67 protein-coding genes and 3 tRNA genes (2 of these 70 running past the window's edge) are annotated in these 53,394 nt (G+C 63.6%); 16 read left to right on the top strand and 54 right to left on the bottom strand.

Features of this window, described 5'->3' with window-relative positions; translation table 11 throughout:
* From ACNS88_RS02030 to ACNS88_RS01970, 13 genes are all read right to left on the bottom strand, one after another.
* Positions 1-2,925, bottom strand: the 5' portion of a protein-coding gene (locus tag ACNS88_RS02030; RefSeq protein ID WP_435093418.1) for a hypothetical protein. The gene continues 753 nt to the left of window position 1, outside the view; 2,925 of the gene's 3,678 nt are visible here — the first part of the coding sequence; the start codon lies at positions 2,923-2,925; its stop codon lies off the left edge, out of view.
* Between the two features lie 170 nt (positions 2,926-3,095).
* Positions 3,096-4,466 (bottom strand): hypothetical protein, encoded by a 1,371-nt coding sequence (locus tag ACNS88_RS02025; RefSeq protein ID WP_435093416.1) that lies wholly within the window; start codon positions 4,464-4,466, stop codon positions 3,096-3,098.
* Positions 4,463-5,227: a hypothetical protein gene (locus tag ACNS88_RS02020; RefSeq protein WP_435093415.1), complete on the bottom strand. Its 765-nt coding sequence runs from the start codon at positions 5,225-5,227 to the stop codon at positions 4,463-4,465. Before ACNS88_RS02020 ends, ACNS88_RS02025 begins: the two co-directional genes overlap by 4 nt.
* A complete protein-coding gene (locus ACNS88_RS02015; protein WP_435093413.1) occupies positions 5,220-7,082 on the bottom strand; it encodes a hypothetical protein in 1,863 nt (620 codons plus the stop codon). The genes ACNS88_RS02020 and ACNS88_RS02015 overlap by 8 nt, the downstream gene beginning before the upstream one ends.
* Positions 7,079-7,285 (bottom strand): hypothetical protein, encoded by a 207-nt coding sequence (locus tag ACNS88_RS02010; RefSeq protein WP_435093411.1) that lies wholly within the window; start codon positions 7,283-7,285, stop codon positions 7,079-7,081. The genes ACNS88_RS02015 and ACNS88_RS02010 overlap by 4 nt, the downstream gene beginning before the upstream one ends.
* Complete coding sequence (locus ACNS88_RS02005; RefSeq protein WP_435093409.1) at positions 7,285-7,701, bottom strand: zinc ribbon domain-containing protein; 417 nt, start codon at positions 7,699-7,701, stop codon at positions 7,285-7,287. Before ACNS88_RS02005 ends, ACNS88_RS02010 begins: the two co-directional genes overlap by 1 nt.
* Positions 7,698-7,934 (bottom strand): hypothetical protein, encoded by a 237-nt coding sequence (locus tag ACNS88_RS02000; RefSeq protein WP_435093407.1) that lies wholly within the window; start codon positions 7,932-7,934, stop codon positions 7,698-7,700. The genes ACNS88_RS02005 and ACNS88_RS02000 overlap by 4 nt, the downstream gene beginning before the upstream one ends.
* A complete protein-coding gene (locus ACNS88_RS01995) occupies positions 7,934-8,284 on the bottom strand; it encodes a hypothetical protein (RefSeq protein WP_435093405.1) in 351 nt (116 codons plus the stop codon). Before ACNS88_RS01995 ends, ACNS88_RS02000 begins: the two co-directional genes overlap by 1 nt.
* 58 nt (positions 8,285-8,342) lie before the next feature.
* Positions 8,343-8,624: a hypothetical protein gene (locus ACNS88_RS01990; protein WP_435093403.1), complete on the bottom strand. Its 282-nt coding sequence runs from the start codon at positions 8,622-8,624 to the stop codon at positions 8,343-8,345.
* Complete coding sequence (locus ACNS88_RS01985; RefSeq protein WP_435093401.1) at positions 8,621-9,097, bottom strand: hypothetical protein; 477 nt, start codon at positions 9,095-9,097, stop codon at positions 8,621-8,623. Before ACNS88_RS01985 ends, ACNS88_RS01990 begins: the two co-directional genes overlap by 4 nt.
* Positions 9,094-9,561, bottom strand: a complete 468-nt coding sequence (locus ACNS88_RS01980) for a hypothetical protein (RefSeq protein WP_435093400.1) — start codon at positions 9,559-9,561, stop codon at positions 9,094-9,096. Before ACNS88_RS01980 ends, ACNS88_RS01985 begins: the two co-directional genes overlap by 4 nt.
* A gap of 54 nt (positions 9,562-9,615) precedes the next feature.
* Positions 9,616-10,095: a hypothetical protein gene (locus ACNS88_RS01975; RefSeq protein ID WP_435093398.1), complete on the bottom strand. Its 480-nt coding sequence runs from the start codon at positions 10,093-10,095 to the stop codon at positions 9,616-9,618.
* Between the two features lies 1 nt (position 10,096).
* Positions 10,097-11,536, bottom strand: coding sequence for a hypothetical protein (locus tag ACNS88_RS01970; RefSeq protein ID WP_435093396.1), 1,440 nt, complete (start codon positions 11,534-11,536; stop codon positions 10,097-10,099).
* A gap of 416 nt (positions 11,537-11,952) precedes the next feature.
* Here ACNS88_RS01970 and ACNS88_RS01965 point away from each other — a divergent pair, with 416 nt between their 5' ends.
* Entirely contained in the window at positions 11,953-12,132 is a 180-nt protein-coding gene (locus tag ACNS88_RS01965) for a DUF8053 family protein (RefSeq protein WP_435093394.1), read from the top strand.
* A gap of 339 nt (positions 12,133-12,471) precedes the next feature.
* Positions 12,472-12,996, top strand: coding sequence for a hypothetical protein (locus ACNS88_RS01960; protein ID WP_435093392.1), 525 nt, complete (start codon positions 12,472-12,474; stop codon positions 12,994-12,996).
* Positions 12,997-13,009: 13 nt separating this feature from the next.
* Here ACNS88_RS01960 and ACNS88_RS01955 read toward each other — a convergent pair whose 3' ends face one another.
* Both ACNS88_RS01955 and ACNS88_RS01950 read right to left on the bottom strand, forming a co-directional pair.
* Complete coding sequence (locus tag ACNS88_RS01955; RefSeq protein ID WP_435093390.1) at positions 13,010-13,720, bottom strand: serine integrase family protein; 711 nt, start codon at positions 13,718-13,720, stop codon at positions 13,010-13,012.
* On the bottom strand, positions 13,713-13,865 hold the full coding sequence (locus tag ACNS88_RS01950) for a hypothetical protein (RefSeq protein WP_435093388.1): 153 nt from the start codon (positions 13,863-13,865) through the stop codon (positions 13,713-13,715). Before ACNS88_RS01950 ends, ACNS88_RS01955 begins: the two co-directional genes overlap by 8 nt.
* Before the next feature lie 198 nt (positions 13,866-14,063).
* On the opposite strand from ACNS88_RS01950, the gene ACNS88_RS01945 reads away from it, so the two are divergent.
* Entirely contained in the window at positions 14,064-14,603 is a 540-nt protein-coding gene (locus ACNS88_RS01945) for a hypothetical protein (RefSeq protein ID WP_435093386.1), read from the top strand.
* Between the two features lie 9 nt (positions 14,604-14,612).
* A complete protein-coding gene (locus ACNS88_RS01940) occupies positions 14,613-15,434 on the top strand; it encodes an IS5 family transposase (protein WP_435093385.1) in 822 nt (273 codons plus the stop codon).
* Between the two features lie 57 nt (positions 15,435-15,491).
* Here the strand turns inward: ACNS88_RS01940 and ACNS88_RS01935 are convergent, their stop codons facing one another.
* The 19 genes from ACNS88_RS01935 to ACNS88_RS01845 all read right to left on the bottom strand — a co-directional run bounded on the left by ACNS88_RS01935 (position 15,492) and on the right by ACNS88_RS01845 (position 28,932).
* Complete coding sequence (locus tag ACNS88_RS01935; RefSeq protein ID WP_435093383.1) at positions 15,492-15,902, bottom strand: hypothetical protein; 411 nt, start codon at positions 15,900-15,902, stop codon at positions 15,492-15,494.
* Positions 15,903-16,241: 339 nt separating this feature from the next.
* Positions 16,242-17,621, bottom strand: a complete 1,380-nt coding sequence (locus ACNS88_RS01930) for a hypothetical protein (protein WP_435093381.1) — start codon at positions 17,619-17,621, stop codon at positions 16,242-16,244.
* A gap of 166 nt (positions 17,622-17,787) precedes the next feature.
* On the bottom strand, positions 17,788-18,969 hold the full coding sequence (locus tag ACNS88_RS01925) for an ISH3 family transposase (protein WP_435093379.1): 1,182 nt from the start codon (positions 18,967-18,969) through the stop codon (positions 17,788-17,790).
* A gap of 515 nt (positions 18,970-19,484) precedes the next feature.
* Positions 19,485-20,378, bottom strand: coding sequence for a pentapeptide repeat-containing protein (locus ACNS88_RS01920; protein WP_435093377.1), 894 nt, complete (start codon positions 20,376-20,378; stop codon positions 19,485-19,487).
* Between the two features lie 167 nt (positions 20,379-20,545).
* Positions 20,546-20,971, bottom strand: a complete 426-nt coding sequence (locus ACNS88_RS01915) for a hypothetical protein (protein WP_435093375.1) — start codon at positions 20,969-20,971, stop codon at positions 20,546-20,548.
* Between the two features lie 258 nt (positions 20,972-21,229).
* Positions 21,230-21,364, bottom strand: coding sequence for a hypothetical protein (locus ACNS88_RS01910; protein ID WP_435093373.1), 135 nt, complete (start codon positions 21,362-21,364; stop codon positions 21,230-21,232).
* Positions 21,365-21,557: 193 nt separating this feature from the next.
* Positions 21,558-21,761 carry a hypothetical protein gene (locus ACNS88_RS01905; RefSeq protein ID WP_435093371.1) on the bottom strand — a complete coding sequence of 68 codons (204 nt, stop codon included), beginning with the start codon at positions 21,759-21,761 and terminating at the stop codon, positions 21,558-21,560.
* Positions 21,762-21,776: 15 nt separating this feature from the next.
* Positions 21,777-22,298 (bottom strand): HNH endonuclease, encoded by a 522-nt coding sequence (locus ACNS88_RS01900; RefSeq protein ID WP_435093369.1) that lies wholly within the window; start codon positions 22,296-22,298, stop codon positions 21,777-21,779.
* Positions 22,299-22,310: 12 nt separating this feature from the next.
* Positions 22,311-23,162, bottom strand: a complete 852-nt coding sequence (locus ACNS88_RS01895) for a hypothetical protein (protein ID WP_435093367.1) — start codon at positions 23,160-23,162, stop codon at positions 22,311-22,313.
* Positions 23,162-23,464, bottom strand: coding sequence for a hypothetical protein (locus tag ACNS88_RS01890; RefSeq protein WP_435093366.1), 303 nt, complete (start codon positions 23,462-23,464; stop codon positions 23,162-23,164). Before ACNS88_RS01890 ends, ACNS88_RS01895 begins: the two co-directional genes overlap by 1 nt.
* On the bottom strand, positions 23,461-23,688 hold the full coding sequence (locus ACNS88_RS01885; protein ID WP_435093364.1) for a hypothetical protein: 228 nt from the start codon (positions 23,686-23,688) through the stop codon (positions 23,461-23,463). The genes ACNS88_RS01890 and ACNS88_RS01885 overlap by 4 nt, the downstream gene beginning before the upstream one ends.
* Positions 23,678-24,229 carry a hypothetical protein gene (locus ACNS88_RS01880; RefSeq protein WP_435093362.1) on the bottom strand — a complete coding sequence of 184 codons (552 nt, stop codon included), beginning with the start codon at positions 24,227-24,229 and terminating at the stop codon, positions 23,678-23,680. The genes ACNS88_RS01885 and ACNS88_RS01880 overlap by 11 nt, the downstream gene beginning before the upstream one ends.
* Before the next feature lie 268 nt (positions 24,230-24,497).
* The gene (locus tag ACNS88_RS01875; RefSeq protein WP_435093360.1) at positions 24,498-24,965 is read right to left on the bottom strand and encodes a hypothetical protein; all 468 of its coding nucleotides are present in this window, start codon (positions 24,963-24,965) and stop codon (positions 24,498-24,500) included.
* A complete protein-coding gene (locus ACNS88_RS01870; protein ID WP_435093358.1) occupies positions 24,962-25,303 on the bottom strand; it encodes a hypothetical protein in 342 nt (113 codons plus the stop codon). The genes ACNS88_RS01875 and ACNS88_RS01870 overlap by 4 nt, the downstream gene beginning before the upstream one ends.
* A 73-nt stretch (positions 25,304-25,376) precedes the next feature.
* Positions 25,377-25,449 (bottom strand) — tRNA-Pro (locus ACNS88_RS01865).
* 99 nt (positions 25,450-25,548) lie between these two features.
* Positions 25,549-26,178, bottom strand: a complete 630-nt coding sequence (gene trmY / locus ACNS88_RS01860) for a tRNA (pseudouridine(54)-N(1))-methyltransferase TrmY (RefSeq protein ID WP_435093356.1) — start codon at positions 26,176-26,178, stop codon at positions 25,549-25,551.
* A 212-nt stretch (positions 26,179-26,390) separates the two neighbouring features.
* Positions 26,391-27,221, bottom strand: a complete 831-nt coding sequence (gene pyrF / locus ACNS88_RS01855) for an orotidine-5'-phosphate decarboxylase (RefSeq protein WP_435093354.1) — start codon at positions 27,219-27,221, stop codon at positions 26,391-26,393.
* A gap of 68 nt (positions 27,222-27,289) precedes the next feature.
* Positions 27,290-28,123 carry a class I SAM-dependent methyltransferase gene (locus ACNS88_RS01850; protein ID WP_435093352.1) on the bottom strand — a complete coding sequence of 278 codons (834 nt, stop codon included), beginning with the start codon at positions 28,121-28,123 and terminating at the stop codon, positions 27,290-27,292.
* On the bottom strand, positions 28,081-28,932 hold the full coding sequence (locus tag ACNS88_RS01845) for a hypothetical protein (RefSeq protein WP_435093350.1): 852 nt from the start codon (positions 28,930-28,932) through the stop codon (positions 28,081-28,083). The genes ACNS88_RS01850 and ACNS88_RS01845 overlap by 43 nt, the downstream gene beginning before the upstream one ends.
* Before the next feature lie 188 nt (positions 28,933-29,120).
* Here ACNS88_RS01845 and ACNS88_RS01840 point away from each other — a divergent pair, with 188 nt between their 5' ends.
* Together ACNS88_RS01840 and ppk1 are read left to right on the top strand one after the other, a co-directional pair.
* Positions 29,121-29,426: a hypothetical protein gene (locus ACNS88_RS01840; RefSeq protein ID WP_435093348.1), complete on the top strand. Its 306-nt coding sequence runs from the start codon at positions 29,121-29,123 to the stop codon at positions 29,424-29,426.
* A gap of 84 nt (positions 29,427-29,510) precedes the next feature.
* Positions 29,511-31,922: a polyphosphate kinase 1 gene (ppk1, locus tag ACNS88_RS01835; protein WP_435093346.1), complete on the top strand. Its 2,412-nt coding sequence runs from the start codon at positions 29,511-29,513 to the stop codon at positions 31,920-31,922.
* Between the two features lie 25 nt (positions 31,923-31,947).
* Here the strand turns inward: ppk1 and ACNS88_RS01830 are convergent, their stop codons facing one another.
* The 3 genes from ACNS88_RS01830 to ACNS88_RS01820 all read right to left on the bottom strand — a co-directional run bounded on the left by ACNS88_RS01830 (position 31,948) and on the right by ACNS88_RS01820 (position 35,547).
* Positions 31,948-32,634, bottom strand: coding sequence for a metallophosphoesterase family protein (locus ACNS88_RS01830; RefSeq protein WP_435093343.1), 687 nt, complete (start codon positions 32,632-32,634; stop codon positions 31,948-31,950).
* A 174-nt stretch (positions 32,635-32,808) separates the two neighbouring features.
* On the bottom strand, positions 32,809-34,446 hold the full coding sequence (locus ACNS88_RS01825; RefSeq protein ID WP_435093340.1) for a succinic semialdehyde dehydrogenase: 1,638 nt from the start codon (positions 34,444-34,446) through the stop codon (positions 32,809-32,811).
* Between the two features lie 81 nt (positions 34,447-34,527).
* The gene (locus ACNS88_RS01820; RefSeq protein WP_435093338.1) at positions 34,528-35,547 is read right to left on the bottom strand and encodes an AI-2E family transporter; all 1,020 of its coding nucleotides are present in this window, start codon (positions 35,545-35,547) and stop codon (positions 34,528-34,530) included.
* 151 nt (positions 35,548-35,698) lie between these two features.
* Between ACNS88_RS01820 and ACNS88_RS01815 the strand changes: the two genes are divergently transcribed.
* From ACNS88_RS01815 to speB, 4 genes are all read left to right on the top strand, one after another.
* Positions 35,699-36,862, top strand: coding sequence for an aminotransferase class I/II-fold pyridoxal phosphate-dependent enzyme (locus ACNS88_RS01815; protein ID WP_435093336.1), 1,164 nt, complete (start codon positions 35,699-35,701; stop codon positions 36,860-36,862).
* Positions 36,862-37,143, top strand: coding sequence for a hypothetical protein (locus ACNS88_RS01810; RefSeq protein ID WP_435093334.1), 282 nt, complete (start codon positions 36,862-36,864; stop codon positions 37,141-37,143). Before ACNS88_RS01815 ends, ACNS88_RS01810 begins: the two co-directional genes overlap by 1 nt.
* A 94-nt stretch (positions 37,144-37,237) precedes the next feature.
* Complete coding sequence (locus ACNS88_RS01805; RefSeq protein ID WP_435093333.1) at positions 37,238-37,615, top strand: translation initiation factor IF-5A; 378 nt, start codon at positions 37,238-37,240, stop codon at positions 37,613-37,615.
* A 7-nt stretch (positions 37,616-37,622) separates the two neighbouring features.
* A complete protein-coding gene (gene speB / locus ACNS88_RS01800; protein WP_435093330.1) occupies positions 37,623-38,453 on the top strand; it encodes an agmatinase in 831 nt (276 codons plus the stop codon).
* A gap of 31 nt (positions 38,454-38,484) precedes the next feature.
* Here speB and ACNS88_RS01795 read toward each other — a convergent pair whose 3' ends face one another.
* Both ACNS88_RS01795 and ACNS88_RS01790 read right to left on the bottom strand, forming a co-directional pair.
* On the bottom strand, positions 38,485-38,736 hold the full coding sequence (locus ACNS88_RS01795; RefSeq protein WP_435093328.1) for a SelT/SelW/SelH family protein: 252 nt from the start codon (positions 38,734-38,736) through the stop codon (positions 38,485-38,487).
* Positions 38,737-38,824: 88 nt separating this feature from the next.
* Complete coding sequence (locus ACNS88_RS01790) at positions 38,825-40,444, bottom strand: amidohydrolase (protein WP_435093326.1); 1,620 nt, start codon at positions 40,442-40,444, stop codon at positions 38,825-38,827.
* 81 nt (positions 40,445-40,525) lie between these two features.
* On the opposite strand from ACNS88_RS01790, the gene ACNS88_RS01785 reads away from it, so the two are divergent.
* Complete coding sequence (locus ACNS88_RS01785) at positions 40,526-40,975, top strand: universal stress protein (protein WP_435093324.1); 450 nt, start codon at positions 40,526-40,528, stop codon at positions 40,973-40,975.
* 126 nt (positions 40,976-41,101) lie between these two features.
* Entirely contained in the window at positions 41,102-41,533 is a 432-nt protein-coding gene (locus tag ACNS88_RS01780; RefSeq protein WP_435093322.1) for a universal stress protein, read from the top strand.
* A 29-nt stretch (positions 41,534-41,562) separates the two neighbouring features.
* On the opposite strand, the gene ACNS88_RS01775 is transcribed toward ACNS88_RS01780, so the two are convergent.
* Positions 41,563-42,768, bottom strand: a complete 1,206-nt coding sequence (locus ACNS88_RS01775) for an inorganic phosphate transporter (protein WP_435093320.1) — start codon at positions 42,766-42,768, stop codon at positions 41,563-41,565.
* 153 nt (positions 42,769-42,921) lie between these two features.
* Entirely contained in the window at positions 42,922-43,068 is a 147-nt protein-coding gene (locus ACNS88_RS01770) for a hypothetical protein (RefSeq protein ID WP_435093318.1), read from the bottom strand.
* Between the two features lie 181 nt (positions 43,069-43,249).
* On the opposite strand from ACNS88_RS01770, the gene ACNS88_RS01765 reads away from it, so the two are divergent.
* A complete protein-coding gene (locus ACNS88_RS01765) occupies positions 43,250-44,659 on the top strand; it encodes a DEAD/DEAH box helicase family protein (RefSeq protein ID WP_435093316.1) in 1,410 nt (469 codons plus the stop codon).
* 238 nt (positions 44,660-44,897) lie between these two features.
* Here ACNS88_RS01765 and rpsB read toward each other — a convergent pair whose 3' ends face one another.
* The 13 genes from rpsB to ACNS88_RS01700 all read right to left on the bottom strand — a co-directional run bounded on the left by rpsB (position 44,898) and on the right by ACNS88_RS01700 (position 51,136).
* Positions 44,898-45,743: a 30S ribosomal protein S2 gene (gene rpsB, locus ACNS88_RS01760; RefSeq protein WP_435093314.1), complete on the bottom strand. Its 846-nt coding sequence runs from the start codon at positions 45,741-45,743 to the stop codon at positions 44,898-44,900.
* 16 nt (positions 45,744-45,759) lie between these two features.
* On the bottom strand, positions 45,760-46,962 hold the full coding sequence (gene eno, locus ACNS88_RS01755) for a phosphopyruvate hydratase (protein WP_435093312.1): 1,203 nt from the start codon (positions 46,960-46,962) through the stop codon (positions 45,760-45,762).
* Positions 46,962-47,141 (bottom strand): DNA-directed RNA polymerase subunit K, encoded by a 180-nt coding sequence (locus ACNS88_RS01750; protein WP_008008427.1) that lies wholly within the window; start codon positions 47,139-47,141, stop codon positions 46,962-46,964. Before ACNS88_RS01750 ends, eno begins: the two co-directional genes overlap by 1 nt.
* Positions 47,142-47,144: 3 nt before the next feature.
* The gene (locus tag ACNS88_RS01745) at positions 47,145-47,339 is read right to left on the bottom strand and encodes a DNA-directed RNA polymerase subunit N (protein WP_128905788.1); all 195 of its coding nucleotides are present in this window, start codon (positions 47,337-47,339) and stop codon (positions 47,145-47,147) included.
* Between the two features lie 12 nt (positions 47,340-47,351).
* Positions 47,352-47,750: a 30S ribosomal protein S9 gene (locus ACNS88_RS01740; RefSeq protein ID WP_050024943.1), complete on the bottom strand. Its 399-nt coding sequence runs from the start codon at positions 47,748-47,750 to the stop codon at positions 47,352-47,354.
* Positions 47,744-48,193, bottom strand: a complete 450-nt coding sequence (locus ACNS88_RS01735) for a 50S ribosomal protein L13 (RefSeq protein ID WP_435093307.1) — start codon at positions 48,191-48,193, stop codon at positions 47,744-47,746. Before ACNS88_RS01735 ends, ACNS88_RS01740 begins: the two co-directional genes overlap by 7 nt.
* Positions 48,190-48,543, bottom strand: coding sequence for a 50S ribosomal protein L18e (locus ACNS88_RS01730; RefSeq protein ID WP_435093305.1), 354 nt, complete (start codon positions 48,541-48,543; stop codon positions 48,190-48,192). The genes ACNS88_RS01735 and ACNS88_RS01730 overlap by 4 nt, the downstream gene beginning before the upstream one ends.
* 39 nt (positions 48,544-48,582) lie before the next feature.
* Positions 48,583-48,667, bottom strand: a tRNA-Leu gene (locus ACNS88_RS01725).
* Between the two features lie 125 nt (positions 48,668-48,792).
* Positions 48,793-49,545 carry a DNA-directed RNA polymerase subunit D gene (locus tag ACNS88_RS01720; RefSeq protein WP_435093302.1) on the bottom strand — a complete coding sequence of 251 codons (753 nt, stop codon included), beginning with the start codon at positions 49,543-49,545 and terminating at the stop codon, positions 48,793-48,795.
* A gap of 1 nt (position 49,546) precedes the next feature.
* A complete protein-coding gene (locus tag ACNS88_RS01715) occupies positions 49,547-49,936 on the bottom strand; it encodes a 30S ribosomal protein S11 (protein WP_004046448.1) in 390 nt (129 codons plus the stop codon).
* Between the two features lie 5 nt (positions 49,937-49,941).
* The gene (locus ACNS88_RS01710; protein WP_435093300.1) at positions 49,942-50,469 is read right to left on the bottom strand and encodes a 30S ribosomal protein S4; all 528 of its coding nucleotides are present in this window, start codon (positions 50,467-50,469) and stop codon (positions 49,942-49,944) included.
* On the bottom strand, positions 50,466-50,993 hold the full coding sequence (locus tag ACNS88_RS01705) for a 30S ribosomal protein S13 (RefSeq protein WP_435093298.1): 528 nt from the start codon (positions 50,991-50,993) through the stop codon (positions 50,466-50,468). Before ACNS88_RS01705 ends, ACNS88_RS01710 begins: the two co-directional genes overlap by 4 nt.
* 57 nt (positions 50,994-51,050) lie before the next feature.
* Positions 51,051-51,136 (bottom strand) — tRNA-Ser (locus ACNS88_RS01700).
* Positions 51,137-51,764: 628 nt separating this feature from the next.
* On the opposite strand from ACNS88_RS01700, the gene ACNS88_RS01695 reads away from it, so the two are divergent.
* From ACNS88_RS01695 to cmk, 3 genes are all read left to right on the top strand, one after another.
* The gene (locus ACNS88_RS01695) at positions 51,765-52,805 is read left to right on the top strand and encodes a zinc-binding dehydrogenase (RefSeq protein ID WP_435093296.1); all 1,041 of its coding nucleotides are present in this window, start codon (positions 51,765-51,767) and stop codon (positions 52,803-52,805) included.
* The gene (locus tag ACNS88_RS01690; RefSeq protein ID WP_435093294.1) at positions 52,795-53,127 is read left to right on the top strand and encodes a DUF7977 family protein; all 333 of its coding nucleotides are present in this window, start codon (positions 52,795-52,797) and stop codon (positions 53,125-53,127) included. Before ACNS88_RS01695 ends, ACNS88_RS01690 begins: the two co-directional genes overlap by 11 nt.
* 93 nt (positions 53,128-53,220) lie before the next feature.
* A protein-coding gene (gene cmk, locus ACNS88_RS01685) for a (d)CMP kinase (protein ID WP_435093292.1) crosses the window boundary here: on the top strand, positions 53,221-53,394 show its 5' end (the start). 405 nt of this gene lie beyond the right edge of the window; only the first 174 of its 579 coding nucleotides appear in the window; it begins with the start codon at positions 53,221-53,223; its stop codon lies off the right edge, out of view.

Genomic DNA, 53,394 nt, shown 5'->3' with positions numbered 1-53,394 from the left:
GTAGGGCGTTGCGTCCGCCGCGTCGACGAACGTGTAGTCGACCGCAGCCTTTCCATCGCCCTCGACGGCGAGGCCGGGCTCGCTCCGGTCGCCTGCGAGCTCGCCGACCGTCAGCTCGTCCTGCGCGACCGCGACCTCGATCGGCCACGTCCGCACCGTCGCCTCGGCGCCCGCTGTCGCGTTCGGCATCGCCAGCCGCTGGCCGCCCTCTGCGGTGATCGTCGTGTCGCCGGTCGTCTCGCCCCAGGTCGCATTCTCCGCGTAGTGCACGCGGTCGCTGAACACCGTCGAGTCGACCGAGACCGCGAAGTCCGGCCCGGCGTCGTCGACCTGGAGCCGCGTGTTGAGCGTATCCGAGGAAGTCGTCGGCTCGAGCACGGTGATCGCCCCGTCCTCGACGCGGACCTTCGAGCCCGTCGCGCGGACCTCGGTGGTCGAGCCCTCGCCCACGTCGCCTAGCTGCACGGAGAGGTCCGTGCCGTTCAGCGCGTACTCGCTCTCGGCGACCGGCTCCCACGTCGTGCCGTTGTAGCGGACCTCGACGTTCCGCACGTCGACGACCCGATCGTTCATCGGCAGCGTCGCCGTCGCGTTCGAGCGCGCCGACGGCCACGTGTTCGAGACGTTCGTGGTCTGACTCCACGTCGTCTCCTCGACCGTCGCCGAGGTCGTCGTCTCGGCGCCGTGCGAGTACTCGAGTCCGACCAGCGACGCCGGCCCGCTCGTCGGCGAGTTCGTCGAGACGTTGACGCGGTTGGTTCCCTCCTGGAGCCACGAGGCATTCGCGTCGAGTGACACCGTCTCACCGTCCGCGAGGGTTTCAGAGTGACCGACGGTCTCACCGTTCACTTCCACGGCGGGATCGCGCGTCTTGGTTACTTCAGTCCACTCTGCCGACACGTCGACCGGACCGTTAACCGACACGTCAGCCGACTGCGACCCCGTCGAGAGAGTGACCGACTCCGTTACCGTCTCGCCGTCGCCGAGCGTCCCCGTGTGCGACACGGTCGATCCGCCAACCGTGACTGTCGGATCCTGAGTCTCCGTGACCTCAGTCCATGAGAGGTCTACGTCTGCGTTTCCGGCCGTCGAAAACGCGAGTTCGCTCGACTCTTGCGAAAGGTCTAACGACTGTGATACCGTCTCGCCGTCGCCGAGCGTCCCGGCATGACTCCACACCTCCGTACCGCCCTGCGAAAGCGACAGATCGCGCGTCTCTGTCACTTCAGTCCATGACACGTCGACGTTGACCGACTCACTCCCACTCACGTCGATCGTCTCGCTCCCGGTCGAGAGGTCGAGATCATACTCTCCCGTGTTCGAGGTGGTCGAGAACGAATCGCTCCCAGACGAGATCGTGTGATCGACGCTTGTCTGGTAGTAGTACCCGCGATCGCCACTATTGACGGGGCCTTCTTTATAGGCATAATCTAAATCGATAAGGCTATCCTCAAACTCCCATCCGATAGTCACACCATTAGAACCAGATATGTCGTACTGGCCGTTAAAACTAAATTCGTCGTGGTTCCCCGACAGAGTGTCCCCGGAGGTGCTGGAGTCGAGTTTTGTACCGCCAAACACGTTGGTTCCGGCGTCTCCGTCCGTGATATACATATCCACGTTGACGGAGCTATAATCTTCAGTATCGACCGGCGTCATCAGGATGTTGCCACCTTCCGCTTTGAACGTCCCCACCGCGTCGGGGATATAGGCAACAACCCGTTCTCCGTTCTCACTAATGCTAAAACTCGCGTCTGAGTCGATCCTGTCGACCGAAACGGTTGCCGTCGGATCGACGTTGCCACCCACGTTGATCGAGTCACTCGTCGACGACACACGCGAGTATAATTTACTCCGGCTCGTCGTCTCGCGCTTGCCGGTTACGGTGATCGATTCGCTCTCAGGTGCAGTGTTGCCGCCGACTGAGACCGTTTCACTCGTCCCGCTCGTCGAAGTGTATGATTTACTCCGGCTCGTGGTCTCACGGATTCCCGTGAGCGTGATCGTCTCGTCTCGCGGAGAGTCGGCCCCGCCAACATTAACGGAGAGTGATTCACCGTCAGTCAGTCGCGCGTTTGTCGACTCTGAGGCAGTGTTTTCCACGCCCGTCAAATTGATCGACGGATCCTCGACGTCCTCGGTCGAGCTGAGGTCGTACTGATACTCGGTTCCGTCGCCGGCTTCCACGCCGGAAAGCGTCACCTCGCCGTCGAACGTCACCGTGTTGGTACTGAACTCTTTGACGTAGAACGCGGCAGAGTCACCACGAACTTGCAGCGGCGCGGCGTACTCTCCATGCTCTTCGTGGTTGATGAACGCCGCGTTCGGAACCTCGCCGACATTCTCTTCGAGCCACGAGGTCTCGATCGACACCCATCGACCGTCATGCGTCCGGTCGTCTTCGAGTACGATCGCCGGCTCGCCGTCGACGACTGCTGTTTCGACGTTCATGGTCTGGCTGCCGGCCGACGCCCGTATCTCCTGCGGTGGGTCGGGTGCCTCTGCCTTGCTAGCGCCGAGGTAGCTACTCGGCAGCGTGTTTAGGTTCGACCCGTCGAGACTCGGAGTGTCCGCTACCGACTCCTCCGTCTCGTCGGTGACCGGCTCGTACGTCTCTCCTTCGACCGGTTCTTGCGTCTCGATGTTTGTGTCGCCGCCGTCGAACGGCGCTGCCGGTCCGAGCGCGATTGCGCCGACGAGCAGCACGCCGGCGACCGCGAGCGGCTTGAGCGCGCGCTTCGGGATCGACACGCCCGAGACCGCTCCGCGCAGCTGCGGCGCGATCTCTTCGACCGACTGTGCGAGTTGCGCTCGGAGCCACGCGAACGCCGCGAGTGCGTACTGCTTCACTCGCTGTCTGAGGTCGGGCGGCGATTCCTCTCTGTCGTCGTCTTCGCTGTGGGTTTCCGTGTTCTCGTCAGTCATGAGTATCGCCTCCCCCGTTCGCTTCGGTATATACGCGCGCGTATGGGTCGCGCTCTCGCCGACAGCGAGAGAACCGAACGGGATCGATCTCGTCGGGTCCCAGATCTGCCGATTTACGAAATAGTCTCTTGAGCCGCTGTCGGCACCGATCTTCGCGGTACTGGTCGGTTCTATAGGGCATCAAGCGCCTCCTCTCGGCGCGGGTAGCTCACCGAGACCTCGCCGCGGAACCGGTAGCGGCGGTACGGATTCGGCCACTGGATCGGCGCGAAGTTGTCGTTGCGCCAGATTACCGCCCGACCCTTCCGGTCCGCGAACTTGTTGATGTACGACATGTTGATCGGGACGTTACCGATACCCGACAGCGAGCTCGCCGGCGGCGGCGTGTTCGGCATGGTGACGAACCACCGGTTCTTCTCCCGCGGCCCTTCGTCGCACCGGGCGATCGAGTGCGAGAGGTTGATCATCGAGAGATTCTTTTTACGAGCCTTGCCCTGCGCGACCGGCCAGCCCTTCACCTTCCGGTTCGTGTCGTTCTCGTCGGCCTCCGGGTTCAGCGGGACCAGGTCGGAGAACTCGTCGTTGATCATCGTCGTCGGGTGCAGGAACTCGTCGTCCTTCGCCCGCGTTTCGAGGAACGCGAAGTTCACATCCCGAAGCGGCGTCACCTCGGCCGGCTCGTCGGCGAGGTGCGCCGGCGTGTACGTCGCTCTCGTTAGCTGCTCGCACCCGCGGAACAGCGGATCCGGAAGCACCGCGTAGAGCCCGCCAGGGACGATCTTCGTCATTAGGTCCCGCGGGTCGCTGTACTCGATCGTGTCGCGGAACACGTCGGTCAGCTCAATCTCGACCGTCGGGAGCGTGGGGTTCCGCGGTTTGGCGTGAACCTCGTACTCGACGCCCTCTGGCACCGCGATCGTCATGAACGGCGCGAGCGGGAGACACTCGAGCTCGTCGAGCGTCAGCATCCAGAGCAGCGTCTCGTTGTTGATCTCCGGCATCCGAACGCCGCCGATCACGTTCGCGAACGACGTTTTGCCCTCTCCCGGCTCGGAGTGCGCCCATAGGTCGGTCCCGCCGTCACCCATCGACATGAGCACTTCCTCGTTCTCCGGGCGCGCCAGCCACTCCAGCACCTTCCGGCGCGGTCGGGGCTGCTCGGCGATGATGTCGTCGTCGAGGCGCTGCTCTTCGAGCGCCCATTTCTCGGCGTCGTCGAGGTGGATGATCGCGTCGAGATACGCGCTCGGGTAGCGGTACACCGGGTGTGCGTTCTCGGAGCCGGACACCCGCGCCGTCCGGGTGAGGCTTTCGAGCTTCTTCCAGAACGGTTTGAGACTGTTCCCGTCGTTGTCCTCGAAGAACTGGTAGATCTTCTCGCCGTCGTTGTGAATATTCGACAGCCGGCTCCACGACTTCTCTCCCGCGTGGTACCGCGCCTGCCGCGACTTCTCCCACGGCTCGAAGTCCTCGTGGAGGCGCTGAAGCACCTCCTCCTCTTTCCGGCGACTCTTCTCCCGACTCGAAAATGACTTGCTCATGAGTTGAACGCTCCGTGTGTCGCACCGCTGCTGTCCGTTCTCTCTCCGCCGTTCAGCGTTCTCGCGGCCGTCAGAAACGACGGCATCACGACCGCCACGGCGAACCGATACCGCGTCACCTTCGCCTCTTGCTCGCTCTGGTTGAGCAGCGCCTCGAGGAGCGGCGGCGAGCCCACGATCTCGTCGAGCAGTCCCTCGGGCTTCTCGCCGTTCGTCGACGCCGAGAGGTTCCGCACCCACCGACCGAGCGCCTCGCGGTCCTCGAAGCCGCGCCAGAGGTCCATCAGCGCGGCTGCCTGTCCCTGGTCGAGCTGCCGAAACGCCGGCCGCATCAGCGGGTTGCTCTCCTCGTCGGGGTCGACGTCGCTCCACGTCTCGCCTTCGGCGTCCTCTACCCGCTCACCGGCACGCTCGCGGAACTGCCGGTACGCGAGGTCGCACGCGTCGTCAAGCTGCTCGACGAGTCGCCGCCGAACGTACACCGACTGCTGGTCGTCGTCGACGGTCAGCAGGTCCTCCAAGAGCCCCGACATCGGCATCATGTCCGGCGGCTCGATCACGCGCTCGACGTGGCCGAGCGTCCGTACTCCGGCCGCTTGGTACCACGAGAGCGCGAGGAACGCGTTGTGGAACCCGTCGGTTAACGGCTGGATCGGCGGCTCCCGGCGCAGGTCGCCGTCGTAAAGCAGCCGATCCTGATCGTGATCAAGGACGTCGAGCGCCGGCCGAGTGGTGCGAGACCGAGGAGTCGCTTCAGTCATCGTCTCCCTCCGCCCGGCGCGTCGCCGGATCATCTGCTGGCGTCAGATCCGTCTCGTCGAACGCGAACTCGCTGTCGTCGCCCTGGACATCGGTCCCGGCGTTGTCGTTGAGACCGAGCGCGTCGAGGCCGACGCCGATCTCGTCTTCGAGGAACGCTTGGATCATCGACCGGTCGCGCCGCGAGTCGATTTCACGGGCTTCCATCGCGGTCTTGATCCGCTCTGTCCACGCGATCTCCTCGTAGTCCTCGAGGAGCTTCGCATCGGCGTGCTCGCTCTGCATGACCGTCAGCGAGGCGTCCGCCGTCACGTCGTGGCGCGGCGCCGGCTCGAAGTCGATCGAGCCGTCGACCGCCTCGTAGCTCTCCAGCGCGAGCACCAAGAGGCCGACTCCGGCGCCGACCACCGGCGTGTTGAGCGTCGCAACCCCGACCTGCCATCCGATCAGTGGCGCCGCCAGCGTCGCGACCGTGAGCAGCCCGTAGAGACCGCGCGTGATCGGCGACAGGCTCTCCCCCTCGTCGGGTGTCGGAAGCCGGTGCCACACCGGCATCCGGCGCCGTAGGTGCGCCGGCCGGTGGACAACTGCCTCGTCCTCGTCCGGGTCGACGTACACCTTCTGGGTCGCGTCACCCTCGACCCGGACACGCGTCCGCAGCTGGCTCAGGTCGAGCCGCGCGGCCGACGCGAACAACCTCGCGAAGAACGGCCGGATGCCCTTCTTCGGAACCATTCGCCCGCCGTCAGGCGCCCGAATCGTCGTCTTAATCGCCAGTTGCTCGTAGAGTTCGTCGAAGTAGCCGTCTTCTCCGAGCTCCACCGAGTCGCTCACACTCGGCGTCGTCTCACCGCCGTCGGCGAGTGCATCCGGTTCCTTGTCGGTCTCACCTCGACGAAGGCTCACCGCGTCAGTGAGTTCCTTCCGGACGAACGCGATCTTCTCGGTCGGCGGGCTCATCCGGAGACCGCCGCCGTACGCAATCGGCAGCAACGACAGTCCCATCAGCACATCGAGGTGCGCGATTATCGTCGCCACCTCGTAGTACAACCCGCCGAGAACGCCGAGGATACCGAATACCGAGAAGACACCCCACGTAGTGAGGCTGTATCCCGGCCCACGCCCGGCGAGCTTCAGCGTCGCTTTCGCTCCGGACAGCCCGATGACGATCGATGCGATTCCCGGGAGGATCGCCGTTCGGAAGCTGAACCACCAGGCGTCCGCTTGGGTCTCGATCTGCACCTGCTGGCTCGCCGGCGCCGACGCGTGTTCGAACCGCCACCGGGCGCCGTCGACGGGCTCGCCATCGCGTTCGAGCCACGTCGTTGCCTCGACGCTCGTGTCGTAGTGACTGTTCAGCTCCACCGGGGCGTTCGCGTAGCCGTCCTCGATTTCGACGGTCGCCCGCTGCACTTCCTGATTCGCGGCGACGGCGACGCTGCCGTTCTCGGTCTGACGCGTCTCTTCGTTCCAGTACACGACGACGATCTCGTACTCGCCGGTACTCTCACCGAACACTGTCGAGTAGAGTTCAACCGTATCCGTGTTGAGCGTCTGACCGCCTTCGAGGTACACCGGATCGTTCGACAGTGGGTCGGCCGGCCGGTATCGAACGGCGATCGCGCCGTCGACTTCCGGATCGCCGACGTAGCGTACGCTTGGCGGCGCCGCCGACGGCTGGTTGCCGCCCCGTCGGAGCTCCGACAGCTCAAACGGCCCGCTCGACACGTCGCTCCCGTTGGCCTGCGGTGAGAGACCGGTGTCGGTCGGCGCCACGGCCGCCAGAGCGGGCGTCGCCGTCGTCACAACCAGGAGGACAGCGAGGCTGACCGCGGCGACCGCAGCGCCGCGGCTCATCCACGCACCTCGCTGAAGCCGTAGATCACTGCCCCCGCGATGACGGTCCACGCGATCGGCGCGACCTCACTCCGTGGGCCGAGCGGCGTCCCGTCGATCACCGACGGCACGGTAACGTCACCGACGCCGGCGAGCACGCCTCCGAGGACCGTCGCGACGAGCAGGAATCCGACGAGCTTCACACCGTCCTTTGCGAGACCCATCAGGCGTTCACCTCCGACTCGTCTGGCTCGTCGAACTCCCCACCGTCAGCGATTGCTTCCGGTGGCGGTGACCGTTCGATCTCGCTCAGGCCGACCGGACGGAACCGTTCGTCGACGCGGTCGTCGATCGGCGGCGCTGCCTCTAGCTCATCGAGGCGCGTTCCGCACGTCGAGCAGTACCGCTCAGAGGTCGCACTGACCTGCGAGCGACAGTTGGGGCACGCGTCTGACCAGACCATGCTGTGGAGGTAGATAACCCCGAAGAATCCGAGGAATCCGGCGAGGACCACAGCGTCTGTCTCGGAAAACACGCCGAGCAGGATGGTGCCGACCGCAGCGACTCCTGCGGCGATCATCGTCCCATTCGGAAGGTCGAGCAACCAGTTGCGGATTGTCCGCCGCGTGCTCAGCTTCATCGCTCGCCCTCCAGCCGGTCGAGCGTCCGTGCTTCCAGATACGCGATGCTCATGAAGACGCTGAAGACCGTCATCCCTGCGGCAGCAAGGCCGGCCTCAAGCGGCGTTGTTAGTTCGCCCGCGAGCGGGATCGCCCCGATGTATAGCCCTATGAGTCCGAGCAGCACGCTCGCGAGCCACGTCGTCGGTACCGGGCCGGTCGGCAGACCACCCCAGCCGGACAACGTCGACATCAGTCGTCACCTCCGAACACCGCGTAGCCGACAGCGAACGCGATCAGTCCGATCAGGACGAACTGCAGCCCGCTAACGTCGCCGAGGAGCCCGGCGGTCCCGAGGCCACCGAAGATTCCTGTCACCGCGGCGAGCGTGAAGCCGGGGTCGGTGAGGATCGCGTTGATGAGCTGGTCACCGAACTGCAGTCCGAGCCCGGCGCCGGCCAGCCCTGCAGCCGCCGTCGACTGCGAAGCCCGCTTCGCACCGGCGCCGGCTTTCGCTGCCGCCGCCTGCGCTCGCTCGACGCCGGCGACGAACACGATCGCGCCGAGCGCTACGACCGCCAGTGCGATCGTCGCGACCGACACTATCCGTCACCTCCGTTTCCCGCTCGATACGACACCGTGTCGTCTGTCGTTGTGTGTGTCATAGTCCTCTCTCGTCGAATTTCTGGTTCACAGTCCGCAGCGAATAGGCGAGGAACAGCACGCCCGCGCCGACGACGACCCAGTCGGTCGTGGTCTGTGGCGGGAGTACCTGCGGCAGCGTCAGCGCGCCGACCGAGGCGACGCTGAACAGCTGCGGCGCCGAGGCGAGCATCGCGTCGAACGCCATGAACCACACGTCGGGGTTCAACACGGAGAGAATCGCAGTGATCCCCGCGCTCACCTTCGCAAACGGACTCTTCAGTGCCTGTTTGATTGTCATTCTGTGAGCCCTCCAAGTTGCAGCAGGTCGGCCGCGACGTACACGGCTCGCTGGAGGAGCCACAGCACGGCCGTCGTCTCGATGATGATGATGAGAACGAAGATGAGCGGCGACGCCGGCCCGGCAAACGCCGCAGCCTCGAAGATCGGCTCGTTGAACGCCTCGATGCCAGCGATGATCGCCGTTCCAGCCGTCTCACCGACACCGCCGAGGTTGTTCGCGACGCTCACCGGAATGTCCGCGATCCCCAGCTGCTCGCCCGGAGCGTCGAACGTCGCCGGCTCCGAGCCCGCGACGACGAGCAGGATCACGTCGATCACGAGCGAGACGGTCCCGAACAACCACTCCAGTATCCCCGACAGCACCGCACCGAGGATGAAGTTCTGCGGGCTCGACGTGAACGCCTGCAGCACCGGCGGCAGCGAGAGGTCGGCCCATCCGCTGATCGCACTCCCGTCGCCGCTTGCGCTCATCGGAGTACCCCCGAGGCGACGTCGATCCCTCTGCCAGCGACGTAGGCCGTCGCGAGGACAACTCCGATACCGACCGGGAGCGCGAAGATCCCGAACTCATCGACCGAGAACGACCACGCGCTCTCGATCGCAGCGATTCCGGCGCCGATCGTGACGTCGATCAGGCCGTCAGTCTCGGTGGTATAGCCGCCGCCAAACGGGAAGCTGACGTAGCGTGTGCCACCGGCGATGAACTCGTGGAACCCGTCGAGTAGGCCGGAGTACGCCGTGGTAACCGCGTCGATCAGCGTGTTGAAGGCGAGCGCGAAGGCGAAAGCGATCGATCCGACGATCGTCTTTCCGACTCGCCCGACCTCGACGCCCGATGCGGTCGGGAAGCTAATCCCCGAGACGCTCTCGGAGTCGGTGAGGAACGACTCGGTCTGCTCATCCGAGAGCATCCCGTCGTCGTCGCCGTCAGCCACCGCTCATCACCCCCGCATTCGCGCGGTTGGAGCGGCAAGTGCTGGTCATGCTATCTAGTTCTCATCTTCGTTCTCCTCGGTGACACCGAGGGGAAGGAAACTCGGAGCGTCTCCGATCCCAGGGATAGGGAGCGTATCTCCAGTCTCAGACTGCTCCAGGTACTTTGTGATCATCCAGTACGTAGCCAACACGAGCGCGACGCCGACGAGAATCGCGAACACGCCGAACTGCTCAGACGTGGCTGTACCCGAGGTTTCAGCGGCCGTCTCGATGATCCCCAACGGTGCGAGGATCAGCGATGCCACCGCCTGATCGACGGTATTTGCGAGCGCGTCGAGCGGCGCCACAACCAGCGCGATGCCACTCTGAATGATGTTGATCCCTCCGGTTACACCCGCTACGAGCGTTCCGAAGATCGCACCCTGCAGCAGCGTTCCGAGCTGGCCTCCGGCGTTGAGGAATCCGATCGTCCCCGTCAGTACCGACGACGGCGCCGGGCTCTCTCCGCTCGGGAGTTCGTCGGAGGCGGACATCCTACGACCCTCCGGCGTACTTGTTGATCCCGAGGAGACCGAGCAGCGCACTCACGATCGCACCTGGGATCGAGATGATCGTGTCCCAGATACCACCGTTACCGGCGTCCATCGGACCGGCACCGCCGCCCGCAGCGTTCTGCATCGCCGATACCTCGCCGTCGGTCAGAACGACCTTGTAGCTCACCGCGTAGGTCGTTCCCGAGCTCACCGTCGAGTCGAGCGTGACCTCGCTCGACCCGTACGAGTCGGTCACGTCGCTCCACGAGTCGATGTCCGCGAAGTCCGTGTCACCCACGTCTTCAGCGACCTCGACACTCTTGTACCGCTCACCGGGAAGCTCCGGCTCGTCGACGAGCTCCGTGTTCGAGTACGAGAGGTCGAACGCGGTCGGCAGCTGCAGCCGGTAGTCGAAGTTCCCGACAGAGTCCCACTGCGGGTAATCGTTATCCTGCGTGAACTCCGCGTTCACGTCCTCAGCGTCCTGCAGATCCGACGCCTGGAACATCGCGTCGACGGTCACCCCGTAGATCGTCGCGTCCGACATGACCTCGTCGAACCCGTCCATGTTCGCGACGGAGTACTCGCCGTGCGGCTCGGTGATCGTCTCCGTCTCGAGCTCGCCGTCGTTCTCGACGACGCGCTCGCCGAACTGCAGCTCACGAGTCCGCTCCGCGTCGAGCACCGACACGTCCGCGTCGACCTCGCCAGTGATCGTGATCTCCTCCGTCGAGTCGAAGGTTCCGTCGCCGCCGCCCTGCACGGTGAGGTCACCGACCTGCTCCTGCAGGACCATGCCCTCGCCCGTCGAGTTGGCGAGCAGCGTGTCGTTCGAGGCGTCGCCCGTCGCGTCGTAGAGCGTGACCTCGACGTAGTCGCCGTCGCCGTCCGTCAGCTGCAGCGTCGGCGTACCCGCCGCGGAGTTGATGTCCGCCGCGATCGTCACGTAGCCCTTCTCACCGTCGTCGACCGAGAAGTTCGAGTAGGTCGCCGAGTCACTCGCTGCGGTCCCGTCGTAGCCGAGCGCGTCAACGCCCGGCGCCGTGGTCGTCTCGGAGACCGCCGCGCCGCTCGCCGTCCACTCGTCAGCATCGAGCGCCGAGGCCGCGTTGTCGCCGTCCTCGTCGCTCTTCCGCGGGAACTCGTCGCGCTGCTCGAACTCGATGTCCGTCGCGGTCAGTGCGATCGGATTGTCGTTCGAGGCGTTCGTCGACGCCGGGAGCGAGGCCGCGTCACCTGAGTCGTCGTAGTACTGCAGCGCCTCGGAGAAGTCCGCCCCGTTCCACTCGTCGACCGTCACGTCCGCGTTGAGCGTCGGGTTCGGCGCCTGCGAGTCGCCGCTCCACCCGATCCCGCCTGCCGCCATCGCCGGCGTCGCCACCATCGACGACACCACGACCAGCGCGAGTAGCGCGCTGAAACCGACCTTCTTGATGTTCATACTGTACCTCCGTAGCTGCCGCTGAGAGTCTGTGTCATTGATCTGCGAAAGCATCCGTTTCCGGTGGATAGACCGTACTTCTCCGCCAGATCCGAATCCCGCGGGTACCGCTCTCGGAAGGTCTGGAGATACTCAGCGAACCGGTCGCTGACGACGAGACCGCGCGGTCCGTCGCTCACGAGTCAGCCCTCTGAAAAACCGTTCGCCAGCCCTTCCGCCGCCGATCCTCTGCGCCGTCGTTACCGTCGGAGACGCCGCTCACGCGCAGGCGTCACCTCCAGCGTTAGACACCAGGTGCATGGTGCGGCTTGAACACCGCTCCGAAGGTTTCAATAGGTACGGAATTAAGTGGAATAAACTCAATAAGTGCATTAAGACCGAGGATTGAATAGGCCGGTATCCGTACGTAGAAGTGGATGTCCCGCGAGATTAGGAAGGTTCGAGACCTCGGGAACGGGAGCGGTGGGGTGACGATCCCGAAAGACAAGCTCCGCGACTGGGGTCTCGTTGATGATGATGGAGAGTTGGCCGATGGACACCTCGCCGTCGAGGCAGACGACGACGGGGATGCAGTGACGGTCGAGCCGGTTCGGTAGTTCGGCTCGATCTGGAATCTTTAGTACCGAAGCAGAATCAGAAAGCGTCGTAGCTGTGCGACACGGACCGAACTACTCTGTTGTGAGGAGCTGCATCGCTTGTCGCATGTAGTAGTTCTTCTCGGTTGGGTCGTCCGTATTCAATGCCTTCCGGAGGCAGTCATTGGCACTGTCGACCTTCATCGTAAAGCGGTGTCTTCTACGGGTTCTGTTAAATCCATCTCTCCGACTAGTTTCAGCTTCGATAGGGATGCACGCGAATCCGGTGTTCTACGACAGGCAGTGGTGATTACAGATAGGCACCAGCTTTAGTATCCGCCACAATTGCGAATGATTGTTATGAAGGTTCAGAAAAAAGTAGATGAATGCTATGATGACGATGAGGGCCGTTCTATCTGTAGGATTGACCCAAATACACTACTTGAACTTGGTTTGAGTCCAGGTGAAATCGTTCGTATTTCGGCGGAGTCTGATACATATCTCAAAGCTTGGCGAAGTGATCGAGAGGATTGGGATGAGGATTCGATCTACATCGACGAATTTGCCCGACATAACGCACAAGCAGAGGTTGGAGATTCTGTTACGATAGAGAAGGTGGAATTGAACCCGCTTGATCAAATATTCCTACTTCCTTACCGGGGAGCTGACATCGAACTGACGCCCAAAGCGGTTGAGAACCTGAAAGAGCAGCACATCAAAAAACCGGTACAAGTCGGTAGTGTCTTAGCCACTCTAACATCTGATTCCGGAAGGCCATTGCCACTGGTAGTTACTGGAACACACGATAAGAATCCAGGAATAATCACAGAATCGACGGCTGTTGAACTTCCGGCATCCTTTTTAACGGATTCTGATGAGGAGTGAGTACTCCAAGCGCTCAGAGGTCAGTAATCAATTGTTCATTGATATTTGTCTCTACCTGATCAATCCGCTCAATATACCATCCTCGACGTTCGATGACGTTCTGAACTGTTGAGGTTGGAATATCGACCAGGCCCGCTATCTCGCGCCGGCTCCTCCCTTCCTGATCAAGTCGGAGAATCTCTACGACTGTATCGAATTCTTCACTCGGCACCTGATACTGACCAGCAGGGTCGTAGGTCATTCCAAACCGGGGGCGGCCATGGTCATAGCCCTGCTGCTTACGACGCTCGATCGCTCGTCGTGATTTCTCGATCTCCTCCTCTTTGGTGTCGCGCTCGATACGCCGCTTCAGATCGAAGGTGAGATCGTCCTCGTTAACATCGCCGACGTAGACGATCTCGGCGCCGCCCTGCTTAGCAGCGTACTGGATCACCGAGAAGTACTCGTCGCGGCAAATCCGGCGGTCGTCCCAAGCGACGAGGTACGAGTACTCACCCGCCTCGAGCTCAGAGGTACACTCTTGAACGCAGTCGTTTTGATCAAGAAGCCCTGCCGGATCGTCGCGCGTCATCGTCGAGAATCCAGTGTGAACGCCGAGGTCCAGAATCTCCACCTCGTTGGCGATATCGTCAGCAAGTGCCCGAACCAGCTCTCGCTGCTCTTCGAGGCCGACATCCGACTCGTCTCCCTTTGACTTCCGGATCCAAGCGAGCGCCTTACTCATCGACTACCGTCACCTCTAGCGAACTTCCTGATTTGACCTTCCAGTCGAGCCGCTTCCCGTCAAGATCCATCGCCTCAGCGAGGCCGTTCGGAACCGTCACTTTGTACTGTCCGTTGGCCCCCTGACTGACTCTCGTTTTCGCCATCTCTGTATAGGCCTATAGTTAGGCCTGAACTTAGTTCTAATCACGCTGTTCAGATAACCCCGGTTTCCTGTACGTAGATCCTGTAGTAGTAAGCAATATCAAAAATGTACGAAATAGATCTCAGAAAGATGACTTACCGGCAAACAATATTGGACCTCAAATATAACAGTCTTAGTATCAAATAACTAATCCAGATATATGGATGATATAATAGAATGGGTCCAACGTAGAAGATTGACTCTATCTATTATCGTATTCTTTCTGGCATGGTACGGACTCCAGTTGAGCGTCTCTCATTTATTAGGTGCAAATACTGCTCGCTGGTGGTTTTATCTACAGAAGCCGCCGAATATAGTATCTCCAGGGATCCTCTTTGCTTCGATATCACATGACATGTCTACTCTCACCCACATTAGTAGTAATATTCTGTTTTTATTCGTCGCTGGAGGGATTGCTGAGCCGTATTTCGACAAAAAGGATATTATATACACGGTATTTTTTCTAGGGTATTTGGGCACCTACTTATCCAATATGACCGCGTTTATTCACCAGTTCTGGATATTTGCCGGGGCCAGCGGTGGTATTCTGGCTTTCTGGGCATATGCCGGACTCAAGTTGCGACATAAGGTAGGTGGATACACCTCGGGAGTAGAGATATCTCGAGAAAGTGTAGAACAAATTGGAGTAATTTGTCTGGCTTTGTTGAAATCCTCAAGGGATTACATGTTCGTCCTGTAATTCCACGAGATGAAGGCTCTTCCGAAGTCGCAGATTCTCCGTTTTACTGAGAAGGCGATCAATCTGGCACGTCGAACCGTCTCTCGATACTCCTCGAAGTTCTCAAAACACCGCTATACACTTCCTCAGCACGTCGTTCTGTTGTGTCTCAAAGTGCGGAAGAACACGACCTATCGTGGTCTGCTCGACGAACTGATCGAGATGCCACGCATCCGTCGAACCCTTGGATTAGTTGAACTTCCTACGCCATCAACGCTCTGTAAGGCGTTCAATCGGCTTGATATGGCTGTATGGCGTGTTATATTGACTCTCTCAGCGACGCTACTTCCGACGAGCGGGGTTGTTGGAGTCGATGCGTCAGGGTTCGACCGTAGTCACGCCTCAAAACACTATACGAAACGAGCCGATCTCACGATTCAGCAGCTCAAAGTGACACTGCTGGTCGATACGAGGGTAAACGCAATCCTCGATCTACACGTGACGACGACACGAAAACACGATAGCCAGATTGCGCCGTCGTTGATCAAACGCAATCCCAAGCATATTGAGATTCTGCTCGGTGACAAAGGGTATGACGACCAGAAGATCAGACGACTTGCCCGCCACCACGAGATCCGGCCACTGATCAAGCACCGTGAGTTCACATCGCTCCACAAGGCATGGAACGCCCGCTTAGACGCTAATCTCTACGGCCAACGGAGTCAATCTGAGACCGTCAACTCGACACTCAAGCGGAAGTACGGTACGTTCGTTCGCTCACGACACTGGTGGAAACAGTTCCGCGAACTCACCATCGCCTGTCTCGTTCATAATCTCGACCGGTCACTCTGAGCGGTCTATACAGGTGAAGCACCAATCGCTAAGGATTGGCAAAGTGTGTAGCAGGACTCAATCACATCCGTAAGACGTGTGTTCCCAGTGGAGGGTGCTTGCACCAAGGTAAAATTGGAGGTAGAGACATCGTGTAGACTCTGAAACGAGGTCTTGCGTATCAACGTGTGCAGAGTCCCCGTCAACGTCAACCTGAATTGAGTACTGTCCCGGTTCAGAGAGAGGTGATTCGAAATCAGCGTAGGCCTTTCCCTCACCCGATGCCTCAAGTTGGCGTTTTTCCTCAAAAAGAACCTCATCGTCCTTCCGTATCCATACTGTGAATACGTACTCCGCCTCTCGCCGGTGGTTTTCGAGACGAATATGGTCAATGACTGCATTTGGTTCTGAGCTATCTGAGAGACATCCGGCGAGGCTACCTATTGCCGCGATACCAGTGGTTCGAAGAAACGTCCGTCGGGAGGGCATAGTAGGTCTGTTAGATTAACATAATATAAATACATCTTGAAATAGGTGGTGATAGGATCGCAGTTCTCACCAACCGGGTGTTTCAGGCAGGAATGCGTCTAAAGAATAGGATTTCAACAGGGCCATTTGTCTAATAATCGGGGCACCAGCATTCCTGCTGAAGGAAGCAGTATTTTCGCCGGAATTTCATAGTGGACATATTATCGGCTTGTTGCTTGGATACGTATCCTTCGGGTACGAGTATCTGATTATCGCAGACTAACTAACAAATCCTCGGCTGAGGCTGTGAATCGCGTTCATCCACGCCTCGAACGTCTCGGCGCTCCGTGTCAGCTGGCATTAGAACTTGAAGCGAAATTTCTCGCTGTCCATGATCGCATCGATTGTGTCTTCTCTAAGTTGATCTCCGGCACCAGTTATTCGTTTAGCACCATGTGGAAAATTCCAGCCGTTGCGCTTGTAAACGGCCAAATAATCGATTTCATCAGAACTGAATATTTCTGAGTTCATATATTGGGTGCCAGAGAGACGGGTTTGAACTGTTGTCTGGCGACTCCGGCGATGGACGTAGTGTACCAATCGTTCTGGAGTATCGAGTACCTCCGTGAGAATTTGTAGGTCGTAAATATCACAGACATATGGTACAGGACTGATGTCTAGTATTTTTGCGAAGTCACGGGTTGCAATCCCCCCATACGACTCTCCGAGAACGATCCACCGATAAGCATTCTTGAAAGAGGCCGGATTAAGATCGATCGGTGATCCGTCTGATTTTTTGATCTGGTTAATTTGTCCAGATTGCACACCAGACACTAGTCGGTCAGCTTGATCGTATGCTTTTCCGATTCCTCGCTTAGTGTCTTCTTTGATGACATCGACGCCACCGAGATGTCCTTTCCGTGTTCCGGCACGTAGTTTCTTAGCCTTACACTCGACGACAACAGGTTCAGCATCGTGAAGGATTAGGATATCTCCCTCTACCTTCTCACCTTCATACTCATAAGTGTAGTTCTGGATGATTTCTTCTTTGGCGAAGATGTCTGTGAGACAATCGACCGTCCACTGTTCAAGCCAATCACCGAAACGCAAATGAAATTCACCCTCATACTTCGAACCGATCAAATCGTAATAGAAGGTGTTGGCGAGTGCATACAGAAGGGTACGGGGTAACGGAAGTAGGTACTCACCTTTGGATTTAATAAACGGTGCTCGTTCTAGAGGATTTATATCCAGTACTGTCCGAAATCCGGAATCACTTCCTTGTTTGATCATCAATCTATCGAGAAAATTGTAGAAGCGTGGTGTGTCAACACACCAATCAACAAGAGTTTCTTCAGACGCCCAAACCATGTCTTCCGTGAGATCAATCGCCTTCTGAGAGAAATCCAATAGTGATGGAGACCACTTCGCGACTTCCAATTCCTCTCCTTCTAATCTTGAACTCATCGAGTCAGTTAGTTCACGTGTAAAATATACTGCATCCTCAATTGAAAAACCAAGCTGTTCCTCCATCTCTGTTTCCCAAGGTTTGTACGCGCGGTACGCTTTCTCAAGCATCTGAAAGCCATCTGCGTGGCGAAGCGTAGTGAGCTCGCGAAATGCTAATCCGAAGTATGGTTCGGCCTTTGGTGAGTCGATTGGGAAGGATGTGCTCCTTTGACGGGTGTACCAGTTCTTAAGCTCAAGTAGATGTGCCGCAATATCGGTAGTTCCCATCATTCCTGATTGCTGACTCGATTTCTGGAGTAAAACGAACGAGGTCAGAGGGGGCGATTCAGCGAATCACACAAAGACGGCGGTCTCACGGTAGTGAGAGCGCCGTCAACCGAGATGAGATCTACAGCTGTCGCTCTATTCAGAAGGCGACCGCTGGACGCGGGCAGCCTCAGCCCGCGTCCAGCTGGCTGTAGGTCGCCGGGATGCCGACACCGTTGGTCGGTGCTTCCCATTTCCGGCGCAACGTATCGTCGAGAGCGTGATCAACCCACTCCCGGAATACCTCAAAACGGAACCAGACGGGTAGTGCTCGCCCGCCGCGTCGCGGCGTGGCGAGCACGCCCCATCGAACGATCACCCAGAGGTTCCGCAGCAAGAAGCTTACAAGGATGAACAACAATCGAACAGCTGGATCAGTTGTACTTGTACGCGTACGTGCTTCTCGCATCGTCCGGAAGGCTGTCTCGATGGCTGAGCGTTTCTGGTAGAGCGCTTCGACTTCTTTGGGCGTGCGATCGGTCAGATCGCACGCCACGTACGCCCGCACAAGCAAACCGTGTTTCCCACGGTTGCCCTGCTGGTAGGAGACACACACCGCGAGCGGGAACCGCAGTTCCCGCTCGCTTCCCTGGTACATCACGTACTCCGTCCAGTAGGACACCGTCGTGTCCAGTTTCTCGGCCATCTGTTTCCCACGGCGGACGATTGGAAGAGCGACTGGTGCCGTGGTATCCAGTCGCTCAATCGACGTGCCATCGTAGAATCCTCGGTCAGCGAGGAGACCGGCCACGGTGAACGGTAGGGCCGCGACGTGGTCGAGCAGTCGCTCGACCGCGTCGCTTTTCGGTTCGTCACCACGGACAGGCGTGACTGCGACAACGAGTGGTTTGGCCCGACAGAGGACGAATCCGGCGAGGTAGCGATGGCACTGAGAGGTGCCATCGCGGGGTTTCGTGTGGCAGAGTTCACCAGCGTCAGCGTGTGGACAACCGTGGTAGTGGATATCGACGAAGTCGAGGCAGATGATCCTCGGGCCGGGGCCGAGGATCATCGCCACCTGTTGAGCGAAGATGTCGTTGGCGGCGGCTTCGAGGTCATCAGGTGGAACGGTGTGCAATTGTTTGAGGGTGTAATCGTCGGAGTAGCTCCCACAAGTGGTGTCAGTGACGGCTTTGATGGACTTCTGATCGACAGCGGCTTGCAGAAGTGTTTGACGGATAATCCCGGAGTCGAAGCCGCGGCCTTCGACTCCGGGGATCGGGAGTTCCGCGAGTAGATCAAGCGCTAAGGCTTCAAGGTCTGAGGCCGTAAGAACAGTGTCTGGATGGTAGAGGCAATTCACAACACCCATCCAGACGCTTTCTGCGAACGTAACCTCGTCAGTTATGGCTATCCACTGACTCGATGGGAACTACCGAATATACTCGAATGATTCACAATCGGTTGTTTCGGTGTCAGTCTGTAACGCGAGCCCTACGCCGTACTGTATGAGCCGAGGCGGAAGGCCAGGATCCTGTTCCGGGGAGATCTCCAGACCAGTCGGATTGGATTTTTTTCTGCTCTGATCTGCTTCACGCAATAACACCGCTCGAAGGAGGTTGTGGACATGGAACTGCGTTAGTGTCCTCCGAGTTCCGTTGGATCGAATCGTTTGGAGGAGTGAGGATATAATTTTCTCACGGTCTCTATTCGCGAGACTGTGATTACCTCGTTGGAGTTTCTCATCTAGACGATGGACCTCAGAAGGATCAAGGTGATTTGGAGGAGAGGAAACAGGAAGGTCACCGGTCATTCCGATATTAACAATGCTTGAGGTGCGCTTAGAATAAACACTCCGGTCCAACCGAACATCGATTTTTAGTGTAGTCAGATTCTCTCACGGGAACCGAGAATATAACCAAGGAACACGATCGCCGCTGTTCCAGCAAATGTCTCGACTCCCGCAACCACACTCGGTAATCCCGGGGGTGGAGTATATGGGGGCGATGTCGTGAATGTCACCACGCTGTAATACATGCTACTACCCCATCCCATCCCGCCCCAGTGCCAATACACCACGGCGGACAAAGAATATAGTAGTATCATCCACCCGACGATTGGTTTGATCTGAACACCATATCCCGTAAATGCACTCGACAGGCGGGAAATAGCCCAGTCAAAATTCCCTTTCCATCCACCTTCTGCCTTTGCTTCTTTTCGACGAGCGCTTCGTTCTCGCACCCTGGCCATTCGGGCCTGGTTGAGGAGTCCGTTCTCGCTGAATGCCTCTCGAAGCTCATGATTCGCTCGAGCAATAACATCGTACTGTCGTTGTTTAGAGACATCTGACCCATTCAAAAACTGTTTGAGTCGATTATTAGGAGAGTGAATGTTAGTTCCGCGAGACATTATTATTCCACCTAGATTTGTGTCTCCTAACAGCACGTGTGATAGATCAGCATCGCGGATCTTCGCCTCCGACAGGTCGGCATCTTTGAGGTCTGCCTCCGACAGGTCGGTAAACGAAAGTTCAGCCCTATACAAGTTGGCATCTAATAGTGTCGCCCCTGACAGGTCGCCCTCAAGAATATTCGCTTGCGATAGGTTAGCTCCCTTAAGATTAGCTCCAGAAAGGTTGGCTAATAAAAGGTCTGCATCCGAAAGATCGGCGCCTTCAAGATGTGCATCTGATAGATCAGCCTCTCTGAGGGAGGCATTCGGGCGAATATTTTCAGATGACACATCATCGTCGTTCGGAATTTCGTATTCATGACTACTCATACAAAGAGGATTGTGCGCAATAGGTAAGAAGCGAACGAGAACAGAAGCAGCTAGGGCTGGTTACTTCTCAAGCGATATGGTGGAGTCAGATCATGTTCAAGTGAGGTCACGAGTTCCATTCTAGCCATCTCGGAGTCAGAGATAATGGCACCAATGAATGGGATCAGCTATTCTAACTCGAAGTCTTCCATTTTGACTCGATATACTCGAACCGCTTCGATGTGTTCTCGGGGAATTATTTCGGTCGTATTAGTCAACTCGTCAGCGTCAATATCCGGTGATCCAATCCCGGTAAAATCCTTTTCAGTGAGATTATCGTATCGAAGGAGTTCAATGTCATCCTCGCTATACCCATTTAGGAAGCCACGTTTCGTTTTCTGATCCGGTAGTGCCGAATCAACGTCCACTTCAACATAGTACTCCTTTGTTATATCTTCAAGTCCATCTTCAACATAGGAGCGAATCGTTTTCTGCCATCGAGAAACATTGCCTACGTCTTTTTTTGCTAACGCATCAAACCTCTCTACGACACGGGTCTGATACATATCTGCCACCTCGGTTACAAACACCCGGTGAGAAAGATCTGCTAGCACGCCGAGAATGAGGGGCAAAATAAAATAGAAGCCGATGGAACTCAGGTATGAAAGGGGTTCGAGAAAGCCTTGGAGGATCTGAAACAATAATGCGAAGAAGAGTATTAGTATTAGATGAGATCGTTTCAAACGATTGAAATCAGAGGTTCGCAGACCAATATAGACAAAATACGCAAAAAAGGCCGGTAACAATATCGTAAGCGAGGCTAAGACAGCCTCTAAATTCGTTAGAATATCCGAAATAACGCGGGCCACCCTTTATTCGTCGCTCGATGTAGTGCTCGGCTTTTCGCCTTTTGCCATCGTCGCAGGCGCGTCCTTCGGGTTATTCCCTCCGCTCTTCGAATTCTTGCGGAGTCTTTTGCCCTTTTTTTCTTGGTTGTCCTCACCCATTACATGCTGGCATATGTTGTTCCCCGAAAAAAATGTATGGATCGGGTAGTGGACACCGAACGTGCCTCTGCACCCTAGACGCACCTAGATGTTGGCGAGATGGACCAGCGACGGACCGACCTCGAGATCGGCCAGCACCTCGACAGCGTCGCCGATGTAGTAGGCTCCACCGATGGGTTCAGCATCAGCCTCGTCAGTCAAGGTCGACCACCTCCCGAGTCACCAGCTCAGCATTGCCGTCTGCGACCGCCTCTCGCGCTTCCTCAGCGTGCTCGGAGTGAACCGTGATGAACACGCAGCCTTCCGTCTCGACGACCGCGATGTCGTCGTTCTGCAGCTGCTCGATCTGCTCGTCAGCCAGCGACAGCAGCCACGCGTCCTTTCCAGTGTCGCTCACGCGTTCTCACCCCGGCTAGACCTCGATAGGCTCGCCGTCGCACTCTTGTCTCGCACACTCCAGGCACCGCTCGCCGTCGAAGCCGGGCGACGTCGCGAGCAGTTCCGCCGGCTCACCGCAGCCGTCGCACGTCGCCTCGTCAGCGATCCCGATCCGACGACGCTGCTGCTCGCGCTTCTCGTCTTGCGCCCACGCCCGGACCTGCTCTTGAGTGATCGACGCGTGGCGAGCGTGCTCGACCGGCTCGATGTTCCCCGGGCGGTTGTCCCACTTGACGCCGTTCTGGTGATGCACGTCCTTCTCTGCGAGATCTTCGAGCACCGACTCGATCGGCTCGTCGAGCGAGTAGCACTCGACGACAGCGAGCAGCCGGTGGTGCGCGACGTAGACGTCTTCGCGACCGGCGCTCGCCGTGTGCGGTCGGTGTTCGGTCGACCGCCAGCGCTCGTAGCCGGCTCCGGTCCCGTGACCGGGCTTCGCGTGTTCGAACCGCGCGAACGGTTGCACGCGATTCTCACCGAGGTGATAGTGTGACACACGATCATCACCTCAGTCATTCTGGATCCGCGGGGCGAGCATCATCCTCACGCTGCCGAAGCCGTCCGCGAACTCGTAGTCTAGGAAGACGGGCATCTCGTCGTCGAGCTTCCCGGTCAGCTCTGTTCCGCTGCTGAGCGGTTTGAGTATCCCTTTGTACTTGCTCCCGCCGGTCGACCCACCGACCAAATATGGCAGCGAGAACAGCGATTTGACGCCCTTCGAGAAGTTCGCGTCTAACAGATCGTCGCCTTCGATCACGGTTTCGATGTTGTCGGTATCGCCTTCACCGCTGACGACGAGAGCCCCGTCCTCCGTGTCTGCTTCGAGACTGACGTGATCCGAGACCAACTGTGCATTCTCAACCGCGTCTCTGAGTACCTTCGCGTCAGCTTCGAACTCGGCACTGTGTTCGATTTCGGGGACATCCGGTTCCCCTCGCATGTAGTCCGGGTCGATCCCAGCCATTTCCACCTCGACGTTCGTGTGTTCGATGTGGATCGAGCGGTCCTCTGGCACGTACTGTAGTGTCACCGGGTCCGAGCCGCTCGCTCCGTCGACGTAGTCGTCGAGCCTCTGGATGTTGATACCGATCGGGAACATCCCGTCGCCGACCGACTCGAACGCTCCCGGCTCCACTTCGAGATCGACCATCGCGACGTTCGCCGGGTCCACAGCCGCCACCGATAGCCCGTCGTAGCCGATCCGAAAGATTGCCTCATCGACGACGGTCAGCAGCTGGTCGATCACCTGCTGGAGCACCTCGGCGCGAACGATGACCGTCATGTTCTCGACCGGCTCAGTGTTCGACACGTCCGCATCTTCCTCCTCTGTGGTCGCATCTTCCGCGTCAGCGGCTGCCATCAGGCACCACCTCCGAGGTCGTCGTCAGTCGCGTCCTCGGCGTCGGTACTCCCGGTGATCTCGGTGGTGTTGGCACTCATGGTCGTAGCTGCAGCAAACCGCTCAGTCGTCCGCTCGATGCTCTCCGGCACTCCCGACAGCGTCTCTTCCAGCTCCTCGGCGGAGATCCCCGCCGGCGCTTCCACGACGACCGAGACGTCGCCCCGCTCCGCGGTCGCCAGCGCTCGGTCGCCGACCACGTCGACGTCGAGCACCGTCGGCTGCTCCGTCGCCGCCTCCTGGGGCGGATCGTCGACGCTCATGCTTCCCTCCAGTACTCGACGACGTGGCTCGCGTGCTTCTCGTCGTGTTCCCACGGCGAGTCGTCGCCCACTTCGAGCAGTAGCGTCGCCGTCTCCTCGCACGTGCAGCAGTACGCCGAGACGACTCGCCGCTCGTCGGTGTCGGTCTCGTAGGGCTCGAGCTCGGACTCGCCGCGCATGTCGACGTTGTCGGCCGCGCCGACCACGCGCTCGCTACTCGCCATCGGCCACCTCCGCGCCGGCCGCGGCCAGCTCGTCGAGCCGGTCGCTCACTTCAGACGGGTCGTCGACTTTCTCGCCCGCCGTGTGGTACTCCTGTGACGCCTGGAGTTTCGCCCATCCTTCGTCGCTCGCCGGGTTCGCTTCGGTCCCGACGACGATCGAGACCTGCGAGATTCCCTGCGAGATTCCAACCACGCCGGCACCGTTCAGCGGCTTGATCACGACACGCCGGACGGCGTCTTTCTGGATGTTCAGGTGGTTCGCGAGGATTGATTCGGCCGTGTCGAGTTCGAGGTACCCACCGACTCCGGTGTACTCGACCAGCTTCCGGTGCCCTTCGACGGCCTTCTGCGGCACCTTCCGGCCGTTGATGTCGGAGATCGAGACTCCTTCAGTCCCGAGCAGCGAGTCTCGCAGCGCCGACCGCATCGCCTCGCTCTTCGAGCCGTGTTCCTCTTCGGCCTCAGCGAGCGCGGCGCCGAGTTCCGGGTCGTCGATCCGCACGGTGTGCCGTCCCGTCCCCTCGGACTCCTCGGCGCTCATGCCGCCACCCCCTCGCCTGCGAGCACGGCCACCCGGTCGCATAATGCGCGGCGGCGCGCGCGCCGCCCCATCTTCGCGCTCACACACACAGGTGCGCCACGAAGGCACCGATTCGACAGCCCCCCCGTGCCTGTCTGACAGAGAGCCGGATCGGGGTTAGAGCGCTTTGAGGCGTTGTTTCCGTGAGATGAGGCTGTCAGACAGGCACCGTTCTCTGTCTGACAGAGTGCGTTCCAGTTGTTCCACGTGAAACAGTCGAAACGGGAGTTCATTTCTCGACACCTCCGTCGGCCGCGATCGGCTGCTCGGGCTCGGCGTCGACGCGATCTCGGTCGGCGTCGTCGAGCGAGAGCCACCACGGCGGCGAGACGTGCGACCGGCCGGCGTCGAGGTCGGTCACGACGAGGTCCTTCCGGCACCACTTCCACCAGAGCAGCGCGACGTGAGCGCACCAGCCGCGGAAGCGGTAGCCGTCACAGTCGCACTCGACCACGAGGTTCCCCTCGTAGAGCGCGAACAGCACGCGGTGCCGCGAGAGCGCAGTCTCGTCGTCTTCCCGGCCCATCAGCACCTCGAACTCGGCGGCATTCCGCGGCGACACGTTCGACGGCGCGGCCTGCGCTCGCCGCCAACTGGATGTCATCGTCCAATCGCTCGGGAACTGGAGCCGATCCGGCTCGGCGAGCCGGTTCGCGATCTGCTCGCGGTGGTCCTCGACGGAGGTCTCGGCGCTCATGGCGGCGAACACCTCTTGACGAAGTTGCCGGCGCCACCCGCGTGCCTGTCCTCGATGTGCTTCCGGATCGCGTCGTGAACTGCCTGCTCACCGCACCGGAGCTTCGAGATCCACTCGTCTTCGTCGAACCGCGTGTTCACGGAGAAGTACGCCGTCTCGCCCTCGACCTCTTCGCGAACGTAGCCGTTCCAGCCGGCGTCGTCCTGCCAGAGTCGGAGCTCTCCGTTGTCGTTGAACAGCTCCGCGATCTCTAGCTCGCGCCGCTCCTCGACGACCGCGCGCGCCGCGTTTCCGTCAGCGTCGAGATCAACGTCGATCTGCCGCTCGACACTGCTCATAACCCCACCTCGTGAACCGGCGCGAGAGTGCCTCTAAGTGTAAGAAAAAGGTGGAAAAGGTATATGTATCCTATGGGCCGGCACGAATTTGAATCGTGGTTACGGCCACCCGAAGGCCGAAGGATACCAAGCTACCCCACCGGCCCGCATTTTCAGGAAGGCCGCTCGTTCCTTTAACCTTTCCGAAAACCGGGGGCAATCGGGGGCCGATCAGGGCGCACTCCCCCACCTCATCGAACCGGTCGTCAGTAGGACGCGTACCCGTCGGTGTCGAGCCAGTTGTGAACGACGGAGACGGTGTGGTCGGCGTGGAGCAGTTCGGGACCGACGCGCACGCGGCGCTCCGCGCGCTCCGAGAGCAGGTCGCGCTCGGCGGGGGCGAAGTCGTTGTGATCGGAGAGGACGAAGACGGGGTCGGTCGGCGGCGCGGCCTCGACGAGGGGGTCGCCGTCCTCGTGAAGCTGAACGAGAGTCGGACCGGAGTCGGCGGACGCACCAGAGGTATCGGGAGCCCCGAGCAACCTGTCGAGGGTCGCGTCGAGCCCCATCCGGCGGAGTTCGACGCCGGGCGAGACGTCGGCGGGCATGTGTCCGATAGCGTCGTCCCGCGCGTCGAGCGCGTCTCGGATCCGCGCGGCGATATTGCGCTCGTCGGGGTGGAGATGTCGGAGGCTGTCCGCGTCGAAGGTGACCGTAAACTCCTCGCTGACGACGAGGTGGACCCGGACGCGTTCGCGGATCCCATGTGAGAGGAACACGCCGGCAGAAACACATCGACAGAGGAGGTCGAGTCGACCCGCGCCGGGGATGTCCGACAGCGAGATCGCGTCCGAATCGGTGGGTACGTCGTGGCCGATGACGACGAACTGGCGCATACGAGGGGGTCGCCCCCGACACTCATAAGCGACCCGACCCGAATAGGACCATGAACGTCACCGGACTCTGCCAGGTCTGTGAAGCGGCGCCGGCACGCCACACGTGTCCGCGGTGCGGCCGCGCGGTCTGTGAGGACCACTGGGGCGACACCGCCGGGGCCTGCACGGCGTGCGTGCAGGGCCGTCAGCAGTGACCGCGGCGACGACCCGCCCTACCGATGCCGATTCAGCCGCTTCTTGAGTCGCTTCGCGGCGTCGCCGGCGGCGCCGAAGTACGTCGCCTCGTCGCCCGGGCGGCTCGACTCCTCACCGGCGAAGATGATCCCCCGCGAGGAGTTGACGAGCCCCACGTCGACAGCGGCGCTCGGGTGATCTGCGAGACCGTGTTCGACCGCGGCCTCCGCGTCGCCGCCCTGCGCGCCGACACCGGGAACGAGGAAGGGGATCTCGGGGACGATCTCGCGGACCTCGGCCAACTCTTCGGGCGCGGTCGCACCCACGACCAGGCCGACGTTGCCGTGGCCGTTCCACACGTCCGCGAGCGCCGCGACGCGCTCGTAGAGGGGTTCGCCTGATGCGAGTTCGAGGTCCTGCAGGTCGCTTCCGCCCGGGTTCGAGGTGCGACAGAGGACGAACACGCCCTTGTCCTCGCGGTCGAGGAAGGGCTGGAGCGAGTCGCGACCGAGGTACGGGTTCACGGTGATCGCGTCGGCGCGGTCGAGCGCCTCGGCGTAGCGGCGGGTCGTGTTGCCGATGTCGGCGCGCTTGGCGTCGAGGAGGATCGGCACGTCCTTGCCGTGCGCGTAGGCGATCGTCTCCTCCAGCGCGCGCCAGCCGTCGGCGTCCTCGTAGAAGGCCGCGTTCGGCTTGTAGCAGGCGGCGTGCTCGTGGGTCGCGTCGATGATCCGGCGGTTGAACGCCCACCGCGGCAGGTCGGCGTCGGCGACGAACTCGGGGAGGCGACTCGGGTCGGGGTCGAGCCCGACCGAGACGACGCTGTCGGTCGACTCGATCCGGTCCGCGAGCGTCTCGAAGAAGCTCATGCCCGCCCCTGCGTTCGGGGGCGCGCTAAACGTTGCGTTCCGCCCCGCACCGCAACTGGCCTCCCCGGTCACTCCTGGCGGTCACCCGCGCGCCTGTGCCCGGCGCAGACGGTGATCGTTCCGAACAAGTACCGCTCTTCTCTCACCGTCCGCATCTCGTCTGCGAGCGCCCGCTGCGCCGCTTCCGTCCGGGCGTCGAGCTGGGCGAGCGGATCGCCACCGTTCGCGTCGAACAGCCGCCCGTTCAGTCGGGCGAACGCAGAGAGGGCGGCGTTGGCCGGGCGGCTCCCTCGCGGCGCGAAGGCGGCGACGAGGACGCTGTCGGCCACGTCACACCAGTGGGCCACGACCGCGTACGGGTCCGGGAACAGCGATGTGACGAACGTCGCGAGGACGGCGTCGGCCGAGCAGATCGGCGGATCGGCGGCGTCGCCCTGCACGAACTCGACGTTCTCCCAGCCGCGGCGCTCGGCTAGCGCCCGCGCCCGATCCAGCATCGCGCCGGTGATGTCGACGCCGACGACGTGCCCGGTCGGGCCCACGGCATCGCGCAGCGCGGGGACGTTGACGCCGGGGCCGCACCCGAACTCGACGACGGTGTCGCCGGGGGCGAGGTCGAGTGCCCGCACGCAGTCCGCCCGCACGCCTCCGACCGAGGTAGTCGCCCGCGCGAACCAGTCGTAGACCCGGGCCCACGCGGCGTATCCCCGCTGGATTCGTCTCACTGCAGGATCGCCGCCGCCCGCCGGCGAGACCGCGTCGCCCGACCGGGATCGCGACGCCGCCGACCCCGATCGCGACGCCGCCGACCCCGATCGCGACGTCGACGACCGGGACCGCGGGCGCCGCCGGTCTCGGGTCACTGGCGGGCGTGGACCGCCGCGGGAGCGGTCTTCGGCCACCACAGCTCCGGTCCGTCGCGCGCGACGGTGGAGTAGCACCGGTCGCTCCCGTCGCAGTCCCGCGGCCGTTGGTAGTCGATCCCCCGCTCCGCGAGGTACGTCACGTAGCCGTCGTCCACGCGGTCGAGCTTCTCGTGGCACACCCACTTTTCGCCGTAGACCCGCGCACCGACGTTCCGGTACGGACAGGTGAACGTCGTTCGCTCGGCGCCGGCCTCGCTCTCGGTCCCGTCGATGTCGACGCCGACCGACCGGTACGCCAGTCGGAGCCGCCTGACGACGCGCTTCGGCGAGGACGCGCCGAGGAAGAGCCCGTGCGCGAAGACGTAACCGAAGCCGTGGAGCAGTCGTTCAAACCGGGTCAGATCGTCGGGGTCGTCGTCGACGAGCGAGCGAAGAGTCGCGTACCAGCCGGCGATTTCGGTCACCTCAGCGGCCGCCGCGTCGGCGGCCGCGAGCGCGCGCCGCTTTTCCGGGAGCGGCGCGGCGCCGTCGGAGAGCCGGAACGACGGCACCGCCTCGACGTGTTCGAGCACGGCTTCGCGGAGGACCTCGCCGTCGCAGAACGCCTCCGTCACGGCCCTGAGATCGGGGTACCACTCGCGGGTCAGCCTGCCGTACGTCCCGTCGAGGAGGTCGTCAACGCGGTCGGGAAAGCCGTCGATGTCGGGAGAATCGTCGATGTCGGGACGGTCGTCGCCGTCGGGGCGGTTGTCGTCGTGGCTCGACCGACCCGTCCGGTCGCCGTCCGCGGCCCCGGGGAACGCGTCGACGACTCGCCGTAGCTCTGCGGGGTTCGGTCCTGCCATGGTGGCACGTGGCATCCGACAACCTTGAATCCGCAGGTCGATCAGACGGCGGCGGTCACTGGAAACCGCGTTAGGACATAGTGCTATATATTACCAAATAGACCTATTAATCGGGTTATTTGTGGTTCGTTCGCCTTCCGACACGCATGCCACGAGCCGTTCTCCTCAGGTGTCCGATCTGTGATGCTGTGCGATCAGTCGAAGGAAAGCGAGACGGTCTGTCGAAGACGGAGCTGTGCGCGACTGCGAAGGCGCACCTCCGGGACCACCCTCGCGCCGAGAGTTCCGCCGCGATTCGGAAACACCAGATGGCCGAGAACGCGGCTGAGATCATCGTTCCGGCGGACGACTTCGGTCGGCTCCCAACAGATGAGTGGCGAGACCACGCGACCGCGTGGCTTCCGGAAACTACCGCATCTCCCGCCGACGCCGCCGACCCCCTCCTCGGCTCGTCGGATGGGACGACCTCCGTGGGACCCAATGCGGAGGACTGAGGACGCGCCGTCGACTCGGCGGTCGACCGCCGACCGACCGAACAGCCGCCGGTCCGTCGCGCCGCACTGCTGGGGGGTGGTCCGGTGAGCGAGCGGGACCTCACGGCTCCCGAGTACTATCTCAACAGAGAGCTTTCGGAGCTCGCGTTTCAAGAGCGGGTGCTACGTGAGGGGATGGACGAGCGGAACCCGCCGCTCGAACGGCTCCGGTTTCTCGCCTTCTTCACGAAGAACACGGACGAGTTCTTCATGAAACGCGTCGGCGGGCTCAAACAGCAGATCGACGCCGGCGTGACCGAGACGACGCCGGACGGCCGGACGCCGGAAGCGCAGTGGCGAGAGGTGCTCGACACCGCTCGCCCGCTGTTTCGCGAGCAGTCCGACTACTGGGAGACGGTCTTGAAACCGACGCTCGCGGAGGCGGGCGTCGAGATCAGCCACCCCGAATCGCTCCCGACAGCCCAACGAAAGGAGCTCCGGACGTACTTCGAGGAGTCTATTCTACCGACGCTGACCCCGCTGGCGTTCGACCCGGCCCACCCGTTCCCGTTCATCTCGAACCTCTCGCTGTCCCTCGCCGTGCTCTCCGCGAACGAGACCGACGAGCCGACCTTCACCCGGATCAAGATTCCGCCGAATCAGCCTCGCCTGATACGGGTCCCCGGCGAGACGGACGGCCACGTCCTCATCGAAGACCTGATCGAGGCCAACCTCGACCTCCTGTTGCCCGACCTCGACATCCGCGACGTGTCGAAGTTCAAGGTGACCAGAAACGCCGAGGTCCGACGGAACGAGGAGGTCGCGGAGGACCTCATCGACATGGTCGAGGAAGTCCTCGAACAGCGCCGCTTCGCGACGGTCGTCAGGCTCGAGGTCGACGCGGACATGCCCGACGAGTCGCTCTCGATCCTTCGCGATCAGCTCGACGTAGACGACCAAGAGGTGTTCCATCGGGCCGGGCCGATCGATTTCGAGGATTTCTTCGAACTCACGGAGCTCGCCCGCCCCGATCTCAAACTGCCGGCGTGGACACCGCAGAAACATCCCCGGCTGGGACCGATAACGAGCGATGCGCAGGACGGGTCGGTGGACATCTTCGACGAGATCCGGAACGGAGATATCCTCGCACATCACCCGTACCACTCCTTCGAGGGGACGGTACAGCAGTTCCTCCACGCGGCGGCGAACGACCCCGACGTGCTCGCGGTGAAGGCGGCCATCTACCGAACAGCGAGCGACTCGAAGGTCATTCAGAGCCTCATCGACGCCGCCGACAACGGCAAACAGGTGGCGGTGATGGTCGAACTGAAGGCCCGATTTGACGAGAAGAACAACCTCGAGTGGGTTCGCCAGCTCGAAGAGGAGGGGATCCACGTCGCCTACGGGACCGTCGGCCTGAAGACGCACACCAAGACCGCGCTCGTCGTCCGGCAAGAGGACGACGGCGTCAAACTGTACTCGCACGTCGGAACCGGGAACTACCACTCGGGGACGGCCAAGGGGTACTCCGACCTCGGGCTGTTGACCGCCGACCGCGATATCGGCCTCGACCTCACGAAGGTGTTCAACTTCTTCACCGGGCCGACGCTCGACGACCGGTTTCGGAAGCTCCTGATCGCGCCCGTGACGATGCGCGAACGATTCACGGAGATGGTCAGACGCGAGGCCGAACACGCCCGCGCCGGTCGACGCGCGCGGATCGTGGTGAAGGTGAACGGGCTCGAAGACCCGTCGATGGTCGCGGAGCTCTACCGCGCTTCGATGGCGGGGGTCGATATCGACCTGATCGTCAGGGACATCTGTCGGCTTCGCCCCGGAATCGACGGCCTGAGCGAGACCGTGACCGTTCACTCGATCGTCGGGCGTTTCCTCGAACACGCGCGGATCTTCTACTTCGAAAACGCCGGCGACCCGGAGTGGTACACCGGGTCGGCCGACTGGATGACGCGGAACCTCGACTACCGGGTCGAGGCCGTCACGCCCGTCGAAGACACGCGGCTGCGTCGACAGCTGCGATTCGTCTTGGAGGCGTCGGTGACGGATAATCGCCGCCGGTGGGTGATGCAGAGCGACGGCAGCTACGAGCAGGTGTCACCCGACGGCGAACCGGTACGGGACATCCAGGAGATACTGATGACGGCCACGAAGGCGGCCGTCGACCGCGGCTACGGACCGGGGATGGTGGTCGATACGGACCTGATCGACGAGGAACTGCTGATCGAACCCACGCCCGAGGGCGACGCGGTCGCCGAGTCCGACGAGCCGGACGGAGTCGCCGAGGCGGTCGGCGACTCGGAAGAGCCGGACGGAACCGCTGACGGCGGCCGAAATCGCTCCGGCAGCGGTGAACCCTCCGTGTTCGACGCCCACGCCGACCGCTGGTACCGGCCCGACAGCGAGACGTACGACTGGGCGGTTCGAACGAGCGACGGGGACCGGCGGTACTTCAAAACGCGAGAGGGGGTGCGAGAGCGCCTGCGGTCGGAGTACCAATAGGGTCGAGGAATCGGACGGTCGTCGCTCAGGCCGGATTGACGATCTTCGAGTCGGCCCGCTCTTGATGCGTCGCCGTCGGATCCGTCGTGAGGAACTCGTCGTTGCGGTAGTCGTAGGCGGTGAGCGTGCCGCCGTAGACGCACCCGGTATCGAGCCCGACGGCGTGTTCTCGTACGACCGGCGTGTCGTGGACGGTATGGCCGAAGAACACTCGATACGGCCCGTCGTAGTCGTCGTACCAGAACGGCCCGTCGTAGCCGTCACCGTGGGGGGCACGCATCGTCAACAGCTCTTCGAGCGTGTGACTTTCGAGGCGACGCTCGGGATCGACGCCGCCGTGGACGACGAGCGCGTCGCCGAAGGAGATGGCGACGGGAAGCGACTCGAAGTACGTGCGGTCACCCTCGCGGAGCCACTCGGGGTCCTTATCGCCGCGGACGATCTTCTGTTCGTTGTTCCCGCGGATGGTCACCAGACGCGGGTCGCCGCGGACGATGTCGACGACGCCGGGACTGTCCGGCCCCTTGCGTACCAAGTCGCCAACGAAGACGACGAGGTCGTCGTCTGCGAGATCGAGCCTCGCGAGAAGCATCTCGAGGGCCGACCGGCTTCCGTGGACGTCGCCGACGACGTAGATGTCGCCGTAGTCACCGGTGTCGAGCCGTTCGTGACGCGTTTCGACGTTGTCGCTGAACTGAGGTATCGTGTGCATTAGCGTGAGAGTGTGACGCGACGGGTCGCGGCTGTGTTGTCGTCTGGCAGTGCGCACTCACCGGTTTAAGTCGTTTCTAATAGGGAACAATATCGGTATATAGTTTTGTGCCCGATCGGCGGCGGACCCTTCCGGCCCGTGACCGGTCGAACGAGACGCCGCGACGGGACCCGACTAGCGCCTTCGGAGCAGCCGTTTCACTCCTCGCACGCCACGACTCGCCCGCCGCCCGAGCGAGAGCGCCGCGAACGCCCCCCGGACGAACCAGTCGGTCGGGACCCGTTCCGGGAACGTGAGCGGCCCCACGCGCGAGACCCCGATCGTCCGCGACTCCACGTACCGCCGGATCCCCTCGGGACCGTGTCGGCGACCGAGCCCGGAGTCGCCGAACCCGCCCATCGGGGCGTCGACGGCGCCCCACGTCGCGAGGAACGCGTCGTTGACGTTGACGGTGCCGCAGTCGATACGCCGGGCGACCTCGACGCCCCGCTCGCGGTCCCGTGTCCATACGCTCGCGTTGAGTCCGTACGGCGAGTCGTTGGCGGCCGCGACCGCGGCGTTGGCGTCGGGGACTGACGTCACGGAGACCACCGGACCGAACGTCTCCTCGCACGCGACGGTCGCGTCCGGCTCCACGTCGGTCAGGACCGTCGGCTCGTAGCAGTACGGCGCCACGTCGGGGCGGGCGCGCCCGCCCGTCAGCACTGTCGCGCCGCGCTCCCGCGCGTCGTCGACGTGGCCCCGAACGCGCTCGAGCTGGGCGGCATCAATGAGCGACCCGACCTCGGCGTCGTAATCGTAGCCGGTTCCCACTGTGAGCCGCTCCGTCTCTCGGACGAATGCGTCCACGAACGCGTCGAACGCCGGCTCCTCGACGTAGAGCCGCTCCGCGGACAGGCAGAGCTGTCCGGCGTTCGAGAAGCAGGCTTGGACCGCGCCGCGGGCCGCCTCGTCGACGTCTGCGTCGTCGAGGACGACGAGGGGGTTGTTGCCGCCGAGTTCCAGCGAGCAATCGATCAGGTTCCGTCCCGCCCGCTCGGCCACGATCCGGCCGGTCTCGGTGCTGCCGGTAAACGCGACGTAGTCGACAGCGTCGACGAGCGCGGGGCCGACCGTCGCTCCCTCACCGGTGACCACCTGAAAGAGACCGTCCGGGAGGCCAGCGACCTCCAGCAGCTCGCCGAGCGCGAGCGCGCCGTACGGCGTCTTCTCGTCGGGTTTGAGGACGACGGCGTTGCCCGCGACGAGCGCGGGGAGCGCGTCCGCCATCGACAGCGTCAGCGGGTAGTTCCACGGCGAGATGACGCCGACGACGCCGATCGGGTCGTACGTGACGGTCGCGGTCGTGATCCCCGGCGCCACGCCGGCCCGTCGCTCGTCTTCGAGGACGCCGGGCGCCTCGTTCACGAGGTAGCCGCAGCCAGTCGGCACGTCGAGCAGCTCCTCGACCGCGCTCCGGCGCGACTTCCCGGTCTCAAGCTGCAGGAGGTCGAGCAGCTCCTCGCGGCGGTCGAGCACGAGGTCGGCGAATCGGTCGAGGACCGCCGCGCGCTCCTTGACGGGCGTCGCCGCCCACTCCGCCTGTGCGTCGCGGGCGCGCTCGACCGCGGCGTCGACGTCGCTCGCGGTACAGGCGGGCACCGATCCGATCCGCTCGTCGGTCGCGGGCGCGAACACGTCGATCGCGTCGGCCTCGCCGATCGGCCCGTCGGCGGCACTGGGCCGTGCCACGCGGTCAGCGAGATCATCAAGCCGCCGCGACGCGAGGCTCGGAGCATCATCGACCGCGGTGGGGGGATCCGTCGAGGACATCGGTTACCGGGAAAACGGTCGGCCCGGGGAAAGCCGTGCCGGTAGATCGGTCGGAGCGAGGGATGAGGCCGACTGCGACGGTCAGCGCGTAGAATCGGCCGGTCCCGCGACCCCTTCTGGCGGCGCGTCGCGCTCGGAGAGCATGTCGATCACCTCGAGCAGCAGCGATACGACGAGCGGCCCGACGATGAGCCCGACGGCGCCGAGGGTGAGAATACCGCCGACGAACCCGACGAAGTACAGTCCGGGTGAGATCCTGCCGGTCCAGTCGGCGAGCTGGGTCCGGATCACCGCGTCGGGGACGAAAGAGACGATGACGAGGCCGAGCGCCAACACGGCGATCGCCCGCGTCGCCTGCCCGAGGAGAACGTCTCCCGCGGCCAGCGTGACGACGAGCACGCTCGGGCCGACGACGGGAACGAACTGAAGCACGGCCGCGATGACGGCCAACAGGATCGGGGAGCCGTAGCCGAGCGCCCAAAACACCACGAACGCGAGCACGAACGTCGCCGCCGCCGTCGCGGCCTGCAGGACGTATATCGAGTACAGCGTCTCCCGCGTCTGTTCGTGGAGCCGCGTCGGGACGTCGTGGTACTCCGCCGGAACCACGCCGAAGACGGCGGTCCTGACCGCACCCGGCCGGTAGAGGATCCCGTAGACGAGGAAGGTGAAGACGACGAGTTCCAAGACGAGCCGCGGCGCTGCGGCCGCGACCGAGAGCGCGACCTGCCGAACCCACACCTCGGCGGCCGCCACGTACGGCGCCAACTCGATAACCAACTCGAACTCGCCCGCGCTGATCGGGACCGCGTCGGGGATCTGCCCGAGGACCTCGATCAGCTCCGCTCGCCGTCGATACAGGACGTAAAGCAGCGGAACCACGAGCACAACGGCGGCGACGAAGGCGATGACGGTGGTGGCGATACACGAGATTCGAGCGGAGAGTCCTCGTCCGACGAGCCGCTGGCGAACCGGGTACAAGACGTACGCGACGGTGACCGCGAAGACGACGGTCTGCAGCACTTCCGCCAACACGACCGCCGCGAGCGCGATCAGCGCGACGAGTAGCGCACCCAGCAGCCTCCCCCGATTAAGTAACATGGTACCGAAACACAACCATACACAAAAGTCGTTGTGGTGACTGTGTCCCCGAGAACACGGTCGCCGGCGAGTCGCCCGCTGTGGACGCACCTCTCTCCTGAGACCCCCGAAAGACCGTAGCACCTAACCTCGCGCCGCCTTTATTTCCGGTATGCGCATCGACCCGTTCGGCCTCGAACGCTGGTTCGCGGAGTACGAGCACGAGGCCGACATCATGTTGGCCGAAAGCGGGATCCGCTCGCTGGACGCGAGCCGGTTCGACCTCGATTCCGGCCGGCTCGACTACGTCATCCCGACGAACGGCGACCCCAAGTTCCGTGCGTCGGTCGGCGACCGCTACGGCCGGAGCGCCGACGAGGTCCTGTTCACCTGCGGGACGCAGGAGGCGAATTTCCTCACGTTCCTCTCGCTGCTCGGCGACGAGGGCGGCGTGGGCGGCGAGGGGGCGGACACCGACTCGACGGTCGGCTCCGGATCCCACGCCGTCGTCGTCACGCCAACGTATCAGGCCCTTCACGCGGTGCCCGACGCCTTCGGCGAGGTGACTCGCGTCGAACTGGAGCCCCCGGAATGGGCGCTCGACCCGGACGCGATCGCCGACGCGGCCCGCGACGACACCGCCGTGATCGTCGTGAACAACCCGAACAACCCCACCGGCCGGTATCACGACGAGGCCGCGATGCGGGCGGCCTACGACGTTGCCGTCGAACACGACGCGTACCTCCTCTGTGACGAGGTGTACCGGCTACTCGCCGACGAGCCGCAGCCGCCGGTCGCGAGCTTCGGGTCCCACGGCATTTCGACGACGAGCCTGACGAAGGCGTACGGGCTCGCCGGGCTCCGCTTCGGCTGGATCGCCGGCCCGGAGGCGGTCGTCGAACGCGCGTGGCGCTGGAAGGATTACACCACGATTTCGCCGAGCTTGTTCGGCCAGCACGTCGCGAAGCAGGCGCTCGGCCGGCGCGAACCGCGCATCTTGGAGGAGAACCGCGAGCTGGCGGCGACGAACCGCGCGATCGTCGCCGACCGGCTCGACGCGCACGGAATCGACTGGTACGACCCGGTCGGGGTCAACGGGTTCGCGACGGTCCCCGACGGGTTCGACGACGCCGAAGCGTTCTGTCGGACCGTCGTCGAGGAAGAGAGCGTCGTGCTCGCGCCCGGTACCTTATTCGGCTTTCCGGACCGGTTCCGTATCGGGTTCGGGCTCCCGACCGAGGAACTGAAGGAAGGGCTCGACCGCGTGAGCCGCGTCATCGAGGGGAAGAGCGCGAGTGAGAACGCAAGCGAGATCGACGCGGAGGGGGGTGTCTGATGGGGTTCTTCGGCGACATCAAGGAGGACGTGGTCGGGTTCGTCCGCGATCCGACCGACGAGCAGAAGGCGTTGTTCGTCGCGTTCGTGTTCATGCTGGTCGCCGACCGCGCGCTCTGGTGGATCGACTTCCCGTTTGTCGTCCGGACGACCGCCGCGGTCGGCGTCGGGTTCATCGGCCTCTTCATCGCCAGCTATCTCCTCACCGGGCGGTTCGTTCCCCCGGACGGAGACGCCGCCGACGACGAGCAAGAGGAGTACGTCGACGAGATGGATCCGTAGAGAATCGCCGACTGATCGAACCTCACCCGCCGATTCCAGCTCCCCGCGACGGCGTTCCAAACCGTTTATACCCGCGCCTCCGGAAGTAGCGGGCATGCCGCGAGAGCAGAAGCAGGTTCGCGAACTCCAGGAGGGCAGCTACGTGATGATGGATAGCAACCCTTGCAAGATTAACCACTACAGCACAGCCAAACCCGGGAAACACGGGAGCGCCAAAGCGCGCGTCGAGGGCAAGGGCGTCTTCGACGACAGGAAGCGCTCGCTCTCACAGCCGGTCGACGCGAAGGTCTGGGTGCCGATCATCCAGCGGAAGCAGGGCCAGGTCGTCTCCGTGTCCGGTAACGACGCGCAGGTCATGGATCTGGACACCTACGAGACGTTCACCATGCGCATCCCCGAGGGCGAGGACTTCACCTCCGACGACACCATCGAGTACCTCGAGTACGAGGGCCAGCGCAAAGTCGTCGGGTAGTCGAGGCATGTTTCCGGGAGCGACGACGGACCGCGACGCTGCTTCGTACGTGGTCGTCGGCGCTCCTCTCGACGCCACGACCACTTTTCAGCCGGGCACCCGGTTCGGACCGGACCGGATCCGGCGGTTCGCCGAGACGTACGACGATTACGACCGCAGAACGGACAGCGACTTCTCCGCGCTCAACGTCTGTGACGCCGGCGACGTGCGTCCGTGGGACGACGTGGAGGAATATCTCGACCACCTCGCCGCCGAGCTGCGGAGCGTCACCTACGACGACGCCGTCCCCCTCCTCGTCGGCGGCGAACACACCGTCACGCACGCCGGCGTCGAGGCGGTCGCCCCCGATACCCTCGTCGTCTGCGACGCCCACCTCGACCTGCGCGACGCCTACGACGGCAACCCGCTGAGCCACGCCTGCGTCACCCGACGCGCCCTCGACGACCTCGGCGTCGACCGCGCCGTGATTGTCGGCGCGCGCAGTGGCTCCGAGGCGGAGTGGGACCGCGCCGCCGCCGACGACGTGACGGTCGTTGCACCCGAGGACGCCCGAGCGTGGATCGACGACATCGACGCGGACACTTTTAAGGGCGAGTCGGTGTACTGCTCGGTCGACATCGACGGGCTCGATCCGGGGTTCGCACCGGGAACCGGAACGATGGAGCCGTTCGGGCTCGATCCGCGGGAGGCCCGCGATCTCGTCCGCGCGGTTGCGCCCGCCGCCGACGGATTCGATGTCGTCGAGGTGAACGACCGCGACGACGGGCAGGCGGCGGCGCTGGCGGGCAAGCTCCTCCGGGAGTTCGTGCGGTCGCACGCGACGGTCCGAGGCGACTGAGCCGCGGCGGTCCGGGGCGACTGATCGATCGTTAGGACAGTTCCGAGAGACGTCGCCGCGCCGCGGTGACGGCCTCCATGGCGTCGATCCACTCGCGCGGATCGGTACACCAGATGCGGTCGCCCTCGACGCTGACACAGAAGACGGAGTCGCTGGAGGGCGAGAGCGTCACCCCGTCGACGTCGGAGCGGTCCCCGAGGTAGGAGTCGATCAGGCGTCGAGCCGTCTCCGCTTCCGACCGGAGGCGACTGCCCGCGGCGTACTCGATGGCGATTTCGGCCATACCAAATGTGCGTTCTACATGATTAATAAATATCTTTTTCGGGCAGTGCTTGCGACGTTTCGGGTCGGGGCTCGGTCGAGAGTCGCTCTCACCGCCCGTCGTACACGACCTCGCCGTCGACGACCGTCATCGCCACCCGGATATCGCGGATCGCGTCCGACCGCTCCCACGGCGACGACTCGAGGACGGCGAAGTCCGCGCGCTTGCCGGGTTCGACCGTGCCGAGTCGGTCCTCGTCGAAGCCCGCGTACGCCGCGCCTCGGGTGTACGCGCGCAGGGCCTCGGTCACCGTGAGCCGCTGAGCGGGGGCCGGCGCGGTGACGGCGTGGTGGACGCCGAGCAGGGGGTCCATCGGCATCCCGTCGGAGCCGAAGGCGAGGTGCACGCCCGCGTCGAGCATGTCGCGGTAGCGGTTCGTCGCGGCGGTGCGCTCCGGCCCGAGCCGCGCCTCGTAGAGCCCGTCTTCGCCCGCCCACTTGAGGAAGTTCGGCTGGACGCTGGCGACGACGCCCGCCTCCGCGAGCCGTTCGATCGCCGCGTCGTCGGCGAGTTCGACGTGTTCGATCCGGTGACGGGCCTCGGCGGGGTCGGTATGCGACTCTTCTTCGTAGGCGTCGAGGACGGCGTCGACCGCCTCGTCGCCGATGGCGTGAGCGGTGAACTGGTAGCCGGCCGCGGTCGCGTCGGCGACCGTCCCCGCCAGCTCGTCCGGATCGACGACCCACTGGCCGGTCTCCTCGGGCGCGTCGGCGTACGGCTCGGAGAGTCGCGCGGTTCGCCCGCCGAAGCTCCCGTCGGTGTACGACTTGATCGCGCCCGTCTCGACCGTGTCGCTCCCGGCGTTTGTGGACAGGCCGACCTCCCGGAGCGCGTCGCAGTGGTCGCTCCAGTAGTTGATCCGGACGCGCGCGGTCAGCTCGCCGGCCGCGTCGAGGTCGCGGTAGACGCGCGGCGCGTGCGAGTTTCGCACCATGTCGTGAAAGCCCGTGACCCCCTTCGCGGCGCAGTCGTCGAGCGCGGTCGCGACGAGCTCGCGAGTCGCCGCCGGCCCCGGTTCGACCGCCTCGTAGATCGGGTCGATCGCGCTCTCTAGGAGGACGCCCGTCGCCTCGCCGGCGTCGTCGGTCGGCACCGTCTCGTCGGGGACGCTCGCCAACTCGTCCGCGAACCGGTCGATGACGGCCCCGTTGACCGCGGCGACGTGCATGTCCTCTCGGAACGCCGCGACCGGACGGTCGGTCGAGATGCGGTCGAGGTCCTCGCGGGTCAGGTAGCGGGCCTCGTCCCACGTCGACTCGTCGTAGCCGTAGCCGAGCACCCAGTCGGTCGCGGGGTCGGACTCGTCGTCGTCCGACGCGTCCGCGTTCTGATCCCGAATCTCCTCCGCCCGCGCCGCCAGCAGATCGACCGCCTCGTCGGGCGAATCGGCGACCGAGAGGTCGGCGTGGACGAGGGAGCGCCCGACCATCGTCAAGTGAGTGTGCGCGTCGATGAAGCCGGGGAGGAGCACGCGTCCGTCGAGGTCGATCACGTCGGTGTCGACGCCTTCGAGGAACCGCACCTCGCGGGTCGGGCCGAGGCGCACGACCGCGCCGTCGCGCACGGCGACGGCCTCGTGAGCCTCGTCGGGAGCCTCGTAAGCCTTCTCAGGTGGCGCGAGCGTGTGTATCTCCCCGTTCACGAACAGTCGGTCCGCGGCGTCGGTCATGCGCGAGTCCGGGGCTGGAAGCGTGTTAACCGTTCGGGAACCAGCGACCGATTTATTCGGAGACAGGACGAATCGGCACGTATGTACGATCAGATACTGCTTCCCACGGACGGCAGCAAGGGCGTCGACCGCGCGATCGACCACGCCGTCGACGCCGCCGAGCGCTACGGCGCGACCCTCCACGTGTTGTATATCGTCGACAGCGACGTGATCAACGCGTACTCCGGCGACGAGTTCGTCGACGGCTCGGAGGGCGCCTCCGAGACGCTGGAGGAGCGCGGCCGCGAGGCGCTCGACGAGGTCGCCGCTCACGCCGCAGACGCCGGTGTCGACGTGGTGACCGACCTGGTGTACGGCGTCCCTCACGAGGCGATCCTCACCTACATCGACGACGAGAACGTCGACTTGACGGTGATGGGATCGAAGACCCGATCCGGGGACTACCGCCGGATGCTCGGCTCCGTCACTGAGCGCGTCTCGCGGCAGTCGACCGCGCCGGTGAGTATCGTGAAGACGACCGTCTCGGAGTGAACAGACACAGACGGCGAGCGTCGCCGCGCGGCTATTTTTCGGCGAGCGTCGATCGCGCACCGCGCTGTCGCCGTCCGTGTATCGGACAACCACCGCCGATTTGTGTGTGCGGGTTCAAGACGACGTATGGCGCCATCGCACGTCCTCGTCCCGCTCGACGGATCGCCCCTGGCAGACGAGGCACTCGCAGAGGCGCTCGAACGCTTCGATTGCCGGGTGACAGTCTTAAACGTCGTGACACCGATCGATGCGGAAATGAGCGAGGGAGGCGTTCTCAACGCCGGCGACGACCGCCGAGAGGCCGCCCGTGACCGGGCCGACCGCATCGTCGAACGCGCGAGCACACGGGCTACCGAGGTCGACCGACAGGTCGAGACGGCGGTCGAGACCGGCGACCCGGCCGAGACCATTCTCGAGTACGTCGACGACCACGACGTCGACCACGTCGTCATGGGCGGCCACGGGGATGAGCGGGGGAGTATCGCTCGCCGGGTGCTCGGAACCGTGGCGACGAACGTCGTCAGCAAGGCCCCCGTAACCGTAACTGTCGTCCGATAAGCGAGCTCACCGCAGCGCGCACCGTCTCCTCACCCGCCGAGCACCGCCGCGAAGACCTTGTAGAGCCCGAAGCCGATCACGATCGAGGAGACGAGCGTGATGATCCAAAACGCGAGTGTGACGCCGATTTTCCGACGAGACACGCCCGCAGAGCCCCCGGCGAGCCCACCGCCGATGACGCCGGAGATGATGATGTTGTTAAAGGAGATCGGAATCCCGAGCGCGATCGCCAGCTGTGCGATGATGAACCCGGGGACCAGCGCGGCGATAGAGCGCCTGACCCCCAACTGCGCGTACTCGCGGGAGGTCGCTTGGAGCAGTTTCGGCGCCCCCATCCACGCGCCCGCGAGAATACCGGTCGCGCCGAGCGCAAGCAAGTAGATGCTCGGCAGCCCGAGTTCGGCCCCGTAGAGGTTCTCGAGCGGACCGGTCGCCAGTCCGACCTGACTACCCCCGCTGGAGAAGGCGACGACGCTCCCCAAGACGATGAGGAACGTCCGGATGCCGCCCTCGACCGACGCCTGCGTCCGCCGGCGAATGAGGACGAACCACGCCGCGGCGGCCGCCAGCGTGACGAGCACTATCACGGGATCGACGCCGGCGACCGTCGGCGACTCGACCTGTCGCGCGATGAACGCCGCGACGGAACTCTGACTCGCGTCGGGCGGCGAGGGAATGACGCCCAGTTGAACGTTGGCGATGATGCCGCCGACGACCGCCGCGAGCAATGGGACGCCGACCGTCTCCGGAATGTCGTCGCGCCGGAGGATCGTGGCGGTGAGATAGGCGAGCCCGCCCGAAACGGGAGGGACCAGCGCCCAGAAGAGCGCGATGCGGCGGTAGGTGTCGATAGCGGGGTCGCCGCCGAGCGAGAGCCCGACGCCGACCATCGCGCCCGTCGTCGCGAACGCCGCCGGGACCGGGTAGCCGCTGTAGACGCCGAAGGCCATGAACCCGGTCGCGGTCAGCAGCCCCGCCGTCGCCGCCAGCGACGTAATCTGGACGCCGTTGATAAGGCCCGCCCCGACGGTCTCGGAGATCGCACCGCCTTGGGTGAGCGCGCCGAGCGCAGCGAGGATACCGATGAGGAAGGCCGCCCGCATCGTCGAGATGGCGTTGGCACCGATCGCCGGAGCGAACGGCGGCGAGTTGCTGTTCGCACCGAGCGCCCACGCCGTGGCGAGGCTGGTGAGGGTCGCCAGCACAACGAGCGCCCAGAAGACAACTCCCGGCACGCTCAACGGCCTCCACTGACGTGGGTTCGAGCCATACTACTCCCTTCGACAGAGGCGACGATTAAATATTTCCCTGACGCGCTCTCGCCGGTGCTGTACTGATCCTGAACACCACGCTCACCCTCTCGTACAACGGCGTCAGCAGCCGACGATTCACCCGACACGAGACCGATCAGATCCCCCGGTCGACCGAACGAAGGGCACTCCGACCACGTCGGTGACGTCGACCAGCGCCGTGAACGCGGCGCGTCCGTAGGAGCGCCTCTTGGTGACGACCGCGGCGGCGATGAAGATGGCCATTCCGCCGAAGAGCAGGCCGACGGCGACGGTGATCGATCAGCCGATGAGACCCATGAGTATCGGGTCCGAGACGGGACACTTGGGGTCGTCGGCACCAGCACCGACCTCGGGTCGATGTTTGTCTGTGTATACGCCGGTGGGAGGCGGTGGCCATTTATAAATCGGGCGGCAACGTCCGTCGATGACCGTCCGGTTGACCTACGAGGACGGAACGATCCGGGTCGCCGCCGACGCCGCCGGCGAGGGAGCGGGTGCCACCGACGACGACGCGCTAGAGTCTCTCCCGCCGCTCCCCGGCGTCGAGAGCGATCCGCGGTCGGAGACCGGACGCGCACCGGCCTACCGGTACGCCGCGATCCGCCGGGCATTGGAGGTCGCCGGCGTGAGCGTCGAGGACCGCGTGCTGGACGCGAGCGACCGCGCGGGGGAGGTAGCCGGACTCGACACCGGCCTCTCAACCGATTACGACCTCCGGGAGTACCAACGCGACGCGCTCGACGCGTGGCACGACGCCGGCGACCGTGGCGTCCTCGAACTCCCGACCGGGGCCGGAAAAACGGTGATCGCGATCCGCGCCATAGTCGAACTGGGCGTCCCGACGCTGATCGTGGTCCCCACCGTCGACCTCCTCGATCAGTGGCAGCGGGAGCTCGAAGCGGAGTTCGACGTCCCGATCGGACGGTTCGGGGGCGGCGAGCAGCGCCAAGAGGCGATCACAGTGTCGACGTACGACTCAGCGTATCTGAAAGCCGAAGGGATCGGCGACGCCTTCGAGTTCGCCGTCTTCGACGAGGTTCACCACCTCGGCGGCGAGGGCTACCGGGACGTGGCGCGGCTGCTCGCGGCGCCCGCCCGGCTCGGACTCACGGCCACCTTCGAGCGCCCCGACGGCGCCCACGAGACGGTCGCGGAGCTGATCGGTGACCGCGTCTACGCCCTCGACGTGGACGACCTCGCGGGCGACCACCTCGCGCCCTACGACATCCGCCGGATCGAGGTGGAGCTGACGCCCGACGAGCGCGAGCGCTACGACGAGAAACAGGGTACGTTCGTCGAGTACGTCCGTGACGCGGGAATCACGTTCACGAGCGGGAGCGATTATCAGGAGCTCGTCAAGCGCTCCGGCAACGATCCGGCCGCGAGGGAGGCGCTCCTCGCAAAACAGGACGCCCGCGAGATCATGATGAACGCGAGGCGGAAAGTCGATCAGCTCCAGTCGATCCTCGATCGCCACCGCGACGACCGGGTGATCGTCTTCACCGCCCACACCGACCTCGTCTACCGGCTCTCCGAGCGGTTCCTGTTGCCCGCGATCACAGCCGAGACGGGAGCCAAAGAGCGCCGCGAGATCTTAGCGCGCTTCCGCGAGGGGACGTACGGCCGAGTCGTCGCCGCCAACGTCCTCGACGAGGGCGTCGACGTGCCCGACGCGAACGTCGCGGTCGTGCTCTCCGGCTCGGGCAGCGAGCGGGAGTTCACCCAGCGGCTCGGGCGAGTGCTCCGCCCCAAGGAGGACGCCGGGCGGGCGACCCTCTACGAGGTCGTCAGTGCAGAGACGGCCGAGGAGCGAGTCGCGAGCCGGCGACGGTGAGCGGAATCGGTCGAGCGACGTAACTCCGAGTCTTCGGCTCGTTTGGCTGGAGGTGGGAGTACCGGCTGGTCGGCACAGTCCGGCGTCTACCTCCATGAGTTGTCCAGCAGACACCAGCCGCAGGATCATGTGGTAGAGAGTGAACCCTGATCGCCCGGGTGAGGCTGGCCGACGGAAAACTCCGGAGCTACCTGCGTACCATCTCACAGAAAAGTCGAACTCGACGTCGAAACCCGACTTACAGTTCGTCCTCGAAGTCGTCGAGGGCGAAGACGGTGTCGGCGCCGCGACGGTCGAGCGTCTCGTTGGCGAGCAGCCAGTAGACGACCGACAGCGCGCGTCGACCCTTGTTGTTCGTCGGGATGACCAGGTCAACGTTCGACAGCTGGTTGTTGGAGTCGCACATCGCGATGACCGGAATGCCGACGGTGATGGCCTCCTTGACGGCCTGCGCGTCGCCGATCGGGTCGGTGACCACGACGACGTCCGGCTCGATGTAGCCGGCGTAGTCGGGGTTCGTCAGCGTGCCGGGGATGAACCGACCGGTGCGGGCGCGGGCGCCGATGGCGTCCGCGAACTTCTCGGCCGGGAACCGGCCGTACTGCCGCGAGGACGTGACGAGTATCTGCTCGGGGTTGTAGTTCTTGAGGAAGTCCGCAGCGGTGCGGATCCGCTGGTCCGTCGTGCTCACGTCGAGCACGTACAGGCCGTCGTCGCGGACGCGGTGGATGAACCGCTCCATGTCCTTCGTCTTCTGCTGGGTCCCGATGTGGACACCGGCAGAGAGGTAGTCCTCGACCGGGATCAGCAGGTCGACGTCGTCGTCGGGCATGACGTCGTCGTCGAACGGGGAGGCGTCCTCCTCCTCGTCAGCGGCGTCGTCCGGCGTTTCCTCCGCGGCCGCGTCGGCGGTCGCACTCTCGGCGTCGGCGGGTGCTTCGGGTTCGGCGTCAGCGGACGCCCCTTCGGCAGCCGCGTCGGCGGTCGGTTCCTCGGTCATGTCGGCCTCCTCCTCGACCGCCGCGTCGACCGCCTCGGTCTCCGCGTCGTCGTCGAGTTCGACCGCGTCGTTGTCTTCGCTCATGCGTGGTGTCGGCCCGTCATACCGCGTCGTCCGCGATGCGGACCAGTTCGTTCAGCTTGGCAGTGCGCTCGCCGCCGACCGTGCCGGTCTTGATATATCCGGCGTCGGTCGCCACGGCGAGGTGTGCGATGGTGGTGTCTTCGGTTTCGCCCGAACGGTGGGAGATAACCGTCTCGTACCCGTTGCGAGCGGCGAGTTCGACCGCGTCGAACGCGTCCGACAGCGTCCCGATCTGGTTCGGCTTGATCAGGATACTGTTGGCCGCGCCAACGTCGATCCCCTCGTGGAGCCGCTCGACGTTGGTGACGAACAGGTCGTCGCCGCAGATCAGCGTCCGGTCGCCGACCCGGTCGGTCAGCTCCGCGAACGCCTCGTAGTCGTTCTCGTCGAGCGGGTCCTCGACGTACGCGAGGTCGTACTCCTCGACGAGGTCGGCGACGTAGTCGATCTGCTCGCCGGTCGACTTGGTCTCGTCGCCGTACACGTACGCTTCCTCGCCGTCGTCGTACAGCTCTGCGGCGGCCATATCGAGCCCGAAGCGGATCTCGAAGCCCACGTCGTCTTCGACGCGGTCGACCGCTTCGTCAACGACTTCGAAGGCCTCCGCGTCCGAGATCGGTGGCGCCCACGCGCCCTCGTCGCCCTTCGCGGCCGGGACGCCGCGCTCGTCGAGCACGTCCGCGACCGCCGCGTGGACCGCGGCGTTCGCGAAGACGGCCTCCGAGACGCTCGGCGCGCCGACCGGCGCGGCGAGGAACTCCTGGATGTGGGTCGCTTCCTTGGCGTGCTCCCCGCCGCCGACGACGTTGCCGAGCGGGATCGGGAAGTTCTCGCCGCGGAACGCGCCGCCGAGATGCTGGTACAGCGGCGCACCGAGCACGTCGGCGGCGGCCTTCGCGGCCGCCATGGAGATCGCGACCGCGCTGTTGGCGCCGATCGCGGAGAAGTCGTCCGTCCCGTCGGCCGCGCGAAGCGCGTTGTCGACGGCACGCTGGTCGCCCGCGTACAGCCCTTCGAGGCGGGGGACCGCGTGTTCGCGGGCCGCCGCGATGGACTCGTTGGCGGGGAGTTCGATCGCCTCGTACTCACCCGTAGACGCCCCGCTGGGCGCCGCCCCGCGGCCGAAGCCGCCGGACTCGGTGAGCACGTCGGCCTCGACGGTCGGGTTCCCACGCGAGTCGAGTATGCGCCGAAGCGAGATACCGGTAATTCGGGTCATTAGTTGGATTCCCTCCGAACGGTAAAGGGGAGCGCGCCCGCGTCGTACTCCTCGGCGGCGACGAGGATGGGCTCCGTCTGGTCCGTCTCGATCAGCACGGGCGCCCCGTAGGACACCTGCAGCGCTCGCGCGCCGAGGATTCGTGCCTTCTCGTATCGATTGTATCGCTGTCCTGACATGGTTTACTGGTACGGCGAGACGACGTCGACGAGGTCGCGATGGCTGACCATCATCCGGCGGCAGCAGTGCCGGTCGACGCCGAGCTCGTCGAGGACCTCGCCGGGGTCCTCGTCGCCCTCGCGAGCGCGCTCTTTGAACTCTTCCCAGTGTTCACCCACGACGTTGCCGCACGTGAAACACCGGACGGGGATCATCATAACTGGATCACCTCAGCGGTAGGACTTCTGGTAGCGGGCACGCGCACCGGGTCCGCCCCACTTCTTGGGTTCGGACTGGCGCACGTCGTTGACCAGCAGCGTGCGGTCGAAGTTCATGTACGCGTCGCGCAGCTCGGCGTCGCCGAGGTGCTGGACGAGACCGCGCGCGATGGCGGTCCGCGTCGCGTCGGCCTGGCCGCTGAAGCCGCCGCCCTCGACGTTGACTTCGATGTCGACGCCGTCGCGGAGCTCCTCGCCCGCGATACGGAACGGCTCCAGCATCTTGAGCCGGGCCTGCTCCGGTTCGACCAGCTCGACTGGCTGGGAGTTGATACGAACGCGGCCTTCGCCCTCTCGCACGGTGGCGCGGGCGACGGCCGTCTTCTTCTTGCCTGAGGTGTTAGTTACCATGTGACGTTGGCTCCCAGAGACTCGGAGATGTCCCCGAGCGTCGTGAATTTGATGTTCGAGAGGCGGTCGAGTGAGGTGCCGTCGAGAACAACGCTCTCGAGGTCCTCGTCGCGCTCGTAGGGGTTCCCGACGTACACGCGTACGTTCGAGAACGCCTCGCGACCGTCCTCCGTCTTGTACGGCAGCATGCCGCGGATGGCACGCTTGAAGATCCGGTCGGGGCGCTTGGGGTAGTACGGCCCGCTGTCGGAGCCGAGCTCCGCGCGGGTATGGTACGTCTCCATCGTCGCCTCTTCGTTACCGGTGATGACCGCGCGCTCGGCGTTGACGACGGCGACCGTTTCGCCGTCGAGGACGCGCTGAGCGACCTTCGACGAGACGCGACCGAGGATGCAGTCACGGGCGTCGACGACGACGTCCGCGTCGATCTTCGCGAGACTCATCGGATCACCCGGACGTTGCTCCCTTCGGGACTTTGTTCGATGAACTGTTCAAGCGACACCGCTTCGCCGGCCTGATCGATCTTCGTGCGGGCGGTGCCCGAGAAGTCGACGGCGGCGACGGTGACGTTCTTTTCGAGCACACCGCTGCCCAGCACCTTGCCGGGGACGACGACCGTCTCGTCTTCCTGAGCGTATCGTTCGATACGGCCAAGGTTGACCTCAGCGTGTGTGCGCCGTGGCTTCTCCAGTCGATCGGCGATATCCAGCCATACGTTGGCACCGGAATCGCGCGAGACCGACTTCAGATCGGCGATGAGGTTCTGTAGTTTCGGATTCGTCTTGCTACTCATAGCTGTCTCTCCTGTGTCGGAGAGTTAGTGAAAACGGAGTGCAGGGAGCAGGATTTGAACCTGCGGACCTCTACAGGACAGCGCCCTGAACGCTGCGCCGTTGGCCTGACTTGGCTATCCCTGCGTGCACTCCTGCGTAATCCGGCTCCCTTCAAACCACTTTCGGTCCCCGCGTCGGATCGAAGTTCGGCGCCGCGGCTCCGTACAGGGGCGAGCGCCGTAGATGCGGTTTGAAGGTCCGTCATTACGTTAGACTGCGACTTTCGTCTGTAGTTCGTCCGCGCGCTCCTCGATGGAGTCTATCGCGCGGAGCAGTAGTTCCTCGACGTCGAACGAGCCGTCCGTCTCGATGTGGAACACGAACGCGCCGGGGACATCCTCGACGCTGACTTCCTTCCCGGGGAACCGTTCCGAGAGGTCGTTATCGAACTCGTTCGTGAGTTCGATCTCCCCGTCGGGCGTCTCGATGACCCCGCGGAGGATCCGTGGCTCGTCGTCGTCAAACTCGCCGAGGTCGCCCTCGACAGAGACGCGCTGGAGGTGGCGGTAGCCGACGGAGACGCCGCCTTGGTGTTTGGCGTGCTCCTTGCCGGTGTCGAGCACCGCGTCGGCCTCGAACTCCAGCCGCTGTCCCTCCTTCAGTTCGATGATCGGAATGTTATCGTCGGCGACCTCAACGAGCGGATCCGCGCACTCGATGTCGCCGGAGTACGCCGTCGCCGGGCCTTCGACGTCGAGCGCGAGGGTGACCTCGTCGCCGATCTCGAAGTCGTCGAGCGGCGTCTTCAGGGGGATAAGCCCCAGTCGAAGCCCGATCATCTCGTCGAACATGACGGAGGAGTTCTCGACGAACCGAACGGTGTCGATCGAGAACGTCGGGACGTCGGCGATCATCGCGCGGCGGATACCGTTGGCGAACGCCGGCGTAAGCCCGCGGATAAGCACTCGCGCGCTGCGTTCGTCCCGTTCGACGTACTGGACGTCGAAGTCGTCTTCCGTCATGTCAGACTCGCTTGTTCTTGGGCGCCTTCGTCCCGTCGTGCGGGATGGGCGTGACGTCCTCGATCCGGCCGATCTCGACGCCCGCACGCGAAAGCGCGCGAATCGTCGCCTGCGCACCGGGACCGGTGGACTTGTTGAGGTTGCCGCCGGGGCCGCGCACGCGAACGTGCACGCCCTCCAGGCCGGCGTCCTTGACGCGCTCGGCGACGACCTCCGCCATCTGCATGGCGGCGTACGGCGACGCCTCGTCGCGGTTCTGCTTCACCACGGTGCCGCCGGACGACTTGGCGATCGTCTCGGCGCCCGTCTCGTCGGTGACCGTGATGAGCGTGTTGTTGAACGACGCGTACACGTGGGCGATGCCCCACTTTCCGTCCTCAGATTCACTCATGATTGTTACTCCTGTGACTCCGCGCGCTCGGGGTGGAGATCGTCCGCGAGCGGGCTGTTCTCGTCGAAGGCGATGGCGCCTTCGTCGCTCACGTCGACTTTCACCGAGGGGCGCGTAACGCGTGCGCCGTCGACGGTGATGTGACCGTGAACGATGAACTGTCGGGCCTGCTGAGTCGAGGACGCGAATCCCTGCCGGTAGGCGACCGTCTGGAGGCGGCGCTCGAGCAGGTCGGTCACGTCCAGCGAGAGGACCGCGGAGATGTCGTCGTTGTCGCCGAGGATACCGATCCGGCGGAGTCGCGCGACGAACTCCGAGCCGGCCTCCTGAGCGACGTCGGCGTCACCTTGAGCCTCGCCGAGCAGGCGACGCGCCTCGCGTCGCATGCTGCGCAGCTCGGACTGGGCGCGCCAGAACTCCTCTTTGTTCTTCAGGCCGTACCGTGAGAGAAGATCGGACTCCTCGGCGATGCGCTCGCCCTGGTACGGGTGGTTCGGTGTCTCGTAGCCCTTGGTGTTTTTGCCGGTGCTCATTCGTCGTCACCCGCTGCTTCTTCTTCCGCCATCTCCTCGCGGATCTCCTCGACGTTGACCCCGATGGTCCCCTCCGAGCGACCCGTGGACTTCGTGCGCTGGCCGCGTACCTTCTGGCCGCGCTTGTGGCGAACGCCCTTGTACGATTCGATGATCTTCATCCGGTTGATGTCGTGGCGGCGCTTCTCGTTGACGTCGGTGCCGACGAGGTGCGTCGTCTCTCCGGAGTAGAAGTCGTTCTGTCTGTTCGTCATCCACGACGGGACGTGGTCTTCGAGGTTCTCGGCGATGTCGATCACCGCGTCGATGTCACCCTCGTCGAGGAGCCCGAACGTGGCGTTCTTGTCCACGTCGGCCTTCTCGGCGACCAGCCGCGCCGTGCGCGTGCCGATGCCGTCGAGTTCGGACAGGCTTCGCTCGACCGTCTTCGTCCCGTCGAGGTCAGCGCCCCCGATCCGGACGAAGTACTGGAGGTCTTCTTCCTCCTCCTCCGGTGAGTCGTCCTGTGATTCTTCCGTGCTCATGTGTTGGTTGTGGTGAGTCCTACCGGCGCGAATCCGGCGGTACTCGGTCCGTTCGAGCGTTGCGGCGGGGATTCGAACCCCGGAGGCAGTGACGCCACAGAGTTAGCAACCCTGCGCCTTGGGCCAGGCTTGGCTACCGCAACTCGCGTCGTATCATCGCCCTCGTGGACTCGGGACCCGGCGCCCCTGCAGTTCGTGCATCCGTATGGTCCCCCTTTCGGTACTTAAACATCACGAAAGGCCCGGGGCGGATGCGCCCGGATCGCACGGGTGTGAGAGGTTAACGTGGGAAATGAGTTGTTTGCGGAGAATTGAGGAGAAAGCCTCGCCGTTCACGGCGGAGATGAATCCGACAAACCCTCCACGAACCACGTTCGACGTGCCGAAAGGATATTTTAAGTAACCTGAGACATATTTAAAGTTAACCGAGGCGGTCTACCCGCCCCACTAATCGGACAATATCGGGATTCCCTCATTTCAAGCGGAAGACACCCTCTTCCGTGTCGAAATAGGGGTAGGCAGTCAGAAGTACCTCCAAATCCCATACCGGGATAGGAGTAACGGCTGGTTGGCACAGCCAGTAGCCGTCATCGAGGCGTCTATAAACCTTCAACATCCCAACCCAGCGGTGCGGTGCCGTGAGAATCTTCGCCCTTCAGGGCGGAGAGAATGTCAATTGGGTGATGAGTTTCTGCCGGACGCGAGCGCGGAAACCCCGGACTGCGTTCCGTTTGGCGTACTGTTTAGTGGGTGCCACGGATGGATTCGGGTATGAAGGCCGTTCAGTTCGACGCCCACGGCGACCGCGACGTGATCGAGTACGGCGAGTTCTCGGACCCCGAGCCAGACCGCGGCGAGGTCCTCGTCGACGTCAAGGCGGGGTCGCTGAACCACCTCGACATCTGGACGCGGCGTGGCATGCCCGGGATCGATCTCGAGATGCCCCACATCCCCGGCAGCGACGCGGCCGGCGTCGTCGAGGCGATCGGTGAGGGCGTGACCCGCTTCGAGCCGGGTGACCGCGTCGCCGTGAGCGCCGGCGTCTCCTGTGGCGAGTGCGAGTTCTGTCGCCACGGCGAGGAGTCCCTCTGCCCCTCGTTCCACATCATCGGCGAGCACGTCCGCGGCGTCCACGCCGAGCGCGCGGCCGTGCCCGCGGAGAACCTCGTGCCGGTCCCTTCGGGCGTCGACTGGGAGGTTGCGGGCTCCGCTTCCCTCGTCTTTCAGACCGCCTGGCGGATGCTCCAGACCCGCGCCGACATCGAAGCCGGCGAGAAGGTGCTCGTCTTGGGCGCCTCCGGCGGCGTCGGCCACGCCGCGGTGCAGATCGCCGACCACGCGGGCTGTGAGGTGTTCGCGACCGCCTCCACCGAGGAGAAGCTCTCGCACGCCGAGGAATGCGGCGCCGACCACGTCATCGACTACGAGACGAACGACTTCGCCGACGAGATCGCCGAGCTGACCGGACGACGCGGCGTCGACGTCGTCGTCGACCACGTCGGCGAGGCGACCTACCCCAATTCGCTGAAGTCGATGGCGAAGGGCGGTCGGCTCGTTACCTGCGGCGCGACGACTGGCCCCAATCCCGACGCCGGACTCAACCGCATCTTCTGGAACCAGCTGTCCGTGATCGGCTCGACGATGGCGACCCCCGGCGAGGTCGACGACGTGCTGGACCTCGTCTGGGACGGCACCTTCGAACCGCACATCCGCGACACGCTCCCGATGAGCGAGGCCGCGCGCGCTCACGAGATGATCGAGAACCGTGAGGGCTTTGGCAAAGTGGTCGTAAAGCCAGATAGTGAGTTCTGAAGCCAGCGGCGACGCGGGAGAGAGCGCGGAGGGCGGCTACGTCCACGTGCCGGGCGACGGCGGCGGGAGCGACGGCGCCGATCCGGCCGCGTCGAACTCCGAACCCGAAGTCGACAGCTTCGGACGGAAGGGGTGGGCGCTGACGGCGGTGCTTTTCACCTGTATCCTCGTCATCCCCGGGATTATCTACGTGTACCCGTATGCGGCGGGAGCGCTCGGGTTCTCGTTTTTCGCGACGTATCTCGCTTTACCGCTTATCCCGGCGGTTCTCCTCGGCGCGGTCGCGGTCTGGTCGATGACCGCGGCGACGCCCGACCAGTAGGACGCGCCCCCGCGATGGCGTCTCGCTGACGCTCATTCTCACTCCTGCGCGCCGAACGACAACCGTTTTGAACGACACCCGCGCAGTAGTGATATGTTGATCACCGTCTCCGGCCCGCCGGGAAGCGGGAAGAGCACGAACGCCGCGGGGCTCGCCGATCGGCTCGGTCTCGATCACGTCTCCGGCGGCGACATCTTCCGTGAGATGGCGGCCGAACGCGACATGTCGCCCGTCGAGTTCAACGAGTTCGCGGAGGAAGACCCCCAG

Source organism: Halorubrum shenae (assembly GCF_051194165.1).
GTDB lineage: Archaea > Halobacteriota > Halobacteria > Halobacteriales > Haloferacaceae > Halorubrum.
The sequence above is the reverse complement of the archived record's forward strand: the minus strand, read 5'-3'. Positions and strand labels throughout refer to the sequence as shown.

Coding starts and splice junctions, on each gene's coding strand:
- ACNS88_RS02025 (WP_435093416.1), bottom strand. CDS start 4,466: ATGAGCAAGTCATTTTCGAGTCGGGAGAAGAGTCGCCGGAAAGAGGAG.
- ACNS88_RS02020 (WP_435093415.1), bottom strand. CDS start 5,227: ATGACTGAAGCGACTCCTCGGTCTCGCACCACTCGGCCGGCGCTCGAC.
- ACNS88_RS02015 (WP_435093413.1), bottom strand. CDS start 7,082: ATGAGCCGCGGCGCTGCGGTCGCCGCGGTCAGCCTCGCTGTCCTCCTG.
- ACNS88_RS02010 (WP_435093411.1), bottom strand. CDS start 7,285: ATGGGTCTCGCAAAGGACGGTGTGAAGCTCGTCGGATTCCTGCTCGTC.
- ACNS88_RS02005 (WP_435093409.1), bottom strand. CDS start 7,701: ATGAAGCTGAGCACGCGGCGGACAATCCGCAACTGGTTGCTCGACCTT.
- ACNS88_RS02000 (WP_435093407.1), bottom strand. CDS start 7,934: ATGTCGACGTTGTCCGGCTGGGGTGGTCTGCCGACCGGCCCGGTACCG.
- ACNS88_RS01990 (WP_435093403.1), bottom strand. CDS start 8,624: ATGACAATCAAACAGGCACTGAAGAGTCCGTTTGCGAAGGTGAGCGCG.
- ACNS88_RS01985 (WP_435093401.1), bottom strand. CDS start 9,097: ATGAGCGCAAGCGGCGACGGGAGTGCGATCAGCGGATGGGCCGACCTC.
- ACNS88_RS01975 (WP_435093398.1), bottom strand. CDS start 10,095: ATGTCCGCCTCCGACGAACTCCCGAGCGGAGAGAGCCCGGCGCCGTCG.
- ACNS88_RS01970 (WP_435093396.1), bottom strand. CDS start 11,536: ATGAACATCAAGAAGGTCGGTTTCAGCGCGCTACTCGCGCTGGTCGTG.
- ACNS88_RS01965 (WP_435093394.1), top strand. CDS start 11,953: ATGTCCCGCGAGATTAGGAAGGTTCGAGACCTCGGGAACGGGAGCGGT.
- ACNS88_RS01960 (WP_435093392.1), top strand. CDS start 12,472: ATGAAGGTTCAGAAAAAAGTAGATGAATGCTATGATGACGATGAGGGC.
- ACNS88_RS01955 (WP_435093390.1), bottom strand. CDS start 13,720: ATGAGTAAGGCGCTCGCTTGGATCCGGAAGTCAAAGGGAGACGAGTCG.
- ACNS88_RS01950 (WP_435093388.1), bottom strand. CDS start 13,865: ATGGCGAAAACGAGAGTCAGTCAGGGGGCCAACGGACAGTACAAAGTG.
- ACNS88_RS01945 (WP_435093386.1), top strand. CDS start 14,064: ATGGATGATATAATAGAATGGGTCCAACGTAGAAGATTGACTCTATCT.
- ACNS88_RS01940 (WP_435093385.1), top strand. CDS start 14,613: ATGAAGGCTCTTCCGAAGTCGCAGATTCTCCGTTTTACTGAGAAGGCG.
- ACNS88_RS01935 (WP_435093383.1), bottom strand. CDS start 15,902: ATGCCCTCCCGACGGACGTTTCTTCGAACCACTGGTATCGCGGCAATA.
- ACNS88_RS01930 (WP_435093381.1), bottom strand. CDS start 17,621: ATGATGGGAACTACCGATATTGCGGCACATCTACTTGAGCTTAAGAAC.
- ACNS88_RS01925 (WP_435093379.1), bottom strand. CDS start 18,969: ATGGGTGTTGTGAATTGCCTCTACCATCCAGACACTGTTCTTACGGCC.
- ACNS88_RS01920 (WP_435093377.1), bottom strand. CDS start 20,378: ATGAGTAGTCATGAATACGAAATTCCGAACGACGATGATGTGTCATCT.
- ACNS88_RS01910 (WP_435093373.1), bottom strand. CDS start 21,364: ATGGGTGAGGACAACCAAGAAAAAAAGGGCAAAAGACTCCGCAAGAAT.
- ACNS88_RS01895 (WP_435093367.1), bottom strand. CDS start 23,162: ATGGCAGCCGCTGACGCGGAAGATGCGACCACAGAGGAGGAAGATGCG.
- ACNS88_RS01890 (WP_435093366.1), bottom strand. CDS start 23,464: ATGAGCGTCGACGATCCGCCCCAGGAGGCGGCGACGGAGCAGCCGACG.
- ACNS88_RS01885 (WP_435093364.1), bottom strand. CDS start 23,688: ATGGCGAGTAGCGAGCGCGTGGTCGGCGCGGCCGACAACGTCGACATG.
- ACNS88_RS01880 (WP_435093362.1), bottom strand. CDS start 24,229: ATGAGCGCCGAGGAGTCCGAGGGGACGGGACGGCACACCGTGCGGATC.
- ACNS88_RS01875 (WP_435093360.1), bottom strand. CDS start 24,965: ATGAGCGCCGAGACCTCCGTCGAGGACCACCGCGAGCAGATCGCGAAC.
- ACNS88_RS01870 (WP_435093358.1), bottom strand. CDS start 25,303: ATGAGCAGTGTCGAGCGGCAGATCGACGTTGATCTCGACGCTGACGGA.
- trmY (WP_435093356.1), bottom strand. CDS start 26,178: ATGCGCCAGTTCGTCGTCATCGGCCACGACGTACCCACCGATTCGGAC.
- pyrF (WP_435093354.1), bottom strand. CDS start 27,221: ATGAGCTTCTTCGAGACGCTCGCGGACCGGATCGAGTCGACCGACAGC.
- ACNS88_RS01845 (WP_435093350.1), bottom strand. CDS start 28,932: ATGGCAGGACCGAACCCCGCAGAGCTACGGCGAGTCGTCGACGCGTTC.
- ACNS88_RS01830 (WP_435093343.1), bottom strand. CDS start 32,634: ATGCACACGATACCTCAGTTCAGCGACAACGTCGAAACGCGTCACGAA.
- ACNS88_RS01825 (WP_435093340.1), bottom strand. CDS start 34,446: ATGTCCTCGACGGATCCCCCCACCGCGGTCGATGATGCTCCGAGCCTC.
- ACNS88_RS01820 (WP_435093338.1), bottom strand. CDS start 35,547: ATGTTACTTAATCGGGGGAGGCTGCTGGGTGCGCTACTCGTCGCGCTG.
- ACNS88_RS01815 (WP_435093336.1), top strand. CDS start 35,699: ATGCGCATCGACCCGTTCGGCCTCGAACGCTGGTTCGCGGAGTACGAG.
- ACNS88_RS01810 (WP_435093334.1), top strand. CDS start 36,862: ATGGGGTTCTTCGGCGACATCAAGGAGGACGTGGTCGGGTTCGTCCGC.
- ACNS88_RS01805 (WP_435093333.1), top strand. CDS start 37,238: ATGCCGCGAGAGCAGAAGCAGGTTCGCGAACTCCAGGAGGGCAGCTAC.
- speB (WP_435093330.1), top strand. CDS start 37,623: ATGTTTCCGGGAGCGACGACGGACCGCGACGCTGCTTCGTACGTGGTC.
- ACNS88_RS01795 (WP_435093328.1), bottom strand. CDS start 38,736: ATGGCCGAAATCGCCATCGAGTACGCCGCGGGCAGTCGCCTCCGGTCG.
- ACNS88_RS01790 (WP_435093326.1), bottom strand. CDS start 40,444: ATGACCGACGCCGCGGACCGACTGTTCGTGAACGGGGAGATACACACG.
- ACNS88_RS01785 (WP_435093324.1), top strand. CDS start 40,526: ATGTACGATCAGATACTGCTTCCCACGGACGGCAGCAAGGGCGTCGAC.
- ACNS88_RS01780 (WP_435093322.1), top strand. CDS start 41,102: ATGGCGCCATCGCACGTCCTCGTCCCGCTCGACGGATCGCCCCTGGCA.
- ACNS88_RS01770 (WP_435093318.1), bottom strand. CDS start 43,068: ATGGCCATCTTCATCGCCGCCGCGGTCGTCACCAAGAGGCGCTCCTAC.
- ACNS88_RS01765 (WP_435093316.1), top strand. CDS start 43,250: ATGACCGTCCGGTTGACCTACGAGGACGGAACGATCCGGGTCGCCGCC.
- rpsB (WP_435093314.1), bottom strand. CDS start 45,743: ATGAGCGAAGACAACGACGCGGTCGAACTCGACGACGACGCGGAGACC.
- eno (WP_435093312.1), bottom strand. CDS start 46,962: ATGACCCGAATTACCGGTATCTCGCTTCGGCGCATACTCGACTCGCGT.
- ACNS88_RS01750 (WP_008008427.1), bottom strand. CDS start 47,141: ATGTCAGGACAGCGATACAATCGATACGAGAAGGCACGAATCCTCGGC.
- ACNS88_RS01745 (WP_128905788.1), bottom strand. CDS start 47,339: ATGATGATCCCCGTCCGGTGTTTCACGTGCGGCAACGTCGTGGGTGAA.
- ACNS88_RS01740 (WP_050024943.1), bottom strand. CDS start 47,750: ATGGTAACTAACACCTCAGGCAAGAAGAAGACGGCCGTCGCCCGCGCC.
- ACNS88_RS01735 (WP_435093307.1), bottom strand. CDS start 48,193: ATGAGTCTCGCGAAGATCGACGCGGACGTCGTCGTCGACGCCCGTGAC.
- ACNS88_RS01730 (WP_435093305.1), bottom strand. CDS start 48,543: ATGAGTAGCAAGACGAATCCGAAACTACAGAACCTCATCGCCGATCTG.
- ACNS88_RS01720 (WP_435093302.1), bottom strand. CDS start 49,545: ATGACGGAAGACGACTTCGACGTCCAGTACGTCGAACGGGACGAACGC.
- ACNS88_RS01715 (WP_004046448.1), bottom strand. CDS start 49,936: ATGAGTGAATCTGAGGACGGAAAGTGGGGCATCGCCCACGTGTACGCG.
- ACNS88_RS01710 (WP_435093300.1), bottom strand. CDS start 50,469: ATGAGCACCGGCAAAAACACCAAGGGCTACGAGACACCGAACCACCCG.
- ACNS88_RS01705 (WP_435093298.1), bottom strand. CDS start 50,993: ATGAGCACGGAAGAATCACAGGACGACTCACCGGAGGAGGAGGAAGAA.
- ACNS88_RS01695 (WP_435093296.1), top strand. CDS start 51,765: ATGAAGGCCGTTCAGTTCGACGCCCACGGCGACCGCGACGTGATCGAG.